Here is a 57,671-nt window from a genome sequence, read left to right on the forward strand (position 1 = left end):
ATACTCTGGGTTTCAATTGTTTCGTCCATCCTTGTCGTGGCGTTTGTGAATTGCGACCATCATTCGACTCATCCGATAGCGGAGCGCTGAATTCCGTAGAAAGTTCGACAGGATGTACAAAGGTAACATCCGAAAAAAGCTCATGCCCCTCCATGGCTGATAGATATTGCTGTCGTCGCAACCCTGTGGACGGAGTCGTCTCAGACGGGGACGCCTCAGGCTCAAAAGGTGCTGCTGTAGCCGATACAATGAATCCTGCCAAGCGGGCGAACTGCAACCTGACAGTGGTGGCGAAGGAATGTCAGCAGCGAACATGCAGGAGCGTTTATAAGAATGCTGCTTCCCTGTCGACTCATAAAAGTAAATACCATAGTGGGGGAAAAATCTGTGACGTGGCCGTGGTCGGAGAAGATCACCAGCAGCGGCTCTGTGGGAAGATATTCAAGCATGCACAAGGCCTATGGGAGCACAAAAGAAAAGCACATACCGGACTACAAACCTGTACCGTGACTGTGATCGGGGAAGATGGTCAGCAGCGGCCCTGCAGCAGGATCTATATGAATTCCCATGCCCTGTCGGATCACAAAAAAAGAGAGCACAGCAGTCAAAAAACCTGTGACCTGACTGTGGTCGGCGAGGATGGCCAACAGAGGCCATGCGGGACGGTCTTCAAGAATGCTCCATCTTTGTCATCTCACAAAAGCAGATACCATACCGGGCACAAAACCTGTGAAATGACAGTAGTGGGAGAGGATGGTCAGCAACGGCCATGCGGAATGGCCTGCGAAAATTCTCGCAATCTGGTGGAACACAAAAGAAGTGTCCACAGCGGGCAACAGACCTGCGTCGTGAACATGGTCGGAGAAGATGGTCAGCTATGGCCATGCGGAAAGGTCTGCAAGAATCTACAAGCGCTGTCATCTCACAAAAGCAACTACCACTCAGGGCAAAAAATGTGTGACCTGGTCGTGGTTGATAAGGATCGACAACAGCGGCGATGCGCAAAGGTCTGCAGGAATGCTCAAGCTCTGCGGGATCACAAAAGCAGATACCACAGTGGGAAAAAAACCTGCGACGTAACATTGGTTGGGACGGATGGGCTCAAGTACCGATGCGGGGTAGTCTGCCAGAACGCCAAAGCCTTGTCGAACCATAAAGGAAGGCATCGAAAACGCAGGGCTGTTGATCAGGACCAGAACAGTGACCTCAGTCCCCGATCTGAGACCCATCCTTTCATGAGATGATCTATCCTTTCTCTCTGTATATTAGAATGCAAGGATAGAATTATTAAACGTTCATACTTTGCGGTATCGCTCTTTCTGCTACAGTCGTTATCTGTCGTTTGTCAGGCTCAACTGTTTGGTAGCCGTTTTGTTGTTGACTTTGACTATAATACAGTTTCTCCAAACCGGTATTTTTCTACCAAGCTCAACCGGCATACATTAACAGACAACCTGTCAGAAATTTCCGAAAAAGAGGGCCATCTGGGGTCAACTTCATCGCCTGACTCTACCCCTTATTCATGGCTACTTGCAGAATTGGTTGTCACTGTCGGTTGGCTTTTAAAATGTTATTGGAACCCTGATTCACCGCTGTTTAACCCGGTGGAAGTACAGTTGACTCAAGACCAAACGTCTGCGATCATCACCATGATGCATGGCTCCGGACATGGCCAAAAACAATACCCGCCTTCAGAACCATCCGGTCTGCAAGCCCCAGAGACAATGAGCCACTACAGAGGCTCTTTCACTAGTCTTCAGAATACTGACTACGGCCATGGTGGCGGTGATGGAGGCCCTCAACAACACCTGCATACTTTGGGTCTGAATTGTTTCGTCCATCCTTGTCGTGGCGTTTGTCAGTTCGGACCATTATTTGATAGCAGAAGTGCCGCTGAGTTCCACTTGGCAGAGCCCTATGCAACGATCCACACTCCAGAGGCGAGGGCAGAAGTATCCGTTGCTCAATTGGGAGCAACACCCGAACAAAACTCATGCCCGCATTTGGCGAATAGACAGTGTCCTGGTTGCTTAGGTACTTCTGATACTGTAGAGGCTAAACATTCCGAAGAAGAATCAATTTTCGGAATACTAATTGATACTTCTGATGGAAACGGAGTGGCCTCAGACTTAATCGATTATACAACTGATGCTATCGGCTTACTCAATGATGATGAACTAATGCTCAGGGGTTTGCTTTCCACTGTTAATGATTTTGAGTTCATTACTGAGTCACTTAGTCTGTTGGATCAGAGTCAAACGCATCTTTCCCGGAAAGATACATTACAAGCTCTGCCAGTACCCGAGAATATTATATTCGGAGCTAAAAAATGCCAACAAGAACTGTTGGATGACCAAGCAAATATCCACAGCGAGCAGCCAACCTATGACGAGAAAGTGGTCGGGGAGGATCGCCAGACGCAACCACGCAGGAAGATCTCCAAGAATGCTAAAGCTCTCTCGAATAAAAAAAGAGCAGACCACAGCAGCCAACAAATTTGTGACGTGATGGTAGTTGAAGGCGGACACCAGCGGCCATGTGGAACAGTTTATAAGAATGCTCTGACCCTGTCGGATCACAAAAGAAGAAAACACAGTGGACCACAAACTTGTGACGTGACCGTGATCGGGAAGGATGGCCAGCGATCATGTGGAAAAATCTGCAAGAATGCTCTGGCTCTGTCGGTTCACAAGAGCAAGTACCACTGTGAGCAAAAAATCTGTGGCGAGACAGTAGTCGGGGACGATGGCCTGCAGCAGTTATGCGGAAAGGTTTGCAGGAATACTCAAGTTCTGGCAGATCACAAAAGAAGAGACCACACCGGACCACAAACCTGTCAAGTGGTTAAGGTCGGGGAAGATGGTCAACAACGGCCATGCGGAAAGGTCTTTAGCAATGCCATAACCTTGTGTTATCACCGTAGAAAATCCCATGGCAAGCAACGAATCTGTGTCAAGGCAGTGGTCGGGGAGGGTGGTCAGCAGCGACCATGCGGGAAGATCTTCAAGAATGATCAGGCCCTGTCAAATCACAAAATGTGGTATCACACCGGGCAACAAGCCTGTGACGAGGCCGTGGTCGGGGAGGATGGTCAGCAGCGACCATGCGGGAGGGTCTGTAAAAATGCTAAAGCCCTATCCAACCATAAAAGACAACATCAAAAACGCAAACCTGTTGATGTGCACCAGAACAATGACCTCAGTCTTTGATCCGACAACCCTCCTTTCATGAGGTGATCTATCCTTCTTCTCTTTAAATTAGTACGCAAGAATCGAATTATTAAACACTCATACTCTGCAGCACTGCTGTTGCTGCTATTGTCGCTGTCTGTCATCTCTATGGCTGAACCATTGAAAGAAGGCTGTATTGTCGAGCATAAACAGAAAGCAGTTTTTCCAAACCTGGGCTTCTCTATAAAGTGTGTACTGCGTGCATTGTCGTGTACTTTGTCATTCATTGTTGACAGAAACGCCTGCACAGGAAAAGATTTTCTGCTTAATGACAAACGACACAGACCAGTCGGTTACGAACTAAAAACGATCATCATTGAATCGATTCTATGGCACTGGCTATACACCACTCCCCTGCTGGTTGTTTGTGAACTGATCCTAACCACCAAAGATGCCTCTATTAGCTTTACCTCTCGTTCATGCCTGCCTTTAGAAGCGATTTTCGCTGTTGGTTGGTTTTTAAAAAGTTATTGGGATCTTGGTTCACCGCTATTTAGCCCGATTGAACAACAGTCGAGTCAGGGTCATTCGTTTGCGATCATCTCTATGGTGCCTGGCTCCGGAGATAACTCGCAACAATACCCTCCATCAGAATCATCAGGCCAGCAAGTTCCGGCAGTCGCCAGCGCCCCTGTAGGTTTTTTCACCCGTCTTCTGTATTCTGAGTCTGGTGACAATAACAGAAACCCTCATCAAAACTCACACACTTTAGGTTTAAATTGTTTCGCCCATCCCTGTTATGGGGTTTGTCAATTCCGGTCATCAGAAGCAACACCCGGACAAAGTGCAGGGCTCGCCTACAACACTGGCCCCACCAGACGTACCTGTAGTGATGTGCCATTGCCCGGGAATTTGCCTGTCACCCCTGACGACCTGATTATCATCAGTGGGCTACTCAGTCTAAGTAGTCAGGGTCTTCCAGAAGAAAACAGGATTTCCTTTGCGTTTACCCGTTTTACACACTCAATGAAGACTTTACCTTCAGGTTGTCTTGCTTCCGGAGGGGGAGCCCATTGCCAACAGGCCCTGTTGAATCACAAAAGAAAAGACCACACCGGGCAGAGGATCTGCGACCTGGCCCTGGTCGATGAGGATGGCCAGCTGAAGCCATGCGGGGAAGTTTGCAAAAATACTAAAGCTCTGGCGTATCATAAAAGAAGGCTTCACAGCGGGCACAAAACCTGTGACGTGACCGTGATCGATGAGGACGAACAGCCGCGGCCATGCGCAAAAGTCTGCAAGAATGCGCTAGTTCTGTCAGTTCACAAAAGCAAAGATCATAGCGGGCCAAAAACCTGTGACGTGATCGTGGTCGGGGAGGATGGCCAGCAGCAGCCATGCGGGGTAGTTTGCGAATGTGCCAAAATTCTCGTGGATCACAAAAGAGTAGCCCACAGCGGGCAACAAACCTGTGACGTGATCGTGATGGGAGAGGGTGGCCAGCAATGGGCATGCGGGAAGGTCTGCAAGAATGCCAGAGACCTATCGGTTCACAAAAGCAGATACCACACCGGAAAAAAAATCTGTGACGAAACATGGGTAGGGGGGGATGGCCAACCCCGGCCATGTGGAAAGCTCTGTGAGAATGCTCGAAGACTGACGAATCACAAAAGAAGAGAGCACAGCGGGCCAAAAAACTGTGACATAAAAGTGGTCGGAGAGGATGACCAGTTACGGCCATGCGGTGCTGTCTGCAAGAATGTTCAGGCTCTGTCGTGTCACAAAAGCAAAGTCCACACCGGACAAAAAATCTGTGACGTGACCGTGGTTGAGGAGGATGGCAAGCCACGGTTATGTGGGAGAGTCTGCAGGCACGCTCAGGCACTGTCGGATCACAAAAGAAGCGCCCACGGCGAGCGAAAAACCTGTGACGTAAGCGTGGTCGGAGAGGATGGCCAACAGCGGCTATGTGGCCTGGTCTGTAAGAATTCCAGATCCCTGACAAAGCACAAGAGAAAACACTTAAAACGCAAGCTTGTTGATTCGGCTCAGAACGATGACCTCGGTCCCGGATCTGACACCCATCCTCTCATAAGGTGATCTATCCTTCCTTTCTATGCCAGAACGCAAGGATAGAATTCTTCGACACTCACTCTTTGCAGAAATGCTGTTGCTAGTGTCGTTATCTGTCGTCTGTCGGGCCGAACCATTGACAGAACGTTTTGTTATCGAACTTCGACAAAATGCAGATGAACAACGGGAGGCAACATCTGTGCTGATAAAGGGTGACCAACCGTATGCGACCATCATAATGGTGTATGGGTCTGTTGATAACCCATCGCAGTACCGGCCATCAGAATCATCCGGCCAGCGAGTCCCGCAGGAAACTACTGCTCAGTCTGGAGGCTCATTCACTGGTCTCTTGTATTCCGACTCTGGCGACGGTAACGGAGATCCTGAACAATCCACACACACTTTGGATTTAAATTGTTTCGTCCACCCCTGTTATGGTGTTTGTCAATTCCGGCTATCAGGAGCAACACCCGCGCAAAACTCATGCCGTTACCCGGTGAATGAACACTGCCATGGTTGTATACGCCATTTTGATTCTGGAAACGCAACACACTCAATGAGTCCGGGGTCGGCCTACACTAAAGACCCTGACGGTTCAGCCAATGATGATGCACCCATGCCCGGGAATGTGCCTGTCTCTGTTGATGACCAGATGATAATCAACGGTTTACTCAGCCTGCGTGGTTCTGGTCCTCGAGGAGAAAAGGGGATTTCCTGTACGTTTGCCTATTTCACACGCCCAGTGGTGTCTTCGCCTGCGGGTTGTCTTCCTTCCGGAGGGGTTACCCATTGCCAGCAAACCGTGTCGAATCATAAAAGAAGAAACCGTACCGGACAGCGAACCTGTGACGTGACCGTGGCCGGAGAAGATGGCCGACAAGAGTCATGTGGTAAGGTCTGCAAGGGTACTCGAGCTCTGTCGGATCACAAAATAAGAGCTCACACCGGGCAAAAAACCTGTGACGTGACCGTGGTCAGGGAAGACGGCCAGATGCGGCCATGCGGAAAGATCCTCAAGAATGCGAAATTGCTATCAGTTCATAAAAGCAGGGATCACAGCGGGCAAAAAAAATGTGACATAACAGTGGTCTCAGAGGATGGCCAACAGCGGCCATGCGGGAAGGTCTGCAACAATGCTGTGGCCTTGTCGAATCACAAAATAAGAGCCCACTCGGGGCAACAAACCTGTGTCGAAAAAGTGGTTGGTGAGGATGGCCAACAAGGGCCATGCGAGCGGGTCTTCAAGAATGCTAAAGCCCTGTCGGATCATAAAAGAAGGGACCATAGCGGTCAACAACCCTGTGATGTGACCGAGGTCGGGGAAGATGGCCAGCTGCGGCCATGCGGAAAGGTTCTCAAGAATGCGTCATCCTTGTCGGTTCACAAAAGCAGAAATCACAGCGGGCAAAAAACCTGCAAAGTGCTTGTGGTCGGGGAAGATGGCCAGCCGAGGGCGTGCGGAAAGGTATGCAAGAATGCGTCATCTTTGTCAGTTCACAAATACAGAGATCACAGCGGGCGAAAAACCTGCGACGTGACCGTGGTCGGGGGGGATGGCCAGCCGAAGCAATGCGGAAAGGTCTGCAAGAGTGTGTCATCTTTGTCCGATCACAAAAGCAGGGCTCATAGCGGGCAAAAAACCTGCGACGTGGCCGTGGTCGGGGAGGACGGCCAGCCGAGGCCATGCGGAAGGGTTTGCAGGAATGTGCTATCTCTGTCAATTCACAAAAGCAGGGCTCACAGCGAACAAAAAACCTACGAAATGATCGTGGTCGGGGAGGATGGCCAGCCGAGGTCATTCGGAAAGGCCTTCAGGAATGCTCATGACCTGTCGGAGTACAAAAGAAGACAACGTAAACGCAAGCCTGTTGATGTGAATCAGGACGAAGGCCTCAGTCCTGATGAGGGCAAAGTGAATAAGTAACAGTCAGAACTGACAGAAGCCCTTTCACGAGGTTTTCTTGATCTATCCTTCCTTTCTGTATATCAGAATGCAGGGACAGAATTATTCAAAACTCACCCTTTGCAGCAATGCTATTGCTGATGTTGCTATTATCTGTCGTCTGTCGGGCCGAACCTTTGACAGGTCATTTCATTGTCGAAGGACCATGCAGTTGCGGGATAAAAACAGCCCTTTTTGAGTCAATTTCGTTGCAATCGCTTCACGCCACAAACCTGTTGGTTGGTTATGAACCGATCCTGACCAGCAGAGACTCTCCTCTAAACTCCAGCTCTTGTTCATGGCTGCCAATAGAAATGGCTCTGATTGTCAGTTGGCTTTTAAAAAACTGCCGGAACCCTGATTTACCCCTGTTAAATCCGATTGAGCAACAGGAGTTGATCTCTGCGCTGACACTGGGGGATTGCCCGTTTGAGACCATGGCAATGATGCATGGCTCTGGCGATAAAACACCACAATACCCGCCATCAGAGTCATCTGGCCAGCAAGTCCCGGAAGCTAATATCCAGCCTATAGGCTTTTTCACCAGTCTCCTGTATTCTGACTTTGGCGACGGTAACGGAGACCCTCAACAGTACTCACACACTTTAGGTTTGCATTGTTTTGTCCATCCCTGTCACGGCTTTTGTCAATTCGGGCCATCAGTTGCAACGTCGCCAGAAAGCTCATGTTATCATTCGTTGAATGAACGCTGCCTTGTTTGCAAACGTCATTTTGGTCCTGGAAACGCTATATACTCGATGAGCGCAGGCTCCACCTATACCAATGACCCTAACGGCCCAGCTAAAGACGATGTGCCCGTGTCCGTGAATAAGCCTGTTTCTGCTGATGATCAGGTTATAATTGATGGATTACTCTGTCTAAGTGATCGCAGTCTTCCGGAAAAAAATGGGATTTCCTGTACGACTCCCCATTTCACAGACTCAATGGGGGCTTCAGCCTCGGTTTGTCCTCCAACCTGTGACGTGAGACTGGTTGAGAACGAGGTTCAGCAGCCGCCATGTGGGAAGGTCTGCAAGAATGCTCATGTCCTGTCAGAGCGCAAAAGAAGAGAACGCAGCCGACAACGAAGCTGTAGCGTACCAGTGGTAAGAAAAGCTGGCCGACCGGAACCATGCGGAAAGGTCTGCAAAAGTGCTTATGCCCTGTCGGGGCACAAAAGAAGAGAGCACAGCGGGCAACGAACTTGTGGAGTAACTGTGATCGGAGAGGATGGCCGGCCGCGGCCATGTGGAGTGGTCTGCAAGCATATTCATGACCTCTCGGAACATAAAAGAAAAGAGCACAGCAGCCAAAAAATCTGTGACGAGACAGTGGTTGGGGAGGATGGTCAGTCGTGGCCATGCGGGGTGGTTTGCAGGAATGCTCATGTTCTGACGAATCACAAAATCAGAGAGCACAGTAGGCAAAAAACCTGCGACGTGAACGTGCTCGGGGAGGATGGCCAACCGCGGCCCTGCGGACATATTTGCAAGAATCGTAAAGTCCTGTCGGATCATAAAGTAAGGCTCCACAAAGGGCAAAAAACCTGTGACGTGATTGTAATCGTGAGGGATGGCCAGTTAAGGCCATGCGGGACGGTCTGCAAGAATCCCAAAGCCCTGTCGACTCACAAGAGCGAATACCATACCGGGCAAAAAACCTGTAGCATCGCCGTAATCGGGGAGGATGGTCAGCAGCGGCCATGCGGGAGGGTCTTTAGGAATGCCCGCGCCCTGTCGGATCACAAAAAACAACATCGAAAACGCAAGCCTGTTCATGTGAACCAGAATGATGCCTTCACTTCTAAAGAAGTTGAGGCGAAAAGGGTAAAGTGAATAAGTAACGGTCAGATCTGACAGCAGTCCTTTCTCCAGCTTTTCTTGATCTATCCTTCCTCTCTGTCCACCAGAATGCAAGGATAGAATTATTAAACACTCCTTCTTTGCAGCCTTGCTGTTGCCGATATTGTTGTTGTCTGTCGTCTGTCAGGTCGAAGCATTGACAGAACATTTTTTTGTTAAGCTTGAATCAAATCCAGATTCTCCAAAAAAAAGCTTTTCTATAAAGCGTGGCTGTCATAGATCGTCTAAGTGTCCGTCAGTCATTGCCAAAACCAACGGCGACGCGGGACCAGGTTTGTCAATGGATGACAAACGACACAGATCTAGCCGTTACGGAATAAAAAAGACCCCTATTAAGTCGATTTCGTGGCAATGGCTTTACGCCACTCACCTGCTGGTGGGTCACGAATTGATCCTGACCAGCAAAGACGCCCCTCTATGCTGCGCACCTTATTCATGGCTGCCTGTAGAAGTGGTCGTCATTTTCGGTTGGCTTTTTAAAAACTATTGGAACCCCGAATCACCCCTGTTTAATCCGATTGAGCAACAGGGGGCAACTACTATTTTGACACGGAGGGATTATCCGTTTGCGACCATCACTCTGATGTATGGCTCTGGTGGTAATCCACCACAAGATCCACCATCAGAACCATCCGGTCAGCAAGTCCGGGAAGCCACCATTTACCCTAGAGGTTTTTTCATTCGTCTTATGTATTCTGACTTAGGCGATGGTAAAGGAGGCCCTCAAGAGTTCTCACACACTTTAGGTTTAAATTGTTTCGCTTATCCATGTCATGGCGTTTGTCAATTCCAGCCATCGGGAGCAACACCCGGACAAAGCGCGTGCCCTCATTCGGTGAATGAACACTGTCTTGGTTGCACAAACCATTTTGGTCCTGGAAATGCCAGACAACCAGTGAGTGCAGAAGCAGTCTCTATCAGTGACCCTGACGAGATACTCAATGATAATGTGCAAATACCCGGGAATGTTCCCTTAAACGTTGATGACGAGATTATAGTGGATGGTTTACTCAGTCTTCGAAAATCCCCGGGTTGTCTTCCTTCCGGAGGGGCTACCCATTGCCAACAAACTCCGTCTAATCGAAAACAACAAGTGCGGACAGGGAGGCAAGTCTGTGATATTGCAGTGGTCGGGGAGGATCTCCAACAACGGCCATGTGGAAAGGTCTGCATGAATGTCACAACTCTGTCATATCTCAAAAGTGGGTACCACAGCGGGCATAGGATCTGTGACCTGATAGTGGTTGGGAAGGACGGACAGCCGCAGCCATGCGGGATGATTTTCAAGGGTGCTAAAAGCTTATCGGATCACAGAGGCAGAGAACATTCAGGGCAACAAACCTGTGACGTGACCGTGGTTGGAGAGGATGGTCGGCAGCGGCCATGCGGGAAGGTCAGCAGGAATGCCAAAGCCCTGTCGTCTCATAAGAGTGGATACCACAGCGGGCAAAGAATCTGTGACGTGATAGTGATCGGTGAGGATGGTCAGCCGCAACCCTGTGGGAAGGCCCGGAAGAGTCTGCAAGATCTGTTGGACCATAAAAGAAGGGACCACAGCGAACAACAAACGTGTGAAGAGACAAGGGTCGGGGATGATGGCTTGCAGCGGCCATGCGGAAAGGTCTTCAAGAATAGTAAATCCCTGTCGGAGCACAAAAGCAAATACCACAGGGGGCCACAAATCTGTGGTGTGACAGTGGTAGGGGAAGCCGGCGAGCCGCGACCATGTGGGACCGTCTGCAAGAATGCAAAAGTCCTGTCGGATCACAAAATCAAAGTCCACAGCGGGCAACAAACCTGTAAGGTGAGCGCGGACGGGGAAGATAGCCAGCAGCGGCCATGTGGAAAGGTCTTCAACAATGCTAAAGCCCTGTCGGATCACAGAAGAAAATACCACACCGGAGAAAAAACCTGTCAGGCAAAGGTGGTCGGAGAGGATGGACAGCCACAGTCGTGCGGGAAGGTCTGCAAGAGTGCTCAAGCCCTGGCGGATCACAAAAGAATACATCGAAAGCGCAAGCTTGTTGATATGAATCAAGACGACCACCCCACTCATAAATCAACCATGAGTGACTGAAACAATTTTTTGTCACCCCTGGTGATGAAAAATTTCTCACAGTAAAAAAGATAAAGTAACAAGGCTCTGTAGGAGAAGGTGTCAGCTCAAGGGTTAAGGTCATCATCCTTCTTCAGGTCTTCAAACTTGCGTTTCCGATGTCTTCTTTTGTGATCCGACAGGGCACTGGCACTCTTGCAGACCTTGGCGTATGCTCGTTCCTGGCCACACTCCCCGACGAATTTTACATCACAGCTTCGTTGCCCGGTATGCTCTTTTCTTTTATGTGACGACAGGGATTGAGCATTCTTGCAGACCGTCCCGCAGGGTTGCTGTTGGCCATTCTCCCCGACCACGGCCACATCACAGGTTTTTTGTCCGGTGTGGACTTTGCTTTTGTGAACTGCCAGAGACAGAGCATTTTTGTAGACCATCCCGCATGGCCGCGACTGGTCATCCTCCCCGGGCACGCTTATTTCACAGGTTTGTTGGCCGGTGTGGACTTTTTTTTTGTGAGATGACAGGTCTCCAGCATTCTTACAGACCCACCCGCACGGTCGCTGCTGCCCTCCCTCCCCGACCACGGTCACATCACAGGTTTTGTTTCCGCTGTGGTATCTGCTTTTGTGAACTGCCATAGAGGGAGCATTCTTGCAGACCGACCCGCATGGCTGCAGCTCACCATCCTCCCCGGTCATACTCATATCACAGATTTGTTGTCCGCTGTGGTACCTGCTTTTGTGATATGACAGTTCCTGAACATTACTGCAGACGGTTCCACATGACCGCTGTTGGCCGTCCTCCCCGACAACGGATATGTCACAGGTTTGTTGCCCAGTGTGGTGTTTCCTTTTGTGAATCGAAAGGTTATTAGCATTCTCGCAGACCTTCCCACACGGCCGTTGCTGGCCATCATCTCCGACCACGGCTACCTCACAGGTTTGATGTCTGCCGTGGTTTCTTCTTTTATGTTCGGACAGAGCATGAGTATTCTTGCAGGATTTTCCGCATGGCTGCCGCTGGCCATCCGCCCCGATCACATTAACCTCACAGATTTGTTGCCCACTGTGAGATCTGCTTTTATGAACCGACAGAGATAACGCATTTTTGAAGGTTTTTCCGCATGGCTTCGACTGGCCATCCTTACGGCCCACTTTCAAGTCACATGTTTTTTGCTCCGTGTGGGCTCTTCTTTTGTGATTTTCCAGGGTTCTAAGACCCTTGCAGACCTTCCCGCACGGTAGTTGCTGGCCATCTTCTCCAGCCACTATCACGTCACAGGTTAGCTGCACGGTGCAGTCTCTTCTTTTACGATTAGAAAGGGCTTGCTGGCAATGAGTAACCCCTCCGGAATGGAGACAACCCGAAGATGATGGCACCACCGGGCGTGAAAATTGGGCAAGCGTACAGGAAGTCCTGTTTTCTTCTGGAAGACTACGACCACCCAAACTAAGTAACACATCAATTATAATCTGGTCATTTACAGAGACACGCACATTCCCGGGCATTGGGACATCGTCATTGACTGATCTGTTAGGCTTATTAATATAGGTGGCCCCTGAATTCATTGGTTGCGTTACGTTTCCAGAATCAAAATGTTGTATACGACTATGCATGTTTATATTCTCTGAATAAGGACATGAGATTTGTTCGGGGGTTGCTCCCGATGGCCGGAATTGACAAACACCGCAGCAGGGATGGACGAAACAATTTAAACCTAAACTATGCAAATATTGATGAGGGTCTCTGTTACTGCGGCCAGAGTCAGAATACTGGAGCCGAACGAAAGAGCCTGTAGGTTGGCTGCTAGCTGCCGGGACTCGGTGGCCAGCTGATTCTGATGGCAGGTATTGTGTTTGGTTATCACCAGAGCCATACATCATACTGATCGTCGCAGACGGCTCATCCCCCTCTCTCAGTACAGAGTTTGCCTCCTGTAGTTCAATCGGGTTAAACAGGGATAATTGGGGGTTCCAATAGCTTTTAAAAAGCCAACTGACAACGACAATCACTTCTACAGGTAGCCATGAATAAGGGGTCGAACCAAGAGAGACGTCTTTGGTGGTCATGGTCAGTTCGTAACCCATCAGCAGATTGGAAACGTAAAGCGATTGCCAGAAAATCGACTCAACAAGGGGCGTTTTCATTTCGTAACTGCCAGGTCTATGTCGCTTGTTATCAGATGGTAAATCGGGTTCTGCATAGCTGTTTGTTTTGGCAATCACTGACGGGCTGTGTGTCAACGTGTGCCGGACAGGCTTTATAGAAAAGCTTTTGTTTGGAGAGCCTGTATTCTGTTCAAACGCGACAACAAAACATTCTGTCAACGGTTCCGCGTGACATGCGACAGATAACAACAATATCAGCAACAACGGTGCTGCAAAAAGAGAGTGCTTAATGATTCTATCCTTGCATTCTGGTTAACAGAGAGGAAGGATAGATCAAGAAAAACTCGTGAACGGCGGGTGCCAGATCAAGGACTGATATCATTGTCCTGTGCCAAATCAACAGGCTTGCGTTTCCGATGTTTTCTTCTGTGATAATGCAGCTCTTCTTTACTCTTGCAGATCTTTCCGCATTGCCGCGACAGGCCATCCCCCTCGAACACTATCACGTCACAGGCTTTTTGCCCGGTGTGATCTCGTCTTTTGTGAAGCGACAGGGCAGGAGCATTCTTGCAGACCTTTCCGCATGGCCGCAGCTGGCCATCCTCCCCGAACACGAACTTGTCACAGATTTGTTGTAATCTGTGGACTTTGCCTCTGTGACCCAACAGATCTTGAATATTTTTACAAACCTTCCCGCATGGCCGCAGCTGGCCATCCTCCCCGACCACAGTTGAATCACAGATTTTTTGTCCGGAGTGCTCTCTTCTTTTATGATGTGACAGGGCTGCAGCGTTCTTGCAGACCACACCACATGCTCGCTGCCGGCCATTCTCCCCGATTATGGTCACGGCACAGTTTTTTTGCCCGGTGTGGTATTTGGTTTTGTGAGTTGACAAAGATGGAACATTCTTGAAGACCATCCGACATGGTCTTGGCTGTCCATCTTCTCCGACCACGGTAACGTTACAGATTTGTTGCCCACTGTGAACTTTTCTTCTGTGCTCCCATAGGACATTAGCATTATTGCAGACGTTTCCGCATTGCCGCTGCTGGCCATTCTCCCCGATCACGATCACATCACAGATTCGTTCCCCGCGGTGGTATCCGCATTTGTGATTCGACAGCACGCGAGCGTTCTTGCAGGCCTTTCCGCATGGTCGTCGCAGACCATTCTCCTCAACCACAGTTACATCACATATGAATTGTCTAGTGTTGTGTGTAACTGGTATTGCTCCTTCGTGAGAAAGATGAAGTTGGCTCTGATCCAATTGGGATGATTCGGTGGTGGTTGGTTGTCTTTCTGAATGGTCATGAGTAAAGAGTATCTGGTCTCCTTCGAGAAGATACCGCAAATCGAGTGACTTATTAACGACCTCAAAATCCTCTGTCTTGGAAGGTAGGGTTTCGAACAATGCCACATCATCAATGAGTGACCCGGCAACGTCGGTGGTATGGGCGACTTCGTCTCCAGGGTTTCCATCAAATACAGGGTCATAATCGAATGGGAGTTGAACGTCAGAAAGATCATTCTGATCTACGCAACTTAAGCGGTGTCCATCAGCCAAATACGGGTACGAGCTATTCAGAGAGTTCTGCTGCGATTCAACGGACTCTGTACTATCGAATGATATCCGGAAATTACAAACGCCATGACAGGGATGGACAAAACAATTTAAACCTAAAGTATGTGAGTTTTGTTGAGAGTCTCCTTCATCGTCGCCAGAGACAAAATACTGGAGACTGGTAAAAGAGCGTGCAGGTTCAGTGGTGGCTTTGGTAACTTGCTGGCCCGATGATTCTGAGGGTGGGTATTGTGTTGGGTTATCTCCCGATCCATACATCATAGGGATGCTCGCAAATGGATGATCCTCCTCCTGTATCAGCATGGATCTTGACTCCTGCAGTTCAAGCGCTTTAAACAGCGGTGCATTGAGGTTCCAATCGCTTTTTAAAAGCCAACTGACAACGACAACCACTTCTGCAGGTAGCCATGAATAATAGGTGGAACCAAGAGGGGTGATTCTGGTGGTCAGGATCAGCTCGTAAACCACCAGCAGGTGCCAACTGTAAAGCCATTGCCACGTAATCGACTCAACAAAAATCGTTTTTATTCGATAACTGAACGTTTTTTGTCGTTTGTTATAAGATGACAAATCTGACTCTGCATAAACTTTAGAGGCGGCAATGACAGGCGGGTAATGTGGCAATGTATGACAGCCATACTTTATAGAAAAACTCTGATTTGGATAATCTGCATTTTGGTCAAGCTCAACAATAAAAGATCCTGTCAATAGTTCGGTCTGACAGACGTTAGACAACAACATCAGCAACACCAGTGCAGTAAGGTGTGATTGTTTAATATTTCTATCCCTGCATTCCGGTTGACAGAGAGGAAGAATAGATCAAGAAAAGCTCGTGGGAGCGCTGCTGTCCGGTCTGATCGTTGCTTATTCACTTTTCACTTTACCTTCTTCAGGAGCTCTGTCGTCGTCCTGATTCTCATCAACACGCTGGCGTTTTCGATGTCTTCTTTTGTGATCCGACAGGGAATGAACATTCTTAAAGATCTTTCCGCATGACTGCTGCTGTCCATCCACCCCAACTGTTATCATTTCACAGGTTCTTGGCTCACGGTGCTGTCTGCTTTTGTGATTTGCAAGGGCATGAGCATTCTTGCAGATCTTGCCGCATGGCCGTGGCTGGCCATCCTTCCCGACCATGGTCACCTTACAGCTTTTTTGCCCGCTGTGGACTTGAATTTTGTGATCCGAAAGGGCTTTACCATGCTTGCAAACTGTCCCGCATGGTCGCGGCTGATCATCTTCACCGACCACTGTTGCACCACAGGTTTGTGGCCCTCTGTGGTATCTGCTTTTGTGCTCCGTCAGGGATTTAGTATTCTTGAAGATCTTTCTGCATGGTCGCTGCAAGCCATCCTCCCCAATGTCTGTCTCTTCACAGGTTTGCTGTCTGCTGTGGTCTCTTCTTTTGTGATCCGCCAGCTCTTGAGGTTTCTTGCAAACTTTCCTACAGGGATGCGGCTGGCCATCCCCTCCGAGCACGGTCATGCCACAGATTTTTTCGCCGATGTGTTCGTTTCTTTTGTGAACCAACAAGGCACTAGCCGTCTTGCAGAGCTTCCCGCAGGATCGCCGCAGACCCTTCTCCCCGATTACGGTCACCTCACAAGTTTTTTGCCCGGTATGATATTGGCTTTTGTGAGTCGACAGAGATTGGGCATTCTTGAAGATGGTCCCGCATGGTCGCGGCTGATTATCTTCTGTGAACAGTGTTGCGTTGCAGGTTTTTTGCCCGCTATGTACGCTTCTTTTGTGATTCGCAAGAGTATGAGCATTCATGAAGACTTCCCCGCATGGCTGTTGTTGACCATCTTTCCCTGCCACTATCAGGTCACAGGTTTTTTGTCCGGTGTGGTATTTGCTTTTGTGAGATGACATGGATCGAACATTCTTGAAGACTTTCCCGCAGGGTCGCTGCAGACCATCCTCCCCGAACACGGTCACGTTGCAGGAAGGAAGGCGACCCAGAGGTGAAATCCCGATTGGGTATGAGAAACGGGGAGCTGTACAGGAAATCCCGCTTCCTTCTGGAAGACCGGGATTACTTAGCCTGAGTAACCCATCGATTATAACCAAGTCATCAGCAGAGACAGGCACATTCCGATGTGTTGGTACATCATCTTTCACTGCCCCGTCAGGGCCATTGTTGCTGGCAGACGCGGGACTCATTGGGTGTATTGCGTTTACGGGACCAAAATAGCCTATGCAAGTAAGGCCGTGTTCATTCAGCGAATGAGAGCGTGAGCTTTGTCCCGATCTTGCTCCCGGAAATTGACAAACGCCATGACAGGGATGAACGAAACAATTGAAACCCAAAGTGTGTGAGTTTTCCCGGGGCCCTCCGTCACCGCCATCAGAGTCAGAATACAGGAGATGATTGAAAGAGCCTGCAGGGTGACAGCTCGCTATCCCGACTCTCTGGCCGGATGATTCTAGTGGTGTACATTGTGGTCGGTTATCACCAGAGCCATGCATCATAGTGATGATCGCAAACGGTTGACCGTCCTGTGTGAGCACAGAGGCTGCCTCCTGGTGTTGACTGTGGTTAAACAGCGGTGAAGTGGGATTCCAGTAGCTTTTTAAAAGCCAACTGACAACAACCACTTCTATAGGTAGCCATAAATAAGGGGTGGAACTCAGACGCACGTCCTTGGTGACCGGGATCAGTTCGTAACCCACCAGCAGGTGAGCAGCGTGAAGCCACTGCCACGAAATCGACTTAATAAGGGTCGTTTTTATTCCGTAACTTTTATATTTGTGTCGTTTGTTATCAGGCGGCAAATCTGGTCCTGCATCGCCGTTGGTATTGGCAATGACTGGTGGATCCTGCGTCAATGTATGACAGCCACGCTTTATAGAAAAGCTTTTGTTTGGGGAACCGGAATTCTGCTCAAGCTCGACAACAAAACGTTCCGTCAACGACTTCGCCTGACAGAAGGCAGACATCAGCAACAGCAGTGCTGCAAAGAGGGAATGTTTAATAATTCTATCCCTACATTCTGGTGGACAGAGAGGAAGGATAGATCAGGAAAAGCTCGTGAAAGGGCTATTGTCAGATCTGGCTGTTATTTGTTCATTCTAACCTTGTTACCTCTCTCTGTAGGGGACAATTTCGAGACAAAGCTTGATATGAAAGGGTGAATAGGTGACCGATAGCAAGTATTCTGCAAGCCCATTACCTCAAGCAGTCACCTTTCGTGCAACACACCCATTCACTGGCAAAGCATCTTAAAACCTCGCTTTAATGTATTTACCTTTGGAAGCATTAAATAGTCCCCCTGCCATTCAGTTCCAATGTGCGAATGATCATCTATGTCAGGCACATAACAGAGATAGTAAACCAACCAATAGCTGTAACTCTTCGGACGTGGTCGCCTCAGACGGGGTCGCCTCAGAATCAAAAGATGCCGGGACAGCCGATACAACCCGACCTGCCGGGCAAACCTCGTGCAACGTAATAGAGGTCGGTGAGGATGGCCTGCTGCGGCAATGTGGGAAGCTCTGCAGGAATGCCAGTGCTCTGTCGGATCACAAAAAAAGACATCGGAAACGCAAGCCTCTCGATGTGGAGCACAACGAGTGAAGTTATGTCTGGTGCCATCTTCTGCTTCAGCGAAAGGTCTCTGAGAGAAAAACATACTAATTTTCTTGATCTATCCTTCCTCTCTGTCAATCTGAACGCAAGGATAGAATTATTAAAGGCTCACTCTTTGGGACACTGCTGTTGCTAATATCGTTGTCTGTCGTCTGTCAGGCCGAAGCGTTGACAAGACATTTTATTGTCAAGCTTGAACAGGATGCAGGCTCTCCAAAACAGAACATTTTCATAAAGCCTCACCGGTGTATAGAACCGGGCGACTCGTCAGGCTTCACCGACACCTACGACTACGCAGGATCAACTTCGCTGCTTGATGAAAATCGGCACAGGTTTGGAGGTTATGGAGGAAAAACGATCATCATGGAGTCGCTTTCATGGCAATGGCTTGATGGCCCTCATCTTTTGGTAGCTTATAATCTGATCCTGACCACCAAAGATGCCCCTATAAGCGTCATCTCCTGTTCATGGTTACCTGTAGAAGTCGTTTTCGCTGTCGGCTGGCTTTTAAAAAGCTATTGGAACCTCTGTTCACCGCTGTTTAAACCGATTAAACAACAGGTGGCAACCTCCGTGCTGACAAAGGAGGGTTATATGTTTGCGATCACAACTGTGATGCCCGGCTCTGGAGATAACCCACCTCAATACACGCCATCAGAATCGTTCGGCCAGCAAGTCCCGTCAGCCATCATCCACCCTAAAGGCTACTTCACTCATCTCCTGCATCCTGACTCTGATGGTGGTAACGGAGACCCTCATCATTACTCGCACACTTTAGGTTTAAGTTGTTTCGTTCACCCTTGTCATGGCGTCTGTCAATTCCGGCCATCAGGAACATCAGCCGGACAAAGTTCAAACCCTCATTCGGTTAATAAACACTGCCATGGTTGCATACACTATTTTGATTCTGGATACGCTTCACGTTCAATGACTGTAGGGCTCACATCTACTACTGTCCCTGACGGGACACTCAATGAAGATGTGCAAATCCCCGGGAATTTATCTGCTAAAGCTGATGACCAGGTTATAATCGATGGGCTACTCAGTCTGGGAGGTCATAGTCTTCCAGAAAAAAATGGAATTTCCTGTACGATTGCCCATTCCTCACGACTAAAAGGTTTTTCATCTCTCGGTTGTCTCATCACCAGAGTGGCTAGCCAATGGCAACAAGCTCAGTCAGATCACACAAAAAAATACGACACTGAACAAAAAAGCTGTGACGTGACCGTGGTCGGGGAGGATGGCCAGAAGCGACCGTGCGGTAAATACTGTAAGAATTCTCAAGCCCTGTGGGATCACAAAAGCAGAGTCCATAGCGAACAAAAAACCTGTGACGAGACAGTGAACGAGACGAATGGCCAACAGCGTCCATGCGGTGCAGTTTGCAAGAGTGCTCGATCCCTGTCATGTCACAAAAGCAAATACCATAGAGGGCAACGAATTTGTGACGAATCAGTGATTGGGGAGGATGGCCAGCCTCGACCATGCGGGACGGTCTGCAAGAATGCTAATGCTTTGTCAGTTCACAAAAACAGAATCCACAGTGGGCATAAAACCTGCGGCGTGATCGTGGTCGGAGAGGATGGTCAGCAGTGGTCATGTGGGAAAGTCTGCAAGAATACTCGGGCCTTGGCAGATCACAAAAGCAGAGTCCACAGCGGTCAACAAACCTGTGACCTGACCATGGTCGGGGAGGATGGCCTGCCGCGGCCATGCGGGAAGGTCTCTAATAATGCTTACGCCCTGCTAAGTCACAAAAGAAGAGAGCACAGAGGGCAACAAACCTGTCACCTGATCGTGGTTGGGGAGGATAGCCAGCAGCAAGGATGCAATGCGGTTTGCAAGAGTGCAATATCTTTGTCGCATCATAAAAGACTAGAGCACACCGGGCAGCAAGTCTGTAATCTCACAGCAGTCGGGGTGGATGGCCAGTCGAGGCAATGCGGGAAGGTATACAAGAATGCTCGCAGCCTGAGTAATCACAAAAGAAAAAAACACAGCGGGCCAAAAACCTGTGGAGCAAAAGTGTTTGGCGAAGATGGCCAGCCACAGCCATGCGGAAAGGTCTGCATGAATGCTCAAAACCTGGCAGATCATAAATTCAGAGACCACACCGGCCATCAAACCTGTGACTTCACCGTAGTCGGGGAGCATGGCCAGCCGAAACCATGTGGGACAGTCTGCAGGAATGCTCGAGCCCTCTTTAATCACAAAAGAGTGCATCGAAAACGCAAGCCTGTTGATTTGGACCAGAACGATGACCTCAGTCCTTGATCTGACACCCGTCCTTTCAGGAGGTTTTCTTGATCTATCCTTTCTCTCTCAGAACCAGAACTCAAGGATAGAATTATTAAACACTCACTTTTTGGGGCACTGCTGTTACCACTGTTTTTGCCATTGTTGTTACTGTTGCTGTTTGTCGTCTGCCAGACCGAAGCATTGACAAGGCATCATATTGTCGAGCTTGAACAGGATGCAGGTTTTCCAGAACAGAACATTTCTAAAAAACTTCAACGGTATTCATTATCAGGCACCCCGTCAGACTTTACCGGAACCAATGGCTACGCAAGACCAAAGTCGCCTGATGAAAAACAACGCAGACCTGGAGGTTACGGAGCAAGAGCGGTGATTATTGAGACGATTTCGTGGCAATGGCTTTATGCCATTCATCTTTTGGTTGCTTACGAACTGATTATGACCACCAAAGATGCTCCTGCAAGCTCATGGCTATCTGTTGAAGTAGTTTTCGGTGTTGTCTGGCTCTTAAAAGGCTGTTGGAACCTCGATTCACCGCTCTATAAATCGACTGAACAACAGGAGGGAATCTTTGTGCTGATGGAGGGAGATCACCCGTTTGTGACTATTACCATGATGCATGGCTCTGTTGAAAACCCACCACAAAACTTGCCATCAGAATCATCCTGCCGGCAAGTCCTGGCAGCTAACAGCCATCCTGCTGGCTCTTTCACTCAACTCCTGTATTTTGACTCTGGCGATGGTACTGGAAGTCCACAAGAACATTTGCACAGTTTAGGTTTAAATTGTTTCGTTCACCCCTGTCATGGCGTTTGTCAATTCCGGCCAGCAGGAGCAACACCCGGACAAAGCTTACGCCCTCATTCGGCCAATGAAGACGACCTTGGTTACAGACACTATTTTGACCCCGGATACGCTACACATTCGATGAATGCAGGGCTGGCCTCTGGCACTGCCCCTGATGAGCGACTCAATGATGATCTGCAAATGTCTGAGAGTTCACCTGTCACCGATGATGACCAGATTATAATCGATGGGTTACTTAGTCTGGGTGCTCGTACTCTTCCAGAAGAAGGCGGGATTTCTTGTTCGGTTGTCTGTTTCACAGGCCCAATGGGTATATCAGCTTCGAGTTGTCTCACACCCGTAGCGACTACCCATTGCCAACAATCCCTGTCAGATCACAAAAAAAAATACGACACGGAGCAAAAAATCTGTGACCTGATTGTGTTCAGGGAAGATGGCCAGCAGCGGCCATGCGGGAAGCTCTTCAAGAATGCTAATAGCCTGTCGTCTCACAAAAGTAGAATCCACAGTGGGCAAAAAACATGTGATGTTATCCTGGTCGAAGAGGATGGTCGGCAGCGAGTCTGCGGAAAGGTCTGCAGAAATGCTCATGCCCTGTCAGATCACAAAAGCAGAGACCACAGTGTGCAACAAGCCTGTGACTTCATCGTGGTTGGGAAGGGTGGTCGGCGGCAACCATGCGGTAAGGTCTGCAAGAGTGGACGTGCCTTGTCGCGTCATAAAGGAGTAGAGCACACCAGGCAACAAGCCTGCGGTACAACAGTAGTCGGGGAGGATGGTCAGCAGCGGCCATGCGGGAAGCTCTTCAAGAATACTAATAGCCTGTCGTCTCACAAAAGCAGAATTCACAGTGGGCAAAAAACCTGTGATGTGATCCTGGTTGGAGAGGATGGCCAGCAGCGACCCTGCGGAAAGGTCTGCAGAAATGCTCATGCCCTGTCAGATCACAAAAGCAGAGACCACTGCGTGCAAAAAAACTGTGACTTGATCGTGGTTGGGGAGGATGGTCGGCAGCAACCATGCGGTAAGGTCTGCAAGAGTGGACATGCCTTGTCGGATCATAAAAGAGCAGAGCACACCAGGCAGCAAGCCTGCGGTGCAACAACAGTCGGGAAGAATGGTCAGCAGCGGCCGTGCAGGAAGGTCTGCAAGAATGCTCGCGCCTTGAGTGATCACATGAGAAAAAACCACAGCGGGCCACAAACCTGTGAGGTCACTGTAGTCGGGGAGAATGGACAGCAACGGCCATGCAAGCAGGCCTGCAAGAATCTTCAGGCCTTTTTGAATCACAAAAGAAGGCATCGAAAACGCAAGCTTGATGATATGGACCGGAACAATGACTTAAGTCCTCAGGAAGTAAAGTGAAATAAGCAACGATCTGATCCAGTACATGGCTTCATTAGATTTTTAAAAGAAGAACTTCAAGGTAAAAACACGCTTATTTTCTTGATCTATCCTTCCTCTCTGTCAACCGGAATGCAGGGATAGAATTATTAAACACTCACTCTTTGAGGTACTACTGTTGCTAATGTCGTTGTCTGTCGTCTGTCAGAGCGAAGCGTTGACAAGACATTATATACTCGAGCTTGAGCAGGGTGCAGTTTATTCAAAACAGAACTACTCTATAAAACCTGTCTGGCCAACATTACCGGACAATCCGTCAGCCATTACCTACAATAAAGACCACGCAGAATTAACTTTACCAACTGATGACAAACGACAGAGGTCTGGGATTTACGAACTAAAAACGGCCATCGTTGGGTCGATTTCATGGCAATGGCTTTATGCCACTGGCATTGTGGTTGCATACGAAATGATCCTGACCACCAAGGATGCCCCTGCAAGCTCATGGCTTCCTGTAGAAGTAGTTTTCGCTGTCGCCTCGCTTTTAAAAATCTATTGGAACCCAAATTCATCGCTGTCTAACCCGATTCAACAACAGGAGGCAACCTCTCTGCCGATACAAGGGGATCACCCGTTTGCGACTGTTACTATGATGCATGGCTCTGATGATAACCCGGCACAATACCCACTATCAGAATCATCCTGCCAGAAAGTCCCGGAAACCACCATCCACTCTTCAGGCTCATTCAAAAGTCTCGTGTATTCTGACTCTGGCGACAGTAACGGAGACCCTGAACAACACTCACACACTTTGGGTTTAAATTGTTTCGTCCATCCCTGTCATGGCGTTTGTCGATTTCGGGCATCAATAGCAGTATCCACACAACAATCATGCCTTCGCTCGGCGAATGAACACTGTCTTAGTTGCATATACCATTTTGATCCCCAAATCGCTTCGTACTTCATGAGCGGAGCGCCCATCTGTACCACTGATTCTAACGGGCTACTAAATCATGATGTGCAAATGCCCGGGAATGTGTCCGTCAACGCTGACGACCGGGTCATAATAGACGGGTTACTCAGTCTGGGTGGTCATAGCCTTCCAGAAAACGGGATTACCTGTACGCTTGCTCATTCAACACGCCCGATGGGGATTTCATTTTTGGGTTGTCTTCCTTCTGGAGGGGATACCCATTGGCAACAAACTCCGTCAGATTACAAAAAAAAATACGACACTGAACAAAGAGTATGCGTCCTGCCGGTGATCGGGGAGGATGGGCAGCTGCGGCCATGTGGAAAGGTCTACAAGAATGCTCGTAGCCTGTCGGATCACAGAATCAAATTCCACAGCGGACAACGAACCTGTGACACACCAGTAATTGGGGAGAACGGTCAACAGCAGCCATGCGGGATTACCTGCAAGAATGCTAAAGTCCTTTCGTATCACAAAAACAGATACCACAGCGGGCCAAAAACCTGTGACTTACCCGTGGTCGGGGAGGATGGTCAGCAGCAACCATGCGGGAGAGTCTGCAAAAGTAAGAGGTCCCTGACAGACCATAAAAACAGAGAGCACAGCGGGCCTCGAAGCTGTGACATGACCGTGATTGGGGAGAATGGTCAGCAGCAGCCATGCGGGAAGGCCTGCAAGAATGTTTACGCCCTGATTGATCACAAAAGCAAATTCCACACCGGACAACGAATCTGTGACATACCAGTAGTTGGGGAGAACGGTCAACAGCAGCCATGCGGGATTACCTGCAAGAATGCCAAAGTCCTTTCGTATCACAAAAACAGATACCACAGCGGGCCAAAAACCTGTGACTTACCCATGGTCGGGGAGGATGGTCAGCAGCAACCATGCGGGAAGGTCTGCAAAAATATGAGAGCCCTGAGAGATCATAAACGCAGAAGCCACAGCGGGCCCCAAACCTGTGACGTACCCGTGGTTGGGATGGATGGTCAACAGCAGCCATGCGGGAAGGCTTGCAGAAATGCCTGCGCCTTGACTGATCACAAAAGCAAATTCCACAGCGGAGAGCGAACCTGTGACGTGGAAGTGGATGGGGAGGATGGACAACAGCGGCCATGCGGGACGGTATGCAGGAATGCTAATACCCTCAAACATCATAAAAAAAGAGTTCACCGTGAGCAAAAAACCTGTGAAGTGATGGTGTTTGGAGAGGATTGTCAGCAACAGCCATGTGGGATGGTTTGCAAGAATGTTGAAGCCCTGTTGGCACACAAATGTAAATACCACACTGATCAAAAAACCTGTGATCTGATGGAGTTCGGTGAAGATGGCCAGCTGCGACGATGCGGAAAGGTCTGTAAGAATCTCAAAGCCCTGTGGGATCACAAAAGTGGATACCACAGCGGGCACAAAACCTGTAACGTGATGGTAGTCGGGAAGGGCGGACAAAAGCGGCCATGTGGAGCCGCCTGCAGAAATGCTCGCAACCTGACGTATCACAAAAGAAAAATCCACAGTGGGCAGAAAATCTGCGACACAACAGTGGTCGGGGATGATGGCCAGCGGCTACCATGCGGCTTTGTCTGCAAGAATTCTCTATACCTGTTGGATCACAAAGCCAGATACCACAGTGGACAACAAATTTGTCACGTGCCCGTAGTCGGGCAGGATGGTCAGACGCGGCCATGCGAGATGACCTGCGATAGTGTTGTGGCCTTGTCGGTTCACAAAAGAAGATATCATTCCGGTCCACAAACCTGTCAGGAGACAGTGGTCGGGAAGGATGGCCAGCTGCAGCCATGCGGCAAGGGCTGTAAGAACGCTCAGGCCCTAACGGACCACAAAAGAAGACATCGAAAACGTAAGCCTGTCGATTTGGAACAGGGCGATCACTTCAGTCCTTGATCTGACGCCGACTACTTCACGTGCTTTTCTTGATCTATCCTTCCTCACTGTCAAACAGAAAACAAGGATAGAATTAATAAACACATACTCTTTGAGACACTGCTGTTGCTACTGTCGTTGTTTCTCGTCAGCCAGGCCAAAGCGCTGTCAAGACATTTTATTATCGAGCTTCAAAAGGATGAAGGTTCTCCAAAACAGGTCTTTTTTGTAAAAGGTGACTGGCATTCATTGACGGGCAACCCGTCAGAGATTAACGACAACAACTGCTACATAGGATCAACTTCGCCATCGGATAAAAAGCGATACAGACCATACAGTTACGGGATGAAAACGTCCCTGATTGAGTCGCTTTTGTGGCAATGGCTCTACGCCCTCCACCTGCTGGTTGGTTACGAACTGGCTCTGAACAGCAAAGACTCTCTTCTAAGCTCGCCCTCTCATTCATGGGTACCTTTAGAAGTGGCTGTTGTTGTCGGTTGGTTTTTAAAAAACTATTGGAGCCCCGATTCATCACTGTTTAATCCGATTGAACAGCAAGAGACTAAATTTATATTGAGACTGCGGGGTAATACGTTTCCGATTACCACTATGATGCCTGGCTCTGGAGATAACCCATCACAATGCCCGCCATCAGAATCATCCAGCCAGCAAGCCACTGAAACCACCCGCCCACCTATAGGCTATTTTCCTGGCCTTCTTCATTTTGACTGTGGCGGCGGCAACGGAGGCCCTCAAAAACTTCTGCATACTTTGGGTTTAAATTGTTTCGTTTTTCCCTGTTATGGCGTTTGTCAATTCCTGCCATCAGGAGCAACACCCCCACAAAATTCCTGCCCTCACACGAAAACTGATCACTGCCTTAGTTGCATAGACGATTTTGATCCTAAAAACGCCACACAATCAATGACTGTAGGGCTCGCCTGTAGCACTGACTCCGACAGTCCGCTCTATGATGATGTGCAAATGCCCGGGAATTTTCCTTTTAGCCCTGATCATCTGGTCGATGGGATGCTCAGTCTGCGTGGTCATAGTCTGCCAGAAGAAAACGGGATTTTCCGTACGATTGCCGATTTCACAGGCTCAATGGGATCCTTATCTTCGAGTTGCCTCCCTTCGGGAGGGGCTACGCAATGCCAACAAACTCTATCAGATCGCAAAAAAAAATACGACAGAGAACAAGTAAATTGTGACGTGACCGTGTTCGGGATTACGGCCAGCAGCAGCCATGCGGGAGAGTCTGTAAGAATACTCAAGTCCTTTTGAATCACAAAAGAATGCATCGAAAACCCAAGCCCGTTGATTCTAACCGGAACGACTTCCTCAGTCCTTGATCAGACACCTGCCCTTTAACGAGGTTTTCTTGATCTATCCTTCTTCTCTGTCAACCAGAATGCAGGGATAGAATTATTAAACACTCACTCTTTGCGGCACTGCTGTTACTACAGTTGTTTCCTGGCACCTGTCAGGCCGAAGCATTGATAAGACATTTTATTTTCGAGCTTCAACAGGGTGCAGCTTATCCAGAACAGAATGTTTCTATAAAATCAGGCCGACCTACATTAGCGGGCAAGTCGTCAGACAATACTGGCACTACAGACTACGCAGGATCAACTTCGCGGAATGATGACAAACGCCAAAGGCCCCGAGGTTACGGAGTAAAAACGACAATCATTGAGTCGATTTCATGGCAATGGCTTTATGCCATTCATCTTCTGGTTGCTTACGAACTGATCCTGACCAACAAAGATGCCCCTGTATGCCTCACCCCTTGTTTATGGTTACCTTCAGAAGCAGTTTTTGCTGTCGCCTGGCTTTTAAAAAGCCATTGGAACCCGGATTCACCGCTGTTCAACCTGATTGAACAACTGAAGCCAACTTCTACGCTACGGGGGGGGCGTCCACTTGCGATCACCATTATGATAACTGGCTCCGGAGATAACCCACCGCAATATCCGTCATCAGAATCATCCGGCCAGCAAGCCCTGACAGCCACCAGTCACACTGTAGGCTCTTCTGCTCATCTTCCGTGTTTTGACTCTGGCCATGGTAAAGGAAGTCCTCAGCAACACTCACACACTTTAGGTTTAAATTGTTTCGTTCACCCCTGCCATGGCGTTTGTCAATTCCGGCCATCAGGAGCAACACCCTTACATAATTTGTATCCTCTCTCGGTGAAAGAACACAGCCTCAGTTGCATAGACTATTTTGATTCTGGAATCACTACGCACTCAATGAGCGCAGCGCTGACCTATATCGACGACCCTCACGAGCCGCTCAATGATGATGTACCAATGCCCGGGAATTTGTCTGTCAATGCTGATGACCAGATTATAATCGTTGGGTTACTCAGTCTGGGCGGCTACAGTCTTGCAGAAGGTAACGGGATTTCATCTTCGGGTTGTTTTTCGTCAGGAGCGGTTACCCATTTGCAACAAGCCCTGTCAGATCACAAAAAAAAATACGGCATTGAACAAAAAATTTGTATTGTTACCGTGATCGGGAAGGATGGCCAGCCGAGGCCATGTGGCACAGTCTGCAAGAGCGCTCAATCTCTGTCGTCTCACAAAAGTAGAATTCATACCGGGCAAAGAAACTGTGACGCGACCGTGATTGGGGAGAGTGGTCAGCAGCGCCCATGCGGAAAGGTCTGCAGTAATGCTCAAGCCCTGTTAGATCACAAAAGGAGACATCATAGTGGGAAAAAAACCTGTTATACAATCACTGTCGGGGAGGATGGTCAGCAGCGAACATGTGGCAAGGTCTACAAAAGTATTAAAGCTCTGACAGATCACAGAAGCCGATTCCACAGCGGGCGTCAAACCTGTGGCGTGACTGTGGTCGGGGAAAATGGTCAGCAGCGGCCGTGCGGGACTGTCTGCAAGAATGCACAATGCCTGTTATCTCATAAAAAAAGATATCACACCGGGCAACAAACCTGTGATGTGGCAGTGGTCGGGGAGGATAGCCAACAGAGAGCATGCGGGGAGATCTGCAAGAGTTCCAAAAGCCTGATGGATCACAAAAGAAGATACCACACCGGGCAAAAAACCTGTGAAGTGGAAGTGGTTGGGGAGGATGGCCAGCAATGGCCATGTGGGAAAATCTGTAGGAGTGCTCAAGCACTATCGGATCACAAAAGCAAAGTCCATAGTGGGCAGCAAACTTGTGTCGCGACTGTAGTTGATGAGAATGGTCAGCCGCGGCCATGCGGGAAAGTATGCAAGAATGCCCAACGCCTGTCTTATCACAAAAGCAAAGATCATAGCAGGCAAAAAAACTGTAATGTGACCATAGTCGGGGAGGATGGCCGACAGTACCGATGCGGAAAAGTCTGCAATAATGCCAGAGCCCTGCTGGACCACAAAAGAATGCATCGAAAACGTAAGCCTGCTGATGTGGATCAGAAAGGATGAGTTTATTCCCGTTGTCGCCTTTGGTTTTTAACAGAGAGTTTTTAACAGAAGATTTTTGGCGTAAAAACACAGTTATTTTCTTGATCTATCCTTCCTATCTGTAAACCAGGATACAAGGATAGAATTATTAAACACTCACTCTTCGCAGTACTGCAGTTGCTACTGTTGTTGTCTGTCGCCTGTCAGGCCGGAGCGTTGACAAGAAGTTTTATTGTTGGGCCTGGACAGGATGCAGTCTTTCCAAACCAGAGTTTTTCTATAAAGCGTGGTCGGCATACATTGTCGCAAAGCCCGTCAGTCACTGCTGACAAAAACGGCTGTGTAAGACTTGACTTATCATCTGATAGCAAGCGACACAAACCTGTTATTTACGGAATAAGAACCATCACTATTGAATCGATTTCGAGGCAACCGCTTTACGCCACTCATCTGTGGATGGATCACGAAATGATTCTGACCACCAAAAACGCTCATCTGGGCGCCAAACCAGATTCGTGGTTACCTTTTGAAGTGGTTATCACTGTCAGTTGGCTTTTAAAAAGCTATTGGAACCCCGATTCAGTGCTGTTTAAGCCGATTGAGCAACAGAAGGCAATATCTTTGCTGAAGGGAGAGTATGCGTTTGCGACTTCCATTATGACTTATGGCTCTGGTGACAACCCATCTCAATACTCGCCATTAGAATTACCCAGCCAGCAAGTCTTGGCAGCTACCAGCCACCCTAAAGGCTCTCTCGCTCACCTCCTGTATTCTGAGTATGGCGGTGGTAACAGAGACCCTCATCAATACTTGCACAGTTTAGGTTTAAATTGTTTCGTCCATCCGTGTTATGGCGTTTGTCAATTCCGGTTATCAGGATCCCTAAAAAGCTCATACCCAGACACGACGAATGAACACGGCTTTAGTTGTATAAACTATTTTGATCCTGCAAACGCTACACAATCAACGAGTACCGGGCTCATCTGTACCTCTGCCTCTGACCGGGCACCCAATGATAATGTGCAAATACCCGCGGATTTGTCTGTCACGGCTGATGACCAGATTATAATCGATGGGTTACTCAGTTTAGCTGGTCATAGTTTTCCAGAAGGAAACGGGATTTCCATCACGCTTACCCATTCCACACGCCCAATGAGGAACTCAGCTTTGAATTGTCTCCCTTCCGAAGGTGCTACCCATTGTCAAAAAGCCCTGTCAAATGACAAAAAAAAATACGACACTAAGCATGAAGTCTGTGTCGTGACCGTGATCGGCAAGGATGGCAGACAGCGGCCATGCGGGAAGGTTTTCAAGGGTGCCAGTTACCTGTCTTCGCACAAAAGGAGAAACCACACCGGGCAAAAAACCTGTGACGTGACCGTGTTCGAAGAGGCTGGCCAGCGGCGGCCATGCGGAAAGGTTTTCGGTAATGCTAACGCCCTGTCGGATCACAAAAGCAGGGCTCACGGTCGGCAAAAAATCTGTGGGGTAACAGTGGTCGGGGAGAATGGCCAGCCGCGGCAGTGCGGGAGAGTTTGCAAGAATATTTATGCCCTGTCAAATCACAAAAGGAGAGAGCACACGGGGCAAAAAACCTGTGACGTGACCGTGGTTGGGGTGGATGGGCAGCTGCAGCCATGCGGGCTGGTCTGTAAGAATGCTAAATCCCTGGCAGACCACAAGAGAAGACATCGAAAACGCAAAACTGTTGGTGCGAATCAGTACGATGTCCCCAAACCTTGATTTGACACCCGCCCTTTCATTTCTTTGATCTATCCTTCCTGTCTGTATACCAGAAAGCAAGAATAGAATTATTAAACACTCACTCTTTGTGGCACTGCCGCTGTTGTTGATATTGTCGTCTTTTGCCTGTCAGGCTGAAGCGTTGACAAGGCTTTTTATTGTCGAGTTCGGACAGAAGGCAGGTTTTTTAAACCAGAGCTGTTTTATAAAGCGTGACCAGCATCTATGTTCAGACATTGCCGACACAAGGGACTATGCGGTATTGGATTCGCCACCTGACGAAAAACCACTCTGGCCCGGAGGTTATAGGGTAAAAACGGCCCTTATTGAATCGATATCATGGCAATGGCTTTACGTCACTGATCTTCTGGTTGCTTACGAATTGATCCCGACGACCAAAAATGCCCCTATATGTGTCAACCCATACTCATGGCTGTCTTTAGAGGTGGTTGTCGCTGTTGTCTTGCTTTCAACAAGCTATTGGAACCTCTGTACACCGCTGTTTAGCGCCATTGAACAACAAACCAAGAGTCAGGATAACTCGTTTGCGATCACCACTATGATGGTTGGCTCTGAACAAACCCCACAGCAGGGGCAGCCATCAAAAGCATGCAGCCAACATGCCTTAAAAGCCAACATCCACCCTGCAGGCTCTCGCAGCAGCCACCTGAATACTGAATGTGGCGACGGTAACAGATGCCCAAAAAAACAGCTGCATACTTTGGGTTTAAATTGTTTTGTTGATCATTGTTGTGGCGTTTGTCAATGGCGACAATCATCCGATAGCAGTGGGGTTGATGGTTGGTCGCTGAATTTAAAAGAAAGTTTCACAAACCAAACAGAAGCAACCTCCGGACAAAGCCCATGCCCCCATTTGGCTTTTGGATACTGCCTGCTTTGCATGGGGGATCTTGATCCGGAAAACGCTAAACACTCTCGACATAAACCGCTTTTCGAAAGATGGGTTGATTTCTCTCGTATACCACTTCGATGCGACTTTGACCAACCACCACAGAGTCTTTGCGAAAAATTCGGAAGTCCCATGACACTTAACCTTAGAGAGACAGAACAAACAGTCACTGACTTATCTCAATTGTGTCAGACCCAGCCTCAACTTTCACAGTCAGGTACACCACAATTCACAGACTACCGAGGACAAAAAACCTGTCACGTAAAAGTAATCGGGGAAAATGGCCAGAAGCGTTCATGCGGCGCGATGTTCAGACATACTAAAGCCCTGTCGGATCACAAAAGTCTATGCCACAGCTGGCGACAAATCTGTGACGTGACTGTGGTCGGGGAGGATGGTCAGCCACGCTTATGCGGGATGATCTACAGAAGTACTTGCGCCCTCAATGATCACAAAAGCAAATTCCACAGGGGGCAACAGACCTGTGGCGCGATCGTGGTCGGGGAAGATGGCCGACAGCAGCAATGCGGGAGGGTCTGCAAGAACAGTAATTCCCTGTCGTACCACAAAAGAAGAGATCACAGCGGGCAAAAAACCTGCAACGTAACAGTAGTCAGGGAAGACGGCCAGCATTGGCCATGCAGAAAAGTCTGCAAAAATGCTGCATCTCTGTCAGCTCACAAAAGCAAATGTCACAGTGGGCAGAGAAGCTGTGATGTAACCATGATCGGGGCCAATGGCCAACAGCGCCGATGTGGGACAGTCTTCAAGAATGTTCATGCTCTATCGAATCACAAAATCAGAGTACACACAGATAAACAAGCCTGTGATGTGACCGTGATTGGGGAAGATGGTCTGCAACGGCCATGCGGGAGGATTTGTAAGAATGCTAAATCTATGTCGGAGCACAAGAGAAAACACCGAAAACGCAAGCCTGCTGATCTGGACCAGGAGGATGATCTCAGTCCCTGATCAGACGCCCGCCCTTTCACGGGGTGGTCCATCCTTCCTCTCTGTAAATTAAAATGCAAGGATAGAATTATTAAACGCTCACTCTTTGCGGCACTGTTGCTGATATTGTTGTTGTCTATCTTCAGCCAGGCAAAAGCGTTGACAAGGCGTTTTGTGGTTGAATTTGGACAGAAGAGCGATTTTCCAAACCAGAGCTTTTCTAGAAAGCGTGCCCCGCACACCTTTTCAGACATTGCTGACACAAACGGCTATGCAGGATCAGATTCTCTTGCTGATAAAAAACGACACAGTGTTTGCAATTATGGAGTAAAAACGACCATCATCGAGTCGAGTTCGTGGCAATGGCTCTATGCTACTCATCTGTTGGTTGGTTACGAATTTATCCCGACTACGAAAGATACTCCTTTTGGCTCTCTCTTATATTCATGGCTACCTGTAGAAGTGGTTGCCGTTGTTGCCCGGCTTTTAAAAAGCTATTGGAAGCCCAATTCACCGCTGTTTTTTTCGATTGAACCACAAAAGGTAACCTCTATGCTGACAAAGAGGGGTTACCCGTTTGCGATCACCACTATGATGCATGGTTCTGGAGGTAGCTCATTACAATATCCAACATCACAATCATCCGGCCACCAAGCTTCGGCAGCCACCACCCACTCCTCAAGCTCTTTCACCAGCCTCCTTTATTCTGATTCCGGCAGTGGTAACGGAGACACTGAACAATACTCACACACTTTAGGTTTAAATTGTTTCATCCATCCCTGTTATGGCGTCTGTCAATTGCGACCATCAGGAGCAACATCCAGACAAAGCTCACGTTCTCATTCGGTGAATGAACACTGCCTTAGCTCCATAAACCATTTTGATTTTGGAAATGCTACACACTCAATGAGTGCGGAGCCCGCCTGTGCCAATGCCCTTGAAGGGAGATTTAATGATGATGTACAAGTGCCCGGGAAGTTGTCTGCCAACGCTGATGACTGGGTTATAATCGATGGGTTACTCAGTCTGAGCAATCATTGTCTTCCGGAAGAAAACGGGATTTCCTGTACGGCTCCCAATCTCACAGACCCAACGGAGACTCCATTTTCGGGTTGCCTTCCTTCCGGAGGGGCCGCCCATCACCAACAAGCTCTGACGAATCAAAGAGACTACATCGCACAAAAAACCTGTGACATGACTGTGGTTGGGAAGGATGGTCAGCAGCAATCATGTGGGAAAGTCTGCAGAAGTATTAAAGCCCTGTCAGATCACAAAGGCAAAATCCACAGCGGGCAGCAAACCTGTGGCGTGACCATAGTCAGGGAGGATAGTCAACAGCAGCCATGCGGGACTGTCTGCAAGAATGTTCAAGCCTTGTTGAATCACAAGAGAATCGCACACAGCGGGCAACAAACCTGTGAAGTAAAAGTAGTCGCAGAGAATGGCCAGCTGCTGCCATGCGGGAAGGTCTGCAAGAATACTATTGCTCTGGTAAGTCACAGAAGAAGAACCCATAGCGGACAACGAGTTTGTGGTGTCACCCTGGTCGGAGAGGGTGGCCGGAAGCGGCCATGTGGGTGGGTCTGTCAGAGTGCTCAGGCTTTGTCACAGCACAAAAGCGGATACCACTCCGGGCAGAAAACCTGTAACGCGATGGTGGTTGGAGAAAATGGCCAGCAGCGGCCATGCGGAACCTTCTGCAGGAACGCCCGCGCCCTGTTGAATCACAAGAGAAGATGCCACACCGGGAAAAAAGTCTGTGACGTGACCGTAGTCGGGGAGGATGGCCAGCCGTGGCCGTGCGGGAAACTTTCCAAGAATGCCTTAGCTCTGTCGGTTCACAAAAGCAAAGCCCATTCCGGGCAAAAAACTTGTGAAGTGACCATGGTCGGGGAGGATGGCCAGCTGCGACCCTGCGGGAAGTTATGCAAAAATGCCGGAAGCCTGACAGATCATAAAAGAAGACACCATAGCGAGCCACAAACCTGTGAAATGACTGTGGTCGCTGAGGATGGTCAGTCGCGACCGTGCGGGAAGGCCTGCATAAGTGCTCGCGCTCTCTCGAGTCACAAAAGAGTAGAGCACACCGTGCAACAAGCCTGTGATGAGATCGTGATTGGGGAAGATGGTCAGCAACGGCCATGCGGCAGGATTTGCAAGAATGCTGAATCTGTGTCGGAGCACAAGAGAAAACACCGGAAACGCAAGCCTGCTGATTTGAACCAGAGCGATGACCCCGGTCCCTGATTTGACAACTGCCTTTTCATTTTCTTGATCTATCCTTTCTTTCTAGACCGGAAGGCAGGGATAGAATTATTAAATATTCACTCTTTGCGTTATCGCTTGGGCTACTGTCGTTCTCTATTGTCTGCCAGACCGAAGCGTTGACAAAACGTTTTGTTGTTGAACTTGGGCAGAAAACAGGTTTTTCAAACCAGAGCATTTCTATGATGCATGACCTGCATAATTTTTCAGACATTGCCGACAAAAACGGCTACGCAGGATCAGATTCAAAACCCGATAAAAAACGACAAAGGATTAACAGTCACAGAGCAAAATCGAACATCATTGAATCGATTTCGTGGCAGTGGCTTTATGCCACTCACCTACCGGTTGCCTATGAACTGATCCTTACCACCAAAGATGCTCCTATGAGCATCACCCTTTATTCATGGCTACCTGTAGAAGTGGTTATCGTTGTCGCCTGGATTTTAAAAAGCTATTTGAGTTCCGATTCACCGCTGTTTAACCCGATTGAAGAACAAGAGGCAACCTCTGTGTTGACAGAGGGGAGGCACTCCTTTGCGGCCATCACTATGATGATTGGCGCGGGACACAACCAACAACCAAACCTGTCATCAGAGTCATCCAGCCAGCCAGCCCCGGAGACAACTACCCACCGCTCAGGCTTTTCCATGAGCTACTTAAATACTGACTATGGTGATGGCAACAGAGGCCCTCAAAAACACCTGCATACTCTGGGTCTGAATTGTTTTGTCTATCCCTGTCGTGGCGTTTGTATACTCCGAACATCACCCGTTAGCACGGAGGCTATTGAATTGTCGCTGAATTCGGGGGAAAGTTCGACAAGCCAAACAGAAGCTGAATCCGGACAAAGCTCATGTCCCCACTCAGCTGTTGGACGCTGCCTTCGTTGCATAGGCCATTTTGATCCTGAGAACGCTGCAGATTCCCAAAAAGAACTGCTTTTCGAGTCATGGACTGATCTCCCCCCCCTTCAAGAACTTTGGGATTCTGATCAACTATTACTGAATCTTTCCGAAGCAATCGGAATCGCCGTAATGCTTAACCATACAGAAACACAACAAACAGACAATGAATCATCCCAACTGAGTCAGAGCCAGCCTCATCTTTCACAGTCAGGCGCAATGCAAGCAACAGACAACATCGAACAATGCGTCTGGGAGACGGGAGAAGACTGGGAGGATGGCCAGTGGCGGCTTTGCAGGGGGGGAGGCAAGAGTACTCAAGGTCTGTCAGATGACAAACAAAGAGACCACAGCAGACCAAAAACCTGTGACGTGATCATAGTCGGGAAAGATGGCCAGCAGCGGCCATGTGGCATGGTCTATAAGCACGCTCAATCGCTGTCGTCACACAAAAACAGATACCACACTGAGCAAAAAAACTGTGATGTGACTGTAATCGGAAAGGATGGCCTGCCGCGACCATGCGGCAGGACCTATAAGAATCTTCAATCGCTGTCGTCACACAAAAACAGATACCACAGTGGGCAAAAAAACTGTGATGTAACCGTGATCGGAAAGGATGGCCAGCCGCGACCGTGCGGGGTGCTCTGCCGGAATAGTAACGCCCTGTGGGGGCACAAAACAAGAGCCCACACCAGGCAACAAACCTGTGTCGTGACCATGATCGGGGAGGATGGCCAGCAGCGGCCGTGTGGGGCGGTCTGCAGGAATTTTGTAGCCTTGTGGAATCACAAGAGAAACGTCCACAGCGGGAAAAAAAACTGTGACGTAGCTGTGGTCGGGGAGGATGGACAACAGCGGCCATGCGGGAAGGTCTGCAAGAATGTTAATTCCTTGTTGCACCATAAACTAAAAGACCACACCGGGGAAAAAAAATGTCAGGTCACAGTGGTCGGGGAAGGTGGCCGACAGCGGCCATGCGGGAAGGTTTGTAGCAATGCTGCAGTTCTGTCGGCTCACAGAGCCCAATGTCACAACGGGCAAAAAACCTGTGACGTAACAGTGGTGGGGGAGGATGGCCAGCAGCGGCCATGCGGAAAGGTTTGCAAGAATATTCATGTCCTGTGGAATCACAAAAGCAGAAAGCACACCGGGCAGCAGGTCTGTGATGCGACCGTGATCGGGGAGGATGGTCAAAAACGGCCCTGCGGGATGATTTATAAGAATGCTAAATCCCTGTGGGATCACAAGAAAATACATCGAAAACGCAAGCCTGCTGATTTGGACCAGATCGATGACATCAGTCCCTGATCTGACATCCGCCCTTTCTCGAGGTTTTCTTGATCTATCCTTCCTCTCTGTGAACCAGAAAGCAAGGATGGAATTATTAAACACTCACTCATTGCGGCACTGCTGGTATTTTTGTTGTCTGCTGTTTGCCAGGCCGAAACGTTGACAGAACCTTTTATTGTTGAGTTTGGAGAGAAAACAGGTTTTCCAAACCAGAGCTTTTCTATGAAGCGTCACCTGAATACATTTTCAGACATGGCCGACGCAAACGGCTATGCAGGACCGGGCTCGCTGTTTGATAACAAACGATCCGGGATTGGCCGTTATGGAGCAAAAATATCTATCATTGAATCGACTTCATGGCAGTGGCCATATGCCACTTGCCTGCTGGCCGCTTTTGAATTGATCCTGATCGCCAAGAATGTTCCTATAAGCGCCATCCCTTATTCGAGCCCGGATTCAACACTGTTTAACCCTATTGAACAGCAGGAAGTAACATCTATGCTGACACAGGGGGATCGCTCACTTGCGGCCATCATCAGGATGTTTGGCTCTGAACATAGGCAACAACAAGGCCAGCCTTCAGAATCATCCGTTCAGGAAAAAACAGAAGCTTCCTCTCATCAAACAGGCTCTCTCACCAGTCCACTGAATGTTGACTATAGCGACGGTAACGGAGGCCCTCAAAAAAAATCGCATACTTTAGGCTTAAATTGTTTCGCCTATCCTTGCAGTGGCATTTGTCAATTCCGGCCACCATCCGATAGCGGAGAACGATCTGAAAGGCCGGTGAATTCTGAAGAAAATTCGACCATCCAGACAGAAGCAACATCCGGACAAAGCTCATGCTCTCATTTGGCTTATGGGTGCTGCCTTCGTTGCATGGTGTATTGTGATCCTCCAAGCACCACAAATTTACTGCAAAACCCGCCTTTCGAAACATGGTTTGATCTCTCTTCCATGCAATCCCCATACGTCACTGATCAAATATTTCAGAGTCTTTTCGAAGAAATCGGAATTTCCATATTGCTTGACCATTCAGAAACACAACAAACCACCGCTGAATCATCCCAATCGAGTCAGAGCCAGGCTCACCTTTCACAGTCCGGCGCAATACAGGCCAAAGATAACTGCCAACAAATCTGTGACGAGACACTAGTCGGGGAGGATGGCCGGGAGTGGGAGTGCGGGGCGGTGTGCAAGAATGCCCGAGGTATGTCGTGTCATAAAAGAAGATTCCACAGCGGGCCACAAACCTGTGACGTACTCGTGATCGATGAGGGTGGCCAGACGAGGCCATGCGGGAGGGGCTGTGAGAATGCTAATGCCCTGTCGTATCACAAAAAAAGAGACCACAACGAGCAACAAATCTGTGACGTGGATGTGGTCAGAGAGGACGGTAAAAAGCAGAGATGCGGGATGGTCTGCAAAAATGCTCTATCTCTGTCATCTCACAAAAAAGTAGTCCACAGCGGGCAACAAACCTGTGACGAGACTCTGGTCGGGGACGATGGCCAGCCACGGCCATGCGGGCTTGTCTTCAAGAATAATCCATCTCTAAGGGTTCATAAAAGCAGATACCACACCGGGCAAAAAAACTGTGACATGACCGTAGTTGGAGAGGATGGCCAGCAGTGGCCCTGCGGGACAGTCTGCAAAAATGGTCGCGTCCTGGTGCAACACAAAAGCAAATTCCACGGTGAACAAAAAATATGTGACGTGTTAGGAGTCAGGGAAGATGGCCTGCAATGGGCATGTGGGGCGGCTTTCAAGAGCGCCCGCGCCCTGTCGGATCACAAAAGCGAATGCCACTCCGGGCAAGAAATCTGTGACGCCACCGTGATCGGGAAGGATGGCCAGCAACAACCATGTGGGACAGTCTGTAAGAATGTTATGGCGCTGTTGGAACATAAGACAAGACATCGAAAACGCAAGGTGGTTGATGTGAATCAGGAGTGATGACTTCTGCCCGGACTCAAAAGGTAAAGTGAATGAATTGCTGGATACAGCTGCTGAGCCGCAATATGTGTCCTGGAAATCCTATAAAAAAGTGCATATGGAGTATTGAAAAATCTGTTCTTTAGATCTGGGAATTCTGTTTGATTTTGTGCATGATTGTGCACTGGCCAAAAGCCATTGGAGGCTGCTAATTCGCCTTTAGTGGAAATGCCATCATCAATAGGTATGAAAAACACAGGCATTTTCCGATTAGATTGATCATACGGCATAGGATTACGTTTGCCGTGACTGGGGGAGACACCGCATGTTCGAGGCTAGTGCCGTATTTAAGCCTGAATTCATCCAGCAGAGTCCAGCCAAACTTTGGGAGGCTATTTCTCCACAATACAGCGTGGATGAGTCAGCCTTGCTGGCACAGCTGACCGGTTTGGCCAGGCCTGATCCGCAGCAGCTCGCTGCAGTGACCCGACGAGCCACCGACCTGGTCGAACAGGTTCGAGCCCGGGAAGATTCCACTCATATGATTGACTCCATGCTGTTGCAATACAGTCTGGATACCCGTGAAGGTATTCTGCTGATGTGCCTCGCAGAAGCCCTGATGAGAATTCCTGACTCGGAAACTGCGGATGCCCTGATTCGCGACAAGCTCAGTGTCGCTGAATGGGAAAAACATCTCAAACAAAGTGACTCACTATTGGTGAATGCTTCCACCTGGGGGCTGATGTTGACCGGTAAGGTGGTGACATTGGGCAAGTCTGAAGACGGCCGCCCGGCTAGCGTGATTGGTCGATTGGTTAAAAAAATGGGTGAGCCCGTGATTCGTCAGGCTGTGAATCAGGCGATGAAAATTATGGGTGAGCATTTTGTACTGGGTCGCACGATTTCAGAAGCGCTTAAGAATGGTCGAAAGCCAAGAGAGAAAGGCTACACCTATTCTTTTGATATGCTGGGTGAAGCGGCACTGACCGAAAAAGATGCACAGAAATATCTGGCTTCCTATATGGCGGCTGTCGAGTCCGTTGGCCTGGAACAGAGTATCGGTGATAAAGGCCTTCGTCCCACCGTTTCTATCAAACTGTCTGCCTTGCATCCCCGTTATGAAGTGGCCAATGAAGCCCGTGTTCTTAAAGAACTGTTTGGCAGTGTGCTGGGACTGATTCGAAGTGCCAGAAGTCTGAATGTGGGAATCACCATTGATGCCGAAGAGCAAGATCGCCTTGAGCTGTCACTGAAACTGTTCGAGAAGCTCTACCGTCATCCTGAATGCCGGGGGTGGGGTGGTTTTGGATTGGTTGTTCAGGCCTACGGTAAGAGAGCACTCCCCGTTCTTGCCTGGTTGGCTGCTCTGGCAAAAGAGCAGGGTGATGAAATTCCTGTGCGTTTGGTAAAAGGCGCCTACTGGGACAGTGAAATCAAACTGTGTCAGCAGTCAGGATATTCCGGCTACCCGGTTTATACTCGCAAAGAAGCAACAGACGTCGCTTATTTGGTGTGTGCACGTTTTCTGCTGAGTGAGCCTGTTAAAGGGACTATTTATCCCCAGTTTGCTACCCACAATGCTCATACTGTCGCCAGCATTCTGAGCATGGCTGAACACAAACAATATGAATTCCAGCGTCTGCACGGAATGGGCGATGCCCTCTATAACACAGTGCTGGATCAGGAAAAATCAGACGTTCGCATTTATGCACCCGTGGGTAGTCACAAAGATTTGCTGCCCTACCTCGTGCGCCGACTACTGGAAAATGGAGCTAACTCATCCTTTGTTCATCGTCTGGTGGATGCCAGGACGCCTGCGGTGGATCTGGTGCATCATCCTGTCAGTGTGCTTGAGAAACACAGCTCTCTGGCCAATGACCGAATTCCCTTACCTTCAGATATTTTTGGAGGGGACAGAGTCAATTCCATAGGTGTAAATATCGATATTGAGTCCCAATGGCAGCCTTTTTCGAAATCGGTTCAGAAGTTTATGAGCCAAACATGGCAGAAAGGCCCTGTGATTTCCGGTCAACAGGTTGAAACTGGAATAGCGGTAGATGTGCAGTGTCCTTATCAGCTCAGTGAGCTGGCTGGTCGTCTGTATTACGCCGGAGAAAAAGAAGTGGATCAGGCTATTTCAGTGGCTCACAAGGCGTTTGACAGCTGGAATCAGACGCCAGTAGAAACTCGTGCCCAGAGCCTTGAAAAGCTGGCAGGTCTGTTGGAAGCCAATCTTGAAGAGCTGGTGGCACTCTGTCACAAAGAAGCCGGCAAGACGATTCACGACAGTCTCGATGAAGTGCGAGAGGCGGTTGACTTCTGTCGTTATTATGCCAACCAGGCTCGTGAGAAATTCTCTGCACCTCAGGTTATGCCCGGGCCTACCGGCGAATCTAATGAGCTTTATCTGACCGGTCGTGGTGTATTCCTTTGCATCAGTCCCTGGAACTTCCCTCTGGCTATTTTCCTGGGGCAGGTTGTCGCGGCTCTGGCCTCTGGTAACACCGTTGTGGCTAAGCCCGCCGAGCAAACTACTCTCATTGCGGCACGTGCTGTTGAGATGATGCTGGAAGCCGGCGTGCCTGCCGATGTGATTCAATTGGTTCCGGGTGAAGGTAAGGATATTGGTCATCAGTTGACCACCGATCCCCGAATTGCTGGTGTCGCTTTCACCGGTTCAACCCAGACAGCGAGACTCATAAACCAGACTCTGGCTGCGCGTGAGGGCGCTATCATTCCACTGATCGCTGAGACCGGTGGTCAGAATGCCATGATCGTAGACTCCACTGCTCTGCCGGAGCAGGTCGTTAATGACGTTGTTCAGTCAGCTTTCGCCAGTGCCGGGCAGCGTTGTTCTGCTCTGCGGGTTCTCTACGTTCAGGATGATATTGCTGAACGTATTGAGGACTTGCTGGTCGGTGCGATGGCAGAACTGAAGGTGGGTAATCCAGCTCTGCACGAAACAGACCTTGGTCCTGTCATCAGCGAAGTTGCCCACACAGGACTGCAGGCTCATGTCGATCGCATGAAGCAGGAAGCACGGTTGATTGCTGAAGTGGATCTGGGCGCTGAGTGCAATCAAGGTTACTTTATTGCGCCGGTTGCCTTTGAAATTGAGAGCATCAGCCAACTGGAAAAGGAACAGTTTGGTCCGATTCTTCACGTGGTCCGCTATAAGGCTTCTGAACTGGATAAAGTGATTCAGGAAATTAACGGCACAGGTTACGGTTTGACTCTGGGGGTACACAGCCGCAACGAAGCGACTTCGTCTTACATTGAGCAGAGCCTCAAGGTAGGTAACGCTTACATAAACCGTAATCAGATTGGTGCAGTAGTTGGTGTTCAGCCATTTGGTGGGCAGGGACTCTCCGGCACAGGCCCAAAAGCCGGTGGACCTCACTATCTGTATCGCTTTGCTACTGAACGTACCCGCACTATCAATACAACGGCAGTCGGTGGTAACGCCACGCTGTTGTCTCTGGGGGCTGGTCACTGATCGTCTTTGCCTGCCCTTTATGGCTTTAGGGGCAGGGTTGTAGCCTTTACTCTTTTTCAGATGCTCTGAAAACAAAATCTTGCCTGTGTCTCTGTTGGGAGCGGATCAAATTTCTGTCTGACAGTACTCAGGACAAGTTATGCAGTATGGAGAAAAATAATGATTATAAATACCTTTGCGACAATTATGACGTTTGTCGTGTATCTGGGCATGATGCTGATGATAGGCCTCTGGGCCTGGAAGCGGACTTCAGACTCTGAAGATTACTTTCTGGGTGGACGCAGTTTGGGACCCTGGCCTGCTGCCCTGAGTGCAGGCGCTTCTGATATGAGTGGCTGGCTTCTGCTGGGTTTGCCGGGTTATGCCTTTGCATCAGGCGTTGAAGCCTTCTGGTTGGCCGGTGGCCTGCTGGTGGGTACCTGGTTGAACTGGTTACTGATGGCCCGTCGTCTGCGTGTCTACAGCGCAGCTTCCGGAAATGCCCTCACCCTGCCGGAATTCTTTACCAATCGCTTCCGTGATACTTCAAAGGTGCTGCAGGTAGTATCGGCGCTCTTTATCCTGCTGTTCTTCCTGTTCTACACAAGCTCCGGTCTGGTTGCCGGTGGCAAGTTGTTCGAAACAGTATTCGGCCTTGATTATAGCTGGGCGGTCATCATCGGAACGCTCTGTGTGATTTCTTATACCTTGTTCGGTGGCTTCCTGGCTGTTTCCTGGACAGATCTGGTTCAGGGCCTTTTGATGGCCGCGGCTATGGTGATCGTACCGGTTATTGCATTGCAAACCGGAAGCTCCGATGCGTCAGTGTTTGAGCAGCTGCGTGTTCATAACTCCGAACTGTTGAATCCATTTACCACGTCTGACGGCAATGCTCTCGGGTGGATGGCCATTATTTCTCTGGTCGCCTGGGGGTTGGGTTACTTTGGTCAGCCTCATATCCTGGCGCGTTTTGCCGGAATCCGTTCGGAACAGGATGTACCTACAGCCCGTCGTATAGCAGTGAGCTGGAGTGCTATCTCCATGCTAGGTGCCATTTTGGTGGGGCTGATCGGTTTGCTCTATATCAATGAAACAAATCAGTCTCTGGGTGATGGTGAAACGATCTTCATGGTATTGGTCAACGCACTGTTCCATCCGGTCGTCGCCGGCATTCTGCTCGCTGCTATTCTGGCTGCGATCATGAGTACCGCTGACTCTCAGCTATTGGTGTCTTCTTCTGCACTGGCAGAAGACTTTTACAAGGCAGTGATTCGCAAGAATGCTGAGCAGAAAGAGGTTTTGATGGTTGGTCGTTTGGCGGTAGTCCTCATCGCTCTGGTCGCCCTTGTTCTGGCTATGTCGCCTGACAGCTCCGTTCTGGGTCTGGTCTCATATGCCTGGGCTGGATTTGGTGCCGCATTCGGCCCCGCACTGATCATGAGTCTCTACTGGAAACGTATGAATCGCAACGGTGCTCTTGCGGGGATTATTGTTGGTGGTGTCACTGTTGTTTTGTGGAAACAAGTGTCCGGGGGTATCTTCGACCTCTACGAAATTGTGCCAGGCATTTTGTTTGCTCTCATTGCCATTGTTGTTGTCAGCCTGATGTCTTGCGAGCCTGAAGCGGAAATCGTGGATGAGTTTGATGGGGTAGAAAAAGCTCTGGCCTGAAGGCCATGAGTATTCCAGTGGCTGCGGTTTAAAGAGCAGTCACTGGATTACTGACGTACATCATTCTCAGCACTCACCCAGCCGTAAACTTTACCTGCCAGTAAGGCGCCAACAACAGGCGCTACCCAGAACAACCATAACTGGGCAGTTGCCCAATCACCGACAAATACTGCCACGCTGGTGCTTCGGGCCGGGTTAACCGAGGTGTTACTCACCGGAATGGTTATCAGGTGAATCAGGGTTAGACACAAGCCTATAGCGACTGGCGCAAAACCCGCGGGAGCGCGCTTATCGGTCGCTCCAAGAATGACCATAAGAAACATAAAGGTCATCACTACCTCAGCGATCAGCACCGCCACCATTGAGTAGCCGCCAGGGGAGTGGGCCCCATAGCCATTTGAAGCAAAACCATCCGATACATCAAAATCCGGTGCGCCTGAGGCAATGAAATACAATATTGCCGCACCGGCGATACCCCCAGCCACTTGTGCGATAATGTAGGGAACCAGTTCATTCAACGGGAATCTGCCACCGGACCATAAACCAAAGGATACGGCAGGGTTTAAATGGCTCCCGGAAACGTGGCCAATAGCGTACGCCATGGTCAGAACGGTTAAGCCAAATGCCAAAGAGACACCAGCAAAACCGATACCCAGTTCAGGAAAGCCAGCAGCCAGTACTGCACTGCCACAACCGCCTAATACCAACCAAAGCGTACCGAAAAACTCAGCCGCCAATTTGTTTGTTAAGCTCATCATATTTTCCTGATTAAAGCTAACAGCACACCAGTTGGAATCGCATCAACAGCGACTGTTAAGCCGACTTATAATACGAAGACAATGTATTGATTTTCGATACCTTCCCTCGCCTGATTCAATTTAGTCAGTAAAAGCCATTCTGTCCTGCAAATTATTAGGAAATGGTCGTTAGTTTGTTTTTTTGTTTAAACTTTTAGCGTGTTTTTTTGAATGTCTGTTCGAAAACTTTTCATTCGTTACAACTTTTTTGTTTTTTGCAAAGTTATGAATATGAATGCTTTTCATTTGGTTTTGTGAGTTCGATGTTCATTGTTTGGGTGCCGTTATTACTCAAGGGTTACCCGGTTAGCTTCTTCAAGACTGGTTATACCCTCCAGAACCTTTAACAATCCAGATTGGCGAAGGTTGTTAAACCCTTCTTTCTGGGCAATTTCGGCAATTTGAAGGGAGTTACCCTCTTCCATAATGATCTGCTGTAGAGCCGGTGTGATTTTTACGACTTCATAGATGCCTACACGGCCTTTGTAACCCTTGCTGCATTGATCACATCCCTTGGGCCCAAAAATTTTGGCACCCTCGATCTGCGCTTCTGTAAAGCCTTCTTCCAGCAACGTTTCTTTTGGGATCTCTTTTTGTTCCTTACAGTGACTGCATAAACGTCGAGCCAGACGCTGGGCAATGATCAGGCTGACAGAGGTAGCAATGTTGAAGGAAGGAACTCCCATATTTTGCAGGCGTGTCAGAGTTTCCGGAGCGCTGTTGGTGTGCAGTGTGGACATGACCATGTGACCGGTCTGGGCCGCTTTGATGGCAATGTTGGCCGTCTCAAGGTCTCTAATTTCCCCCACCATAATGATGTCGGGATCCTGACGAAGGAAGGCTCTCAGAGCCTGGGAGAAATCCATTCCCTGCTTTGGGTTAACGTTCACCTGGTTGATGCCCTCCAGATTGATTTCTACAGGGTCCTCGGCCGTGGAAATGTTTCTTTCCGGGGTGTTGAGTATATTAAGACCTGTGTAGAGAGAGACGGTCTTACCCGAACCGGTGGGGCCAGTGACCAGAATCATACCCTGGGGTTGGTGTAGGGCTTCCATGTACATTTCTTTCTGGGTTTCTTCATAACCCAGGGCATCAATACCCATTTGGGCACTGGAAGGATCAAGAATCCGCAGTACAATTTTTTCACCCCAAAGGGTGGGCAGGGTGTTAACCCGGAAGTCGATGGATTTGCTTTTGGACAGACGCATTTTAATACGGCCATCCTGAGGTTTACGTCGTTCTGAAATATCCATAGCGGACATTATTTTCAGACGGGATGCAATTCTGGGCGCCAGGCCTGAAGGGGGTTTGGCGGTTTCATGGAGAACACCGTCGGTTCGAAAGCGCACCCGATAGGTTTTTTCATAAGGTTCAAAGTGAAGGTCCGACGCACCTGTTTTGATGGCGGTTAGCAGCATTTTATTTACGAATTTTACGACAGGAGCATCGTCATCTTCTCCTCCTGCTACTTCCTCATCGGTATCTTCGACGGCACCGACTTCCAGCTCTTCAAGGTTACCAAACTCATCGTCATCTAAATTCGACAGGGCATCAAAACCACTATCCAGCAGTTGATCAATAAACTTGTCCAGTTTATCTTCTTCAACCATTACCGAATCCACCATGAGGCCGCTGCTGAACCGGATTTCGTCAATGGCTGTATGGTCACTGGGATCAATAACCCCGACAAACAACCTGGTACCCCGTTTTATCAGAGGGATAAGTTTGTGCTTGCGGATCAGCTTTTCCTGAATCAGGTTTTTTGGGACGTTTTCAGGGTCAAAGGCGTTAAGGTCCATGACTGGCATGCCAAATTCTTCCGCGGTAGCCACGGATATGTCTTTGGCGCTGAGCAGTTTTTCCCGGATCAGGTAACTGGACAGGGGCTGCTTTGTTTTAGTTGCCTGTGAAAGTGCTGAGCGGAGTGTCTTTTCATCAATTAGCTGGTCGACAACCAGTCGAGCAGCCAGTCCTGTCAGAGGTTTATCGACCATGCCTTGTCTATCCGTTTTATTGTTCTTGAGTATGTTCTCTGATTTCTACTATATCAGCACTAAGACAAGAGCATAAACAGGATATTTAGTAAAGTGTTGAAGCGGGCGCGTCGTTCCCGGGAAAGGAAGTCCGGTAACGACAAAGCCATTACCAGAGATAATGGCGTTGTCGACACTCTATAGAGGTCAGGTGTCAGCCTCTATTCAATGACCGGCAGGGTAAAGTGCAGAAGACGAGTTTGGGTTTCGACTTCGCCGTTGTTGTAGCTCACCAGCATGAAGGTTTTGTCCCCCTGTGCAGTATCAGGACCCAGTGCAATGGCTTCAAAATTGGCCTCATGAATATCGAAGTCTGGTTTGTCAGGCATCTGTCTCAGAGAATCAGGGTGGTTGCTGGCAAAGAGCAGTGTCTTGGACATAAAGTCTTTGGGTGTTTTCATAAATACTTTGTTCAATGCTTCGTCAACAAAGGTTTCATTGCCTTTGAAATTCTTGCCGCTGCTCAGATCGACCAGATAAACCTTGGTGATAAAGCTGGGCTGAGCACCCTGATAAGGCATTTCTGTTTTCTCAAGGAACAGAGCCTTTTTATCATTGAGAACCGCAATATCGCTGACGGTTCGAACAGGATCACTCTTTAGCTGTTTTCTGACAGTGGGGGTGACAACCAGAAGAGAGAAGTTGTAGAGCTTCTCTGACAGAGTTGAAACTACACCCCTGGCGGGAAGCTCATCACTGTTTGAGTATTGTCCGTGCATCAGCTCGTCACCACTGTACAGTCGTTCGGTAGTGAAGGTCACCACCCTGACAGGTGGGACATGTCCCTTGATAGCCCACTTGGTGGCATCCTGAACCAGAGGACCAGCGGCCGCAGCAACGTAAACGTTGCTATCGGGAATATGGTCGAGACTTTTCACACCAAGTCCCTGCTGAATACCACTGAAACCTTTATGTAAAGGAATCCAGTTGTTGTTTTCAAAATGTTTGGGCAGTCTTAATGCGCTATCCACCTGACCTGCTCTGGGATACGCATTCGTAAGCAGAAATTTTGATGACAGACCCACATCACAAAAGTGAACACCTTTTGAGAGTTGCAAAGGGATTTCCCTGAAGGTATGCAGGAAAGCAGCGGGAATCAGGTCAAGGATCGGCACGGAAAAAAATTCATGGGCATCATACCAGGCCTTCAGGAAACCATTGTTCCTGGTCTCAATGCTGGTTTCGTCACGATTGGCGTGTCGGTAACCGTAGCCTGCATAAGCGGGGATATCGATAGCCCTGTAATCAATAACGCCGGTAATGCCCCTTCTTTCACTCTGACTGGAGGCAATCAGCAGTTTGCCGTCCTGAGTCGCTGTGATGCTACTGGGGGAAATATGGCCATCCTTCAGCCAGAGGGGGTGGGTTCTGGCATACTTGCCCTCAGTGATTTGATACTCAGTAACATCATTGGGTGAGAATATGGAGTCACGAGGGTTCTGGCGATCCGGCTTGAGCCTGCTTAAATTGACCTCGTAATAGTGGGGTTTAGAGAAGACGCTCCATCCGTTAGTACCAGTGAAACCTGCCCCGGCATCTCCAGAAAGCAGGAACAGTCTCCCTGCTGAATCATTTCTGGTGGAAACGAAATGCGCACCGGTAATATGAGTGACCTTTCTCTGGGTGTCTGAGGGCATTATGTGGTTGCCCAAGTAACGGACGCCTTTATGAGGGGCCTCTTTACCTGTGGGTTCTTCTGACCAGCCGGTAGCCGAAAGAATGAAGCAAAGCGCTGAGCCAAGCAGGGCACTTCTTCTTTTCATCATTGATTACAACACCTGAAGTGAAACAACCCCATAAAGATAGCCACAATTTTTCATTGCAGGTGTATTTTTGACTGAAGTCGCTCCTAAAGTGCCGGAGGCAGGAAAGAAGTATTTTAAAATCTGAGAGCCAGGTTTGATGTGGTCTGTTTTAAGAAGTCTGGCTAACAGAACCTGTTGCTCTGTTGGTGGATTTTTCAGCGTTTTTGAAGTGTAGGAATGAGAACACCAAGCTCTGGAAAGTATACACTCCGGAAACCGGCTTCTGTAACTTTACGTTGGGGTCGATGTCACAGCAGTTGATAATGAATGGAGAGAATCACGGTAACAGGCTTTTTGTCAGGGGGCGGTAAGGGTAGGGAGCGTTCTATGGCTTTCAGACTGCTGGCTTCAAACGCCTTTTTACCGTCCAGCACACTGGTCTTTCCCAATGTTCCGTCAGAGTTGATTTCAATTTTCATTTTTACTTCTCCTTCCAGTCGCCTTCTTTTGGCCTGATAGGGATAAACTTTGTAGCGATTGATCCGGTACTGAAGTTTAGCCACCCATTTCTGAAACTCATCTGGTTTTGTGTGCCCGGCTTCTGAGTTGATGAGTTCCTCAACAGGCTCTCCTGTTGTCTGCTGACTGACTGTGGAAGCTGGAGGTTCGGCAGGCTTTGCATCACTGTGTTTTTTTTCTTCGTGTTTGGTCGGTTCTTGCTGAATCTCTTTCTTTTCTGCTCTGGTTGTTATGACTTTCTTGTTTTCTGCTTTTTCAGCCTGCTCTGTTTGTTCAGTGATTTGAGTGTGCTCAGTGTTTTCTTTCTGAGAATCATGCTTTGTTAGTTCCGAGTCGTTTATCGCGTTTGTGCCGGTCAGGCTTTCTTCAGTGGCAGGTGTGACAGAGCGGTGATGAGACACCAGTTGTATTTGAATACCCGGTGTTTTGGGAGCAGGCATCCGGATACTTCCGATAAAGCCCAAAAGCAAGGTGTGAAAGACCACTGACAGGGTCAGGGGGATGGCCAGGTGCCTGATGGTTGATTCCTGTTCCATGATTTGCAACCCACGGAGCATAGCAGATTAAACAGGAATTAAATAAGCAGTTATCAGAGAGAAGCCCTGACATGCTCAGGGCTTCTTCAGGATATCAAGCAAGCTTTAGCGGGCTATGAAAATCCCCAGGCCCGGTATGACAAAAAAGGCCAGCAACAGATAAAGGAACGCATAAGAGCGATTCTTTACAGCCAGGTCTGACAACTTTTCCGCAGCGTAAAGAGGAATCTCACGCAGCCACTTGATGCCATAAATGAGGGCTACAGCAAACACGTTAAAGAACAAATGTACCAGGGCAATGGTCATGGCGTGCCCGGCTTCTGCACCGACAATGGCCGTTGCCGAAAGTAGGGCTGTGATGGTAGTACCGATGTTAGCACCCAGTGTAACAGGGTACATCTGACGAACGGTGAACACGCCACTGCCCACCAGGGGAACCATCAGGCTGGTGGTGGTAGAAGATGACTGAACCATGACGGTCATAACAGTACCGGAGGCAATACCGGAAACCGGACCACGACCAATAGACTTGTGCAGAACGTCCTTGGCACGACCGACCATAACTTTTTTCAAGAGCTTGCCCAGTCTCACTACTGAGCTGAAGATCAGAAAGATACCGAAGGCGATCATAGTCAGGCCACCCAGTGTGCTGTCCGGCAAAAGGCCTGCAAACTCTTTCACTATATTCACGGCCGGCTTGGTCAGAGGCTTGATAAAATTCAGGCCGCCCATGTCAATAGCAGAGCCACCTACCAGTAATGCGGCTACGTGTTGTGAAATATCTTTCAGGAAACCGGTCATCAATTCCAGAGGTAGCAGAATCAGAACCGCCAGATAGTTAAAGAAGTCGTGAACCGTCGAAGCAGCAAAGGCCCGTTTGAAGGACTTGTCGCAACCCATGTGACCCAGGCTGACCAGAGTATTGGTAATGGTGGTGCCGATATTGGCGCCCATAATCATGGGGATCGCCATTTCAACGGGCAGGCCCCCAGCTACGAGGCCAACGATAACAGAGGTCACCGTACTGGAAGATTGAACCAGGGCGGTGGCAAGGGTACCGGCAATCAGAGCCAGCATAGCATTGTTGGCAAAGCTGAACAGCTCGGCAGCAGCTTCTGCGCCGCCCACAGCCATTTTAAAACCAGAGCCCACTACGCTGACGGCAACCAGGAGAGCGTAGATCCAGAGGATAACTCTCATCCAGATGCGTCCATAGTGCCTGCTGGTGTATTTGTAGTCAGCTTTGGTGCTGGCTTGACTTGTTGCTTCAGACATTTTCTGCACCTTGGTGCTGTTTGGATAAAGGTGGTGGCGAAAATATAGGTGTTTTATTTCAAAAATATTACAGTTATGACTTTTTTTTGAAATATTTAAAGCAGACACCTGTCGATCAATGACAGGCAGTCAGGACAAAGACCGTCTAAAAACGACAGTCATCGTTTTCTGATGTATCTGAAAGCTCAACTCGTTCCACGCCAGAACCTACAGAGCCTTAAAGCGCGGAAACCTGAGTTTAGGGACAGCCCTCAGGGCAGGGAGCAATTACCCGAGAGGCTTGTCAAACATCTGTACTTTAACTGTTTCTCCTGCCTCAACACTTCCCTGGGAAGCAGGCAAAACGATGTAACAATTAGCCATGCTCATGGATCTGAGAATGCCCGACCCCTGACTGCCTGTTGTGACTACCTCGGCTTCTCCTTTCTCGTTGGTTGAGAGTATGCCCCTCTGGAATTCCAGGCGACCGGGATGTTTCTTGAGGGGGGTGAGACAGGTTGCTGGCAGTTCAGCAGCAGGAGCGGGTTTTGCTCCCATCATATGATGCAACGCGGGTGCTGCCAGCTGCTGGAAAGTCACCGTAGCGGAAACCGGATTGCCCGGTAGCCCAAAGAAGATACTGTTGGGAAGTTTACCAAAGGCAAACGGTTTGCCGGGTTTGATGGCCAGTCTCCAAAAGGAAGTATGGCCTATTTCATTGAGAATATCTTTGACAAAGTCGGCTTCACCCACGGATACCCCTCCGGAGGTAATAACCGCATCAGCCTGCTGATCAGCCTCCAGTAAAGCTTTGCAGATCTCCTCGCGGTCATCACGGAGTTTGCCAAGGTCAATCACTTCTGCTCCCAGGCGCTTGAGCATCGCAGATACTGCAAATCTGTTGCTGTCGTATATATTGCCCTGACCCAGTGTTTCACCGGGCAGTTTCAGCTCATCACCCGTTGAAAAGAGCGCTACTTTAATTTTGCGAACGACCGAAACTGTGGGGAGTCCCAATGAAGCCAGCAGCCCTACATCCTGAGCTTTGATGATGTGACCCTTTTCAAAAACCTGAGAGCCATGAAGAATATCTTCACCGGCACGGCGAATGTGATCACCTGAGCGGGAAGGGGGCTTGCGAAAAGCAATACCCTGTTCAGTTTTCTCGGTCTGCTCCTGCATGATGACGGTATCGGCACCTTCGGGAAGAGAGGCACCAGTCATGATTCTTATACAGTGAGCAGCGGGCAGAGTACCCTGATAAGGGTGTCCGGCCAGGGATTTTCCGGCCAGCGGCATTACAGAATGTTGTGCCAGGTCGCCGAAACGGAGTGCATACCCGTCCATGGCTGAATTATCGTGGGACGGAACGTTAACCGGCGAAATGATCGTGTCAGAAAGAACCCTGTCCAGGCAGTCAGCCAGAGCCACCGTTTCCGTTTCTGTGACGACCGGTGTTTCCGTCATCAGCTTCTCCAGCCCTTCATGCAGGGGCATCAGCCCCGGGGTAGTACAGCAGTCAGTCATTGAGAGATCTCCTCGTTACTGTTTTTGCAACGGCTTTTTTGAAACAAAAGCCGTAAATGAATTCAGCAATCTGCTCCGGGTCGTTGAGATCCTGCTGAGGGATCAGCTTTTCCAGCAGGGCTGTTTTACCCGAACCGTTGAATGCGGTCAGTCCGATAACAGCTCAGGGGAAGGATTGCAGTAGGGGGGCAGTATTTGCATTCCCGATCATTCATTGAGTGCGCAGAAGTCTATTGAAGTATCCGTTGCTACTCAATCACTCTTTCCGGGTTTTGATAGGGATTACGCAGTGTCATGGTTGAATTTACCGGGAAGGTTTGCCTGTTTCACGGTATTTGTGCCATTCAATATTGTCCTTTCGGGCATGGCTATTTAACTGAGTTGGCGTTAGGATGGGGGCCTAATTAATTTAAATAAAGCGCCGAGCTTCGCAGCCTAACCCTTGATCAGGTAATAGTCCTGAAGGCATGGCTGCCAAGCCGTAACCTGTGTGTGTTACACGCAAGGTTGCCAGGGTTCATATAGAAATGTCTGGGCCTCCCGTGTTTGGAAAGGTGTGAAATGCGACCATTACATGACCGACAGGGACGAACGTTCCCCTATCTGAGACTGTCTCTGACTGATCTGTGCAACTTCAAGTGCAACTATTGCCTGCCTGATGGCTGTGAAGAGCACAGTCACATGCAGTCGCTGGGTATTGCCGAAATTAAACGTCTGGTGACCGCTTTTGTGGCGGTCGGTGTTGAGAAAATTCGTCTGACCGGTGGTGAGCCCACCCTGCGCAATGACTTTAATGACATTGTCAGTACGATCAAGTCCATTCCGGGTATTCAGAATGTTGCCATGACCACGAATGGTTACAAAATGGATCAGAGGGTAGAGTCCTGGTTGGATGCCGGTGTTGATCAGATTAATGTCAGTATCGACAGCCTCGACCCCCGAGCGTTTGCAGCAATAACCGGGCACGACCGTCTTCAGGAAATACTGGTAGGTATTGATAAGGCCTTTGCGAACGGTCTTACCTCTATCAAAGTCAATGCAGTTTTGATGAAAGGGGTCAACGACATTCAACTGGGCGCGTTTCTGAACTGGATTAAGCACCAGCCTGTTACCATGCGTTTCATTGAGTTGATGCAGACGGGTGATAATGGTTGTTTTTTCAATCAATACCATGTCCCCGGAAAGCAAATAAGAGATCAGCTTCTGGAGCAGGGCTGGGTCAGAATGGCCCGAAATAAGGATGCGGGTCCGGCTTACGAATATTGTCATCCTGATTATCAGGGGCGCATTGGACTGATCACCCCCTATTCAAGAGACTTCTGTAAAGACTGCAACCGTTTGAGGGTTAGCAGTCAGGGCCATCTGCAACTGTGCCTGTTCTCTGAATCAGGCCACGACCTTCGACGTTTATTACAGGACGACAGTCAGCAGGATGAATTGATCCGGGAGATTCGATCAGTACTGAGATTGAAAGTCGACAGTCATTTTCTGGATCAGGGGTATACCGGAGGCACCCGGAATCTTGCCCAGATTGGTGGCTGAGAGATCCCGCCCTTCGATTAAGAGGGTTAGGCCTCCAATGGGCTGACCGGTATACTCTTTGGTTCATCGGGGATTATTGTCGGCACACAGGGCACAAAGGTGAATGTGCCTTCCATATTTGAAGACATGATGCGCAATAGAAGTGCCTTAAACAGGCTCCAGCGGCGACAGGGTATCTTATGGGGTCCATACAAATAGGACATAATCCTGCAAAGAACTTTACTGTCAGGTAGTCGGAAATTCTTGCTGATAATACGTGCTCTGTTACTCGTGCAACGAGACTACAAAAGGCCAGTGATAAGCTTTCATTACTCTTGATAAATGCTACTAAGTCATAAGTAAAATTAGAATAAAAGCAAAATATCAAGCTCGTTGAAAAAACAGTTATAAAATCTTGACGAAAAACATTACCTGGTTTAAGTAAATGAAAATTTACAAAAGAAACACTTGCTATTTCAACTAAACGTAAAGGGAGCCTGAGTCCATCATAGTATAACGAAAGAGAAGTTAATAAATTTATCAGGTCTTTGGAAAAACTCTTTTCGTAATCTTCATATGAGATAGTGTGGTTGGATGCATCATCTTGAGACCCGTAAGAAACACTGCAAGATATGAGTAAGGTAAATATCACTGATTTGCATAAATAAAGCATATCTATTGTATATGAATTTTAGGGAACACCAGGTCATGGTAGATTACGAAAGCTTACATCACCAAAAGTCCAGCACACTGCACCTGCGAGCACCCGTTGAAAATGGCTAGAGCAAAAGCTGCTTCAGCTAAAAGCCTTTCTGTTTCCGAAATGGGTATTTATTGAACAGGCTGACCGGTATACTCTTTATTTCATCGATGGCTTACTGTCGGCATACAGGACACAAAGGTGATTGTACCTCCCACATACGAATGCATGCTGTGCAATACCAGTGCCTTCTACAGTCTGCAACTTCGATAGGGTATCTCACGGGTTCCAGGCATATAGAACATGGTCCCGAGAAAAGTTTTACAGACAAATAGTCTGAAACATATAAAGACGATATGTGCTCTATTCTTTGCGCAAAGAATCTAAATATGAACAATGATAAGTCTTCGGGATTATTCTTGTTTTTTCTTATGTCATATACGGCATTAGCGAGAAGACTAAAAAATGTGCCATATGCAGCAATAAAAAGATACTCATAATGAAAAGTATTGCCCAGCTTAAGCAGATAAAAATTTAATAAACTGTGACATGCTATTTCAGTTACACGTAAAGGTAGCCTGAACTCATCATAATATAACGAGAGAGCAGTTAATAAATTTGATAGGTCACTTGAAAAGCTCTGTGCGTAATCCTCATATGAAAGCCTGTGGTTGGAGCTTTCATGTTTGTCATAACCAGTATTATCTTGAGACCCGTAGGAAGCACCATAAAATATTAGTGAGATAAACACCGCTAATTTGCATAAATGATACATATTTATTACCTGAATTCCTGAACATCCAAGCAGGGAAGAGACACCTCCTGCTTATCGAGATTGAATTTTAGTGGATTGGCCCCGAATTTATCTTTCCAGGCTCGCGGGATCAGCTCTCAGTATCCAAGCCGGATGGTAAATAATGCGTTGTTTGAAGGGCAAAGGCTGGCGGTCAGGTTGGAAATTTTTAAGATCACCGCAAATGAGCGGCTACCTTGAAAGGCTGATATACACTATAGTGCATCGAGGGTTACTGTCGGCATACGGCGCACAGAGGTGATTGCACCTCCCACATACGAATGCATGCTTTGCAATACCAGTGCCTTTTACAGGCTGCAACGGCGATAGGGTATCTCATCGGTTCCAGACAAATAGGACATAATCCTGAAAAAAGTTTTACTGCCAGATATTCGGTTATTAATAATGATGATGCGTGCTCTGTTCTTTGCGCGATTAATTTAAATATGAATAATGTTAGGCTTTCATAATTATGCAGATTAATTCTTAGATCATATGAAATATTAGCAACACCGCTTAATAAAATGCCTGATAAAAAAATAAAATTATATTCATCATGAAGGGTATTGCCCAGCTTAAGTAGATAGAAATGTGACAAACATACAACTGCTATCTCGGTCACACGTAAAGGTAGCCTGAATTCATCATAATGTGACGAGAGAAAGGTTAATAAATTTAACAGGTTAGTCGAAAAGCTCTGTTTGTAATCTTCATATGAAATAGTGCGGTTGGAGCTTTCATGTTCGTCATAACCAGTATTATCTTGAGACCCGTAGGAAGCACCATAAGACAGTAGCGAGAGAAATATCACTAATCTGCATAAATCAAACATAATTATTGTATGTGAATTTAAATGTGTAGTTGGTCAGCATAGGTTATGAAGCGTCACATCACAAAAAAATTCAGCAGACTGCGCTTGCGAACAACTGCTGAGTTACGAAAGTCCTGGCTATATTTTATCCACAGAAAATGGCTGGAGAAAAAGATGCTTCAGCTAAAAGCAGTTCACTGTCCGAAATGTTCATTTATTGAAGGAGGTGACGGTTGCTCTCATTATTTTAATTGGAGGTTACTGCCGACATAGAGGGCAAAGAAGTGATTGTGTCTGCCATGAACGAATGCACACTTCGCAATACCAGTGCCTTTTACAGGCCGCATAGCAGCCAGGGTATCTCACTGTTTCTATACAGATAGGACACAACCCGGCAAAGAGCTTTACTGACAGGTAGTCGTAAATCAATAAAGATGATACGTGCTCTATTTCTTGTGCAACGAGTTTAAAATAGATTACTGGTGAGTTTTTATCACTATTATTGGTAATTGTTTTTAGGTCATATGAAGTGTTAGAGACAAAGCTTGACAACAAGGCAATGGCAAGAATAAAAATACATTCACGGGGGAAAATATTACCCGTTTTAAGTAGATAGAAATTTAGCAAAAAAATAGTTGATATTTCAGCTATACGTAAAGGCAGTCTGAATTCATCATAATATAACAAGACTGAGGTTAATAAATTTATTAGATCACTCGAAAAGTTCTGTTCGTAATCCTCATTTGAAATAGTGTGGTTGGAATTTACACGTTCATCATTAAAAGTATTATCTTGAGACCCGTAGGAAGCACCATATGATATTAGTGAGATAACAATCACTAGTTTGCATAAACTAAACATATTCATCGCGCATCAATTTCAGGTAGCATTCGATGATGATAGATTACGAAAGGTTACACTACAAAAAAACACTCTGTATCTGCAAACACCCACCGAATGATCAGTCCCCCGGACTGATCGCTTCTATCAGTGCCTGCACGTCATGGCCCCTCTGGGCCATTTTAAGAGAAATTTGGTAAACGTAAAAATGTGTGCTGAAGTGTACATTCCGGTTAGGACGGGTATAATCCCGCTCGAAGACTGGCCGGGCGAATGTAATTTATCATAAACATTAATTTGTTATGGATACTGGGCCAGTCTCGATCTTGACTGCCTGTGGTAACCTTCTTGATGACTCATACGATCTTTGATACTCCCATTGTT

Annotated in this window: 34 protein-coding genes and 1 riboswitch (2 of these 35 cut by a window edge); of the genes, 21 read left to right on the top strand and 13 right to left on the bottom strand. The window is 48.5% G+C overall.

Features of this window, described 5'->3' with window-relative positions; translation table 11 throughout:
* The 6 genes from KBW69_RS09150 to KBW69_RS09175 form a co-directional block, all read left to right on the top strand.
* Window positions 1-1,244, top strand: partial view of a hypothetical protein gene (locus KBW69_RS09150; protein WP_257280673.1) — the 3' portion only. The gene continues 625 nt to the left of window position 1, outside the view; 1,244 of the gene's 1,869 nt are visible here — the last part of the coding sequence; its start codon lies off the left edge, out of view; the stop codon is at window positions 1,242-1,244.
* Window positions 1,245-1,616: 372 nt separating this feature from the next.
* Window positions 1,617-3,209, top strand: a complete 1,593-nt coding sequence (locus tag KBW69_RS09155; protein WP_257280674.1) for a hypothetical protein — start codon at window positions 1,617-1,619, stop codon at window positions 3,207-3,209.
* A gap of 129 nt (window positions 3,210-3,338) precedes the next feature.
* A complete protein-coding gene (locus tag KBW69_RS09160; protein ID WP_257280675.1) occupies window positions 3,339-5,270 on the top strand; it encodes a hypothetical protein in 1,932 nt (643 codons plus the stop codon).
* A gap of 64 nt (window positions 5,271-5,334) precedes the next feature.
* Window positions 5,335-7,167, top strand: a complete 1,833-nt coding sequence (locus KBW69_RS09165) for a hypothetical protein (protein WP_257280676.1) — start codon at window positions 5,335-5,337, stop codon at window positions 7,165-7,167.
* A 119-nt stretch (window positions 7,168-7,286) separates the two neighbouring features.
* Window positions 7,287-9,020: a hypothetical protein gene (locus KBW69_RS09170; RefSeq protein WP_257280677.1), complete on the top strand. Its 1,734-nt coding sequence runs from the start codon at window positions 7,287-7,289 to the stop codon at window positions 9,018-9,020.
* A 307-nt stretch (window positions 9,021-9,327) separates the two neighbouring features.
* Complete coding sequence (locus KBW69_RS09175; protein ID WP_257280679.1) at window positions 9,328-11,124, top strand: hypothetical protein; 1,797 nt, start codon at window positions 9,328-9,330, stop codon at window positions 11,122-11,124.
* A gap of 86 nt (window positions 11,125-11,210) precedes the next feature.
* Here KBW69_RS09175 and KBW69_RS09180 read toward each other — a convergent pair whose 3' ends face one another.
* The 3 genes from KBW69_RS09180 to KBW69_RS09190 form a co-directional block, all read right to left on the bottom strand.
* Entirely contained in the window at window positions 11,211-13,430 is a 2,220-nt protein-coding gene (locus KBW69_RS09180; RefSeq protein ID WP_257280680.1) for a hypothetical protein, read from the bottom strand.
* A 146-nt stretch (window positions 13,431-13,576) separates the two neighbouring features.
* Window positions 13,577-15,535, bottom strand: a complete 1,959-nt coding sequence (locus KBW69_RS09185) for a hypothetical protein (protein WP_257254320.1) — start codon at window positions 15,533-15,535, stop codon at window positions 13,577-13,579.
* A gap of 123 nt (window positions 15,536-15,658) precedes the next feature.
* On the bottom strand, window positions 15,659-17,710 hold the full coding sequence (locus KBW69_RS09190) for a hypothetical protein (protein ID WP_257280681.1): 2,052 nt from the start codon (window positions 17,708-17,710) through the stop codon (window positions 15,659-15,661).
* 325 nt (window positions 17,711-18,035) lie between these two features.
* Between KBW69_RS09190 and KBW69_RS09195 the strand changes: the two genes are divergently transcribed.
* The 13 genes from KBW69_RS09195 to putP all read left to right on the top strand — a co-directional run bounded on the left by KBW69_RS09195 (window position 18,036) and on the right by putP (window position 44,211).
* A complete protein-coding gene (locus KBW69_RS09195) occupies window positions 18,036-18,374 on the top strand; it encodes a hypothetical protein (RefSeq protein WP_257255400.1) in 339 nt (112 codons plus the stop codon).
* Between the two features lie 141 nt (window positions 18,375-18,515).
* A complete protein-coding gene (locus tag KBW69_RS09200; RefSeq protein WP_257280682.1) occupies window positions 18,516-20,660 on the top strand; it encodes a hypothetical protein in 2,145 nt (714 codons plus the stop codon).
* 123 nt (window positions 20,661-20,783) lie between these two features.
* Window positions 20,784-22,814: a hypothetical protein gene (locus KBW69_RS09205; RefSeq protein ID WP_257280683.1), complete on the top strand. Its 2,031-nt coding sequence runs from the start codon at window positions 20,784-20,786 to the stop codon at window positions 22,812-22,814.
* Between the two features lie 157 nt (window positions 22,815-22,971).
* Window positions 22,972-25,671 (top strand): hypothetical protein, encoded by a 2,700-nt coding sequence (locus KBW69_RS09210; RefSeq protein WP_257280684.1) that lies wholly within the window; start codon window positions 22,972-22,974, stop codon window positions 25,669-25,671.
* A gap of 105 nt (window positions 25,672-25,776) precedes the next feature.
* Window positions 25,777-26,934: a hypothetical protein gene (locus tag KBW69_RS09215; protein ID WP_257280685.1), complete on the top strand. Its 1,158-nt coding sequence runs from the start codon at window positions 25,777-25,779 to the stop codon at window positions 26,932-26,934.
* 212 nt (window positions 26,935-27,146) lie between these two features.
* The gene (locus KBW69_RS09220) at window positions 27,147-29,084 is read left to right on the top strand and encodes a hypothetical protein (RefSeq protein WP_257276105.1); all 1,938 of its coding nucleotides are present in this window, start codon (window positions 27,147-27,149) and stop codon (window positions 29,082-29,084) included.
* Between the two features lie 156 nt (window positions 29,085-29,240).
* Window positions 29,241-30,806 carry a hypothetical protein gene (locus KBW69_RS09225; RefSeq protein ID WP_257280686.1) on the top strand — a complete coding sequence of 522 codons (1,566 nt, stop codon included), beginning with the start codon at window positions 29,241-29,243 and terminating at the stop codon, window positions 30,804-30,806.
* An 88-nt stretch (window positions 30,807-30,894) separates the two neighbouring features.
* Window positions 30,895-32,688, top strand: coding sequence for a hypothetical protein (locus KBW69_RS09230; RefSeq protein ID WP_257280687.1), 1,794 nt, complete (start codon window positions 30,895-30,897; stop codon window positions 32,686-32,688).
* A gap of 96 nt (window positions 32,689-32,784) precedes the next feature.
* A complete protein-coding gene (locus tag KBW69_RS09235; RefSeq protein WP_257280688.1) occupies window positions 32,785-34,914 on the top strand; it encodes a hypothetical protein in 2,130 nt (709 codons plus the stop codon).
* Window positions 34,915-35,051: 137 nt separating this feature from the next.
* Window positions 35,052-37,148: a hypothetical protein gene (locus KBW69_RS09240; RefSeq protein ID WP_257280689.1), complete on the top strand. Its 2,097-nt coding sequence runs from the start codon at window positions 35,052-35,054 to the stop codon at window positions 37,146-37,148.
* A 141-nt stretch (window positions 37,149-37,289) separates the two neighbouring features.
* The gene (locus KBW69_RS09245) at window positions 37,290-39,086 is read left to right on the top strand and encodes a hypothetical protein (RefSeq protein ID WP_257276111.1); all 1,797 of its coding nucleotides are present in this window, start codon (window positions 37,290-37,292) and stop codon (window positions 39,084-39,086) included.
* Window positions 39,087-39,390: 304 nt separating this feature from the next.
* On the top strand, window positions 39,391-42,561 hold the full coding sequence (gene putA, locus KBW69_RS09250; RefSeq protein ID WP_257276112.1) for a bifunctional proline dehydrogenase/L-glutamate gamma-semialdehyde dehydrogenase PutA: 3,171 nt from the start codon (window positions 39,391-39,393) through the stop codon (window positions 42,559-42,561).
* Window positions 42,562-42,720: 159 nt separating this feature from the next.
* Complete coding sequence (gene putP / locus KBW69_RS09255; protein ID WP_257276113.1) at window positions 42,721-44,211, top strand: sodium/proline symporter PutP; 1,491 nt, start codon at window positions 42,721-42,723, stop codon at window positions 44,209-44,211.
* 47 nt (window positions 44,212-44,258) lie between these two features.
* Here putP and aqpZ read toward each other — a convergent pair whose 3' ends face one another.
* The 6 genes from aqpZ to moeA all read right to left on the bottom strand — a co-directional run bounded on the left by aqpZ (window position 44,259) and on the right by moeA (window position 52,622).
* On the bottom strand, window positions 44,259-44,969 hold the full coding sequence (aqpZ, locus tag KBW69_RS09260; RefSeq protein ID WP_257276114.1) for an aquaporin Z: 711 nt from the start codon (window positions 44,967-44,969) through the stop codon (window positions 44,259-44,261).
* A gap of 326 nt (window positions 44,970-45,295) precedes the next feature.
* Window positions 45,296-47,002 (bottom strand): type IV-A pilus assembly ATPase PilB, encoded by a 1,707-nt coding sequence (gene pilB / locus KBW69_RS09265; protein WP_257276115.1) that lies wholly within the window; start codon window positions 47,000-47,002, stop codon window positions 45,296-45,298.
* Between the two features lie 200 nt (window positions 47,003-47,202).
* On the bottom strand, window positions 47,203-48,807 hold the full coding sequence (locus KBW69_RS09270) for an esterase-like activity of phytase family protein (protein ID WP_257276116.1): 1,605 nt from the start codon (window positions 48,805-48,807) through the stop codon (window positions 47,203-47,205).
* A gap of 287 nt (window positions 48,808-49,094) precedes the next feature.
* Window positions 49,095-49,841, bottom strand: coding sequence for a TonB family protein (locus tag KBW69_RS09275; protein ID WP_257280690.1), 747 nt, complete (start codon window positions 49,839-49,841; stop codon window positions 49,095-49,097).
* A gap of 105 nt (window positions 49,842-49,946) precedes the next feature.
* Window positions 49,947-51,116, bottom strand: a complete 1,170-nt coding sequence (locus KBW69_RS09280) for a Na/Pi symporter (protein ID WP_257276118.1) — start codon at window positions 51,114-51,116, stop codon at window positions 49,947-49,949.
* 267 nt (window positions 51,117-51,383) lie between these two features.
* A complete protein-coding gene (moeA, locus tag KBW69_RS09285) occupies window positions 51,384-52,622 on the bottom strand; it encodes a molybdopterin molybdotransferase MoeA (protein WP_257276119.1) in 1,239 nt (412 codons plus the stop codon).
* Between the two features lie 407 nt (window positions 52,623-53,029).
* Window positions 53,030-53,195, top strand: a riboswitch (molybdenum cofactor riboswitch).
* Here moeA and moaA point away from each other — a divergent pair.
* Entirely contained in the window at window positions 53,184-54,164 is a 981-nt protein-coding gene (gene moaA, locus KBW69_RS09290; protein WP_257276120.1) for a GTP 3',8-cyclase MoaA, read from the top strand. Its footprint overlaps the riboswitch before it by 12 nt.
* Before the next feature lie 73 nt (window positions 54,165-54,237).
* On the opposite strand, the gene KBW69_RS23720 is transcribed toward moaA, so the two are convergent.
* The 4 genes from KBW69_RS23720 to KBW69_RS23735 form a co-directional block, all read right to left on the bottom strand.
* Window positions 54,238-54,816: an RING finger domain-containing protein gene (locus KBW69_RS23720; protein ID WP_368736486.1), complete on the bottom strand. Its 579-nt coding sequence runs from the start codon at window positions 54,814-54,816 to the stop codon at window positions 54,238-54,240.
* A gap of 202 nt (window positions 54,817-55,018) precedes the next feature.
* Entirely contained in the window at window positions 55,019-55,618 is a 600-nt protein-coding gene (locus KBW69_RS23725) for an RING finger domain-containing protein (RefSeq protein WP_373690681.1), read from the bottom strand.
* A 250-nt stretch (window positions 55,619-55,868) separates the two neighbouring features.
* Window positions 55,869-56,468, bottom strand: coding sequence for a hypothetical protein (locus KBW69_RS23730; RefSeq protein ID WP_373690682.1), 600 nt, complete (start codon window positions 56,466-56,468; stop codon window positions 55,869-55,871).
* A gap of 237 nt (window positions 56,469-56,705) precedes the next feature.
* Window positions 56,706-57,314, bottom strand: a complete 609-nt coding sequence (locus KBW69_RS23735; RefSeq protein WP_373690683.1) for a hypothetical protein — start codon at window positions 57,312-57,314, stop codon at window positions 56,706-56,708.
* 324 nt (window positions 57,315-57,638) lie between these two features.
* Here KBW69_RS23735 and KBW69_RS09295 point away from each other — a divergent pair, with 324 nt between their 5' ends.
* Window positions 57,639-57,671, top strand: partial view of a lysophospholipid acyltransferase family protein gene (locus KBW69_RS09295; protein ID WP_257276121.1) — the 5' portion only. It continues 543 nt past the right edge of the window; only the first 33 of its 576 coding nucleotides appear in the window; its start codon is at window positions 57,639-57,641; its stop codon lies off the right edge, out of view.

The sequence above is a fragment of the Endozoicomonas sp. ISHI1 genome (assembly GCF_024606225.1).
GTDB lineage: Bacteria > Pseudomonadota > Gammaproteobacteria > Pseudomonadales > Endozoicomonadaceae > Endozoicomonas_A.

Bases quoted from the DNA above. Each gene is read 5' to 3' on its own strand.
- KBW69_RS09270 (WP_257276116.1), bottom strand. From the start codon at position 48,807: ATGATGAAAAGAAGAAGTGCCCTGCTTGGCTCAGCGCTTTGCTTCATT.
- KBW69_RS09195 (WP_257255400.1), top strand. From the start codon at position 18,036: ATGTATTTACCTTTGGAAGCATTAAATAGTCCCCCTGCCATTCAGTTC.
- KBW69_RS23725 (WP_373690681.1), bottom strand. From the start codon at position 55,618: ATGTATCATTTATGCAAATTAGCGGTGTTTATCTCACTAATATTTTAT.
- KBW69_RS09160 (WP_257280675.1), top strand. From the start codon at position 3,339: ATGGCTGAACCATTGAAAGAAGGCTGTATTGTCGAGCATAAACAGAAA.
- KBW69_RS09175 (WP_257280679.1), top strand. From the start codon at position 9,328: ATGGATGACAAACGACACAGATCTAGCCGTTACGGAATAAAAAAGACC.
- KBW69_RS23720 (WP_368736486.1), bottom strand. From the start codon at position 54,816: ATGCTTTATTTATGCAAATCAGTGATATTTACCTTACTCATATCTTGC.
- KBW69_RS09185 (WP_257254320.1), bottom strand. From the start codon at position 15,535: ATGTTGTTGTCTAACGTCTGTCAGACCGAACTATTGACAGGATCTTTT.
- KBW69_RS09275 (WP_257280690.1), bottom strand. From the start codon at position 49,841: ATGGAACAGGAATCAACCATCAGGCACCTGGCCATCCCCCTGACCCTG.
- KBW69_RS23735 (WP_373690683.1), bottom strand. From the start codon at position 57,314: ATGAATATGTTTAGTTTATGCAAACTAGTGATTGTTATCTCACTAATA.
- KBW69_RS23730 (WP_373690682.1), bottom strand. From the start codon at position 56,468: ATGTTTGATTTATGCAGATTAGTGATATTTCTCTCGCTACTGTCTTAT.
- pilB (WP_257276115.1), bottom strand. From the start codon at position 47,002: ATGGTCGATAAACCTCTGACAGGACTGGCTGCTCGACTGGTTGTCGAC.
- putA (WP_257276112.1), top strand. From the start codon at position 39,391: ATGTTCGAGGCTAGTGCCGTATTTAAGCCTGAATTCATCCAGCAGAGT.
- KBW69_RS09280 (WP_257276118.1), bottom strand. From the start codon at position 51,116: ATGTCTGAAGCAACAAGTCAAGCCAGCACCAAAGCTGACTACAAATAC.
- KBW69_RS09170 (WP_257280677.1), top strand. From the start codon at position 7,287: ATGTTGCTATTATCTGTCGTCTGTCGGGCCGAACCTTTGACAGGTCAT.
- moeA (WP_257276119.1), bottom strand. From the start codon at position 52,622: ATGACTGACTGCTGTACTACCCCGGGGCTGATGCCCCTGCATGAAGGG.
- aqpZ (WP_257276114.1), bottom strand. From the start codon at position 44,969: ATGATGAGCTTAACAAACAAATTGGCGGCTGAGTTTTTCGGTACGCTT.
- moaA (WP_257276120.1), top strand. From the start codon at position 53,184: ATGCGACCATTACATGACCGACAGGGACGAACGTTCCCCTATCTGAGA.
- putP (WP_257276113.1), top strand. From the start codon at position 42,721: ATGATTATAAATACCTTTGCGACAATTATGACGTTTGTCGTGTATCTG.
- KBW69_RS09165 (WP_257280676.1), top strand. From the start codon at position 5,335: ATGCTGTTGCTAGTGTCGTTATCTGTCGTCTGTCGGGCCGAACCATTG.